General features: G+C 31.0%; 57 protein-coding genes, 1 pseudogene and 1 other annotated feature (1 of these 59 running past the window's edge). Of the genes and pseudogenes, 57 read left to right on the forward strand and 1 reads right to left on the reverse strand.

Annotated features, from left to right (window positions below):
* Positions 1 to 939 precede the first annotated feature (939 nt).
* From B3N22_RS01470 to B3N22_RS01750, 57 genes and pseudogenes are all read left to right on the forward strand, one after another.
* Positions 940 to 1,326 carry a hypothetical protein gene (locus B3N22_RS01470; protein WP_286904324.1) on the forward strand — a complete coding sequence of 129 codons (387 nt, stop codon included), beginning with the start codon at positions 940 to 942 and terminating at the stop codon, positions 1,324 to 1,326.
* A 254-nt stretch (positions 1,327 to 1,580) separates the two neighbouring features.
* Positions 1,581 to 1,841 (forward strand): hypothetical protein, encoded by a 261-nt coding sequence (locus B3N22_RS01475; protein WP_286904325.1) that lies wholly within the window; start codon positions 1,581 to 1,583, stop codon positions 1,839 to 1,841.
* Between the two features lie 89 nt (positions 1,842 to 1,930).
* The gene (locus tag B3N22_RS01480; RefSeq protein ID WP_286904326.1) at positions 1,931 to 2,362 is read left to right on the forward strand and encodes a DUF4275 family protein; all 432 of its coding nucleotides are present in this window, start codon (positions 1,931 to 1,933) and stop codon (positions 2,360 to 2,362) included.
* Positions 2,363 to 2,480: 118 nt separating this feature from the next.
* Entirely contained in the window at positions 2,481 to 2,810 is a 330-nt protein-coding gene (locus tag B3N22_RS01485; RefSeq protein ID WP_286904328.1) for a DUF1801 domain-containing protein, read from the forward strand.
* 333 nt (positions 2,811 to 3,143) lie between these two features.
* The gene (locus B3N22_RS01490; protein ID WP_286904330.1) at positions 3,144 to 3,929 is read left to right on the forward strand and encodes a CPBP family intramembrane glutamic endopeptidase; all 786 of its coding nucleotides are present in this window, start codon (positions 3,144 to 3,146) and stop codon (positions 3,927 to 3,929) included.
* 341 nt (positions 3,930 to 4,270) lie between these two features.
* Complete coding sequence (locus B3N22_RS01495) at positions 4,271 to 5,110, forward strand: aminoglycoside 6-adenylyltransferase (RefSeq protein WP_286904332.1); 840 nt, start codon at positions 4,271 to 4,273, stop codon at positions 5,108 to 5,110.
* Positions 5,111 to 5,221: 111 nt separating this feature from the next.
* The gene (locus tag B3N22_RS01500; RefSeq protein WP_286904334.1) at positions 5,222 to 5,776 is read left to right on the forward strand and encodes a GNAT family N-acetyltransferase; all 555 of its coding nucleotides are present in this window, start codon (positions 5,222 to 5,224) and stop codon (positions 5,774 to 5,776) included.
* 167 nt (positions 5,777 to 5,943) lie between these two features.
* The gene (locus B3N22_RS01505; RefSeq protein ID WP_286904335.1) at positions 5,944 to 9,186 is read left to right on the forward strand and encodes an SNF2 helicase associated domain-containing protein; all 3,243 of its coding nucleotides are present in this window, start codon (positions 5,944 to 5,946) and stop codon (positions 9,184 to 9,186) included.
* 259 nt (positions 9,187 to 9,445) lie between these two features.
* Positions 9,446 to 10,231 carry an electron transfer flavoprotein subunit beta/FixA family protein gene (locus B3N22_RS01510; RefSeq protein WP_286904336.1) on the forward strand — a complete coding sequence of 262 codons (786 nt, stop codon included), beginning with the start codon at positions 9,446 to 9,448 and terminating at the stop codon, positions 10,229 to 10,231.
* Positions 10,232 to 10,251: 20 nt separating this feature from the next.
* A complete protein-coding gene (locus B3N22_RS01515; RefSeq protein ID WP_286904337.1) occupies positions 10,252 to 11,190 on the forward strand; it encodes an electron transfer flavoprotein subunit alpha/FixB family protein in 939 nt (312 codons plus the stop codon).
* A gap of 126 nt (positions 11,191 to 11,316) precedes the next feature.
* Positions 11,317 to 12,858: an L-lactate permease gene (locus B3N22_RS01520; RefSeq protein WP_286904338.1), complete on the forward strand. Its 1,542-nt coding sequence runs from the start codon at positions 11,317 to 11,319 to the stop codon at positions 12,856 to 12,858.
* Between the two features lie 94 nt (positions 12,859 to 12,952).
* Positions 12,953 to 14,386, forward strand: coding sequence for an FAD-binding oxidoreductase (locus B3N22_RS01525; RefSeq protein WP_286904340.1), 1,434 nt, complete (start codon positions 12,953 to 12,955; stop codon positions 14,384 to 14,386).
* Between the two features lie 50 nt (positions 14,387 to 14,436).
* Positions 14,437 to 15,576: an acyl-CoA dehydrogenase gene (locus B3N22_RS01530; protein WP_021802224.1), complete on the forward strand. Its 1,140-nt coding sequence runs from the start codon at positions 14,437 to 14,439 to the stop codon at positions 15,574 to 15,576.
* A 243-nt stretch (positions 15,577 to 15,819) separates the two neighbouring features.
* Positions 15,820 to 16,344, forward strand: a complete 525-nt coding sequence (locus B3N22_RS01535; protein WP_286904343.1) for a hypothetical protein — start codon at positions 15,820 to 15,822, stop codon at positions 16,342 to 16,344.
* A gap of 166 nt (positions 16,345 to 16,510) precedes the next feature.
* Positions 16,511 to 16,624: a hypothetical protein gene (locus B3N22_RS01540; protein WP_286904524.1), complete on the forward strand. Its 114-nt coding sequence runs from the start codon at positions 16,511 to 16,513 to the stop codon at positions 16,622 to 16,624.
* Between the two features lie 108 nt (positions 16,625 to 16,732).
* On the forward strand, positions 16,733 to 16,894 hold the full coding sequence (locus tag B3N22_RS01545; protein WP_238904722.1) for a hypothetical protein: 162 nt from the start codon (positions 16,733 to 16,735) through the stop codon (positions 16,892 to 16,894).
* Positions 16,895 to 17,179: 285 nt separating this feature from the next.
* Positions 17,180 to 17,662 (forward strand): annotated as a pseudogene (locus B3N22_RS01550) (ATPase); the annotation flags it as partial.
* Positions 17,643 to 17,966 (forward strand): hypothetical protein, encoded by a 324-nt coding sequence (locus tag B3N22_RS01555; RefSeq protein ID WP_286904347.1) that lies wholly within the window; start codon positions 17,643 to 17,645, stop codon positions 17,964 to 17,966. The pseudogene B3N22_RS01550 and the gene B3N22_RS01555, both read left to right, overlap by 20 nt.
* Positions 17,967 to 17,982: 16 nt before the next feature.
* Positions 17,983 to 18,429 carry an ASCH domain-containing protein gene (locus B3N22_RS01560; RefSeq protein WP_286904349.1) on the forward strand — a complete coding sequence of 149 codons (447 nt, stop codon included), beginning with the start codon at positions 17,983 to 17,985 and terminating at the stop codon, positions 18,427 to 18,429.
* Between the two features lie 172 nt (positions 18,430 to 18,601).
* Positions 18,602 to 19,090 (forward strand): PRC-barrel domain-containing protein, encoded by a 489-nt coding sequence (locus B3N22_RS01565; protein ID WP_021802214.1) that lies wholly within the window; start codon positions 18,602 to 18,604, stop codon positions 19,088 to 19,090.
* Complete coding sequence (locus tag B3N22_RS01570; RefSeq protein WP_286904352.1) at positions 19,083 to 20,111, forward strand: AI-2E family transporter; 1,029 nt, start codon at positions 19,083 to 19,085, stop codon at positions 20,109 to 20,111. Before B3N22_RS01565 ends, B3N22_RS01570 begins: the two co-directional genes overlap by 8 nt.
* 75 nt (positions 20,112 to 20,186) lie before the next feature.
* Positions 20,187 to 20,361 (forward strand) — a binding site (T-box leader).
* Positions 20,362 to 20,415: 54 nt separating this feature from the next.
* Positions 20,416 to 23,055 (forward strand): alanine--tRNA ligase, encoded by a 2,640-nt coding sequence (gene alaS / locus B3N22_RS01575; protein WP_286904355.1) that lies wholly within the window; start codon positions 20,416 to 20,418, stop codon positions 23,053 to 23,055.
* Positions 23,056 to 23,168: 113 nt separating this feature from the next.
* Entirely contained in the window at positions 23,169 to 23,426 is a 258-nt protein-coding gene (locus tag B3N22_RS01580; protein ID WP_021802211.1) for an IreB family regulatory phosphoprotein, read from the forward strand.
* A 46-nt stretch (positions 23,427 to 23,472) separates the two neighbouring features.
* Positions 23,473 to 23,886: a Holliday junction resolvase RuvX gene (gene ruvX, locus B3N22_RS01585; protein ID WP_286904359.1), complete on the forward strand. Its 414-nt coding sequence runs from the start codon at positions 23,473 to 23,475 to the stop codon at positions 23,884 to 23,886.
* Positions 23,887 to 23,933: 47 nt separating this feature from the next.
* A complete protein-coding gene (locus B3N22_RS01590; protein ID WP_073015851.1) occupies positions 23,934 to 24,185 on the forward strand; it encodes a DUF1292 domain-containing protein in 252 nt (83 codons plus the stop codon).
* Positions 24,186 to 24,208: 23 nt separating this feature from the next.
* The gene (locus B3N22_RS01595) at positions 24,209 to 24,661 is read left to right on the forward strand and encodes a Fur family transcriptional regulator (protein WP_286904362.1); all 453 of its coding nucleotides are present in this window, start codon (positions 24,209 to 24,211) and stop codon (positions 24,659 to 24,661) included.
* A gap of 63 nt (positions 24,662 to 24,724) precedes the next feature.
* Complete coding sequence (locus tag B3N22_RS01600) at positions 24,725 to 26,392, forward strand: ribonuclease J (RefSeq protein ID WP_073015852.1); 1,668 nt, start codon at positions 24,725 to 24,727, stop codon at positions 26,390 to 26,392.
* Between the two features lie 15 nt (positions 26,393 to 26,407).
* Entirely contained in the window at positions 26,408 to 26,761 is a 354-nt protein-coding gene (locus tag B3N22_RS01605; RefSeq protein WP_073015853.1) for a YlbF family regulator, read from the forward strand.
* 102 nt (positions 26,762 to 26,863) lie between these two features.
* Positions 26,864 to 28,690 (forward strand): translational GTPase TypA, encoded by a 1,827-nt coding sequence (gene typA, locus B3N22_RS01610; protein ID WP_073015854.1) that lies wholly within the window; start codon positions 26,864 to 26,866, stop codon positions 28,688 to 28,690.
* A 63-nt stretch (positions 28,691 to 28,753) separates the two neighbouring features.
* Positions 28,754 to 29,398, forward strand: coding sequence for an O-methyltransferase (locus B3N22_RS01615; protein WP_286904366.1), 645 nt, complete (start codon positions 28,754 to 28,756; stop codon positions 29,396 to 29,398).
* Positions 29,399 to 29,402: 4 nt separating this feature from the next.
* On the forward strand, positions 29,403 to 30,626 hold the full coding sequence (locus B3N22_RS01620) for a peptidase U32 family protein (RefSeq protein ID WP_286904368.1): 1,224 nt from the start codon (positions 29,403 to 29,405) through the stop codon (positions 30,624 to 30,626).
* An 11-nt stretch (positions 30,627 to 30,637) separates the two neighbouring features.
* Positions 30,638 to 31,258 (forward strand): uridine kinase, encoded by a 621-nt coding sequence (gene udk / locus B3N22_RS01625; RefSeq protein WP_286904370.1) that lies wholly within the window; start codon positions 30,638 to 30,640, stop codon positions 31,256 to 31,258.
* A 51-nt stretch (positions 31,259 to 31,309) separates the two neighbouring features.
* Positions 31,310 to 32,914, forward strand: a complete 1,605-nt coding sequence (locus B3N22_RS01630) for a peptidoglycan D,D-transpeptidase FtsI family protein (RefSeq protein ID WP_286904372.1) — start codon at positions 31,310 to 31,312, stop codon at positions 32,912 to 32,914.
* Positions 32,915 to 32,991: 77 nt separating this feature from the next.
* A complete protein-coding gene (gene sigK, locus B3N22_RS01635; protein WP_275299588.1) occupies positions 32,992 to 33,690 on the forward strand; it encodes an RNA polymerase sporulation sigma factor SigK in 699 nt (232 codons plus the stop codon).
* Positions 33,691 to 33,834: 144 nt separating this feature from the next.
* Positions 33,835 to 34,890, forward strand: coding sequence for a type IV pilus twitching motility protein PilT (locus tag B3N22_RS01640; protein WP_238904675.1), 1,056 nt, complete (start codon positions 33,835 to 33,837; stop codon positions 34,888 to 34,890).
* A 175-nt stretch (positions 34,891 to 35,065) separates the two neighbouring features.
* Entirely contained in the window at positions 35,066 to 36,340 is a 1,275-nt protein-coding gene (locus B3N22_RS01645; RefSeq protein WP_286904376.1) for a glycosyltransferase family 2 protein, read from the forward strand.
* A 579-nt stretch (positions 36,341 to 36,919) separates the two neighbouring features.
* The gene (gene ftsZ / locus B3N22_RS01650; protein ID WP_238904672.1) at positions 36,920 to 38,017 is read left to right on the forward strand and encodes a cell division protein FtsZ; all 1,098 of its coding nucleotides are present in this window, start codon (positions 36,920 to 36,922) and stop codon (positions 38,015 to 38,017) included.
* Between the two features lie 168 nt (positions 38,018 to 38,185).
* A complete protein-coding gene (locus B3N22_RS01655; protein ID WP_286904378.1) occupies positions 38,186 to 38,989 on the forward strand; it encodes a sigma-E processing peptidase SpoIIGA in 804 nt (267 codons plus the stop codon).
* Between the two features lie 15 nt (positions 38,990 to 39,004).
* A complete protein-coding gene (sigE, locus tag B3N22_RS01660) occupies positions 39,005 to 39,712 on the forward strand; it encodes an RNA polymerase sporulation sigma factor SigE (RefSeq protein WP_021802195.1) in 708 nt (235 codons plus the stop codon).
* Between the two features lie 80 nt (positions 39,713 to 39,792).
* On the forward strand, positions 39,793 to 40,566 hold the full coding sequence (gene sigG / locus B3N22_RS01665; protein WP_021802194.1) for an RNA polymerase sporulation sigma factor SigG: 774 nt from the start codon (positions 39,793 to 39,795) through the stop codon (positions 40,564 to 40,566).
* Positions 40,567 to 40,772: 206 nt separating this feature from the next.
* Entirely contained in the window at positions 40,773 to 41,033 is a 261-nt protein-coding gene (locus tag B3N22_RS01670) for a YlmC/YmxH family sporulation protein (RefSeq protein WP_021802193.1), read from the forward strand.
* A gap of 59 nt (positions 41,034 to 41,092) precedes the next feature.
* Positions 41,093 to 41,554 (forward strand): transcriptional regulator NrdR, encoded by a 462-nt coding sequence (gene nrdR / locus B3N22_RS01675; protein ID WP_021802192.1) that lies wholly within the window; start codon positions 41,093 to 41,095, stop codon positions 41,552 to 41,554.
* Between the two features lie 101 nt (positions 41,555 to 41,655).
* Positions 41,656 to 42,369 (forward strand): peptidoglycan editing factor PgeF, encoded by a 714-nt coding sequence (gene pgeF / locus B3N22_RS01680; RefSeq protein WP_286904382.1) that lies wholly within the window; start codon positions 41,656 to 41,658, stop codon positions 42,367 to 42,369.
* Positions 42,370 to 42,387: 18 nt separating this feature from the next.
* On the forward strand, positions 42,388 to 43,086 hold the full coding sequence (locus tag B3N22_RS01685) for a response regulator transcription factor (protein WP_073015863.1): 699 nt from the start codon (positions 42,388 to 42,390) through the stop codon (positions 43,084 to 43,086).
* A 2-nt stretch (positions 43,087 to 43,088) separates the two neighbouring features.
* Positions 43,089 to 44,786, forward strand: a complete 1,698-nt coding sequence (locus tag B3N22_RS01690; protein WP_286904383.1) for a HAMP domain-containing sensor histidine kinase — start codon at positions 43,089 to 43,091, stop codon at positions 44,784 to 44,786.
* A gap of 226 nt (positions 44,787 to 45,012) precedes the next feature.
* The gene (locus tag B3N22_RS01695) at positions 45,013 to 45,906 is read left to right on the forward strand and encodes a phosphate ABC transporter substrate-binding protein (RefSeq protein ID WP_286904385.1); all 894 of its coding nucleotides are present in this window, start codon (positions 45,013 to 45,015) and stop codon (positions 45,904 to 45,906) included.
* A 67-nt stretch (positions 45,907 to 45,973) separates the two neighbouring features.
* Positions 45,974 to 46,870 carry a phosphate ABC transporter permease subunit PstC gene (pstC, locus tag B3N22_RS01700; RefSeq protein WP_286904387.1) on the forward strand — a complete coding sequence of 299 codons (897 nt, stop codon included), beginning with the start codon at positions 45,974 to 45,976 and terminating at the stop codon, positions 46,868 to 46,870.
* Positions 46,867 to 47,751, forward strand: coding sequence for a phosphate ABC transporter permease PstA (pstA, locus tag B3N22_RS01705; RefSeq protein ID WP_286904389.1), 885 nt, complete (start codon positions 46,867 to 46,869; stop codon positions 47,749 to 47,751). The genes pstC and pstA overlap by 4 nt, the downstream gene beginning before the upstream one ends.
* 9 nt (positions 47,752 to 47,760) lie before the next feature.
* Positions 47,761 to 48,510 (forward strand): phosphate ABC transporter ATP-binding protein PstB, encoded by a 750-nt coding sequence (pstB, locus tag B3N22_RS01710; protein WP_021802185.1) that lies wholly within the window; start codon positions 47,761 to 47,763, stop codon positions 48,508 to 48,510.
* 24 nt (positions 48,511 to 48,534) lie between these two features.
* Complete coding sequence (gene phoU, locus B3N22_RS01715; RefSeq protein ID WP_073015869.1) at positions 48,535 to 49,191, forward strand: phosphate signaling complex protein PhoU; 657 nt, start codon at positions 48,535 to 48,537, stop codon at positions 49,189 to 49,191.
* A 95-nt stretch (positions 49,192 to 49,286) separates the two neighbouring features.
* Positions 49,287 to 50,621, forward strand: coding sequence for a DUF512 domain-containing protein (locus B3N22_RS01720; RefSeq protein ID WP_286904392.1), 1,335 nt, complete (start codon positions 49,287 to 49,289; stop codon positions 50,619 to 50,621).
* Between the two features lie 3 nt (positions 50,622 to 50,624).
* On the forward strand, positions 50,625 to 51,941 hold the full coding sequence (der, locus tag B3N22_RS01725; RefSeq protein WP_021802182.1) for a ribosome biogenesis GTPase Der: 1,317 nt from the start codon (positions 50,625 to 50,627) through the stop codon (positions 51,939 to 51,941).
* A 3-nt stretch (positions 51,942 to 51,944) separates the two neighbouring features.
* Positions 51,945 to 52,937, forward strand: coding sequence for an NAD(P)H-dependent glycerol-3-phosphate dehydrogenase (locus B3N22_RS01730; protein ID WP_286904394.1), 993 nt, complete (start codon positions 51,945 to 51,947; stop codon positions 52,935 to 52,937).
* A 270-nt stretch (positions 52,938 to 53,207) separates the two neighbouring features.
* Positions 53,208 to 54,686 (forward strand): stage IV sporulation protein A, encoded by a 1,479-nt coding sequence (gene spoIVA, locus B3N22_RS01735; protein WP_073015872.1) that lies wholly within the window; start codon positions 53,208 to 53,210, stop codon positions 54,684 to 54,686.
* 398 nt (positions 54,687 to 55,084) lie between these two features.
* A complete protein-coding gene (locus tag B3N22_RS01740; protein WP_286904397.1) occupies positions 55,085 to 55,627 on the forward strand; it encodes a peptidoglycan recognition protein family protein in 543 nt (180 codons plus the stop codon).
* Positions 55,628 to 55,643: 16 nt separating this feature from the next.
* Positions 55,644 to 55,934 carry a peptidoglycan-binding domain-containing protein gene (locus tag B3N22_RS01745; protein WP_286904399.1) on the forward strand — a complete coding sequence of 97 codons (291 nt, stop codon included), beginning with the start codon at positions 55,644 to 55,646 and terminating at the stop codon, positions 55,932 to 55,934.
* A gap of 265 nt (positions 55,935 to 56,199) precedes the next feature.
* Complete coding sequence (locus tag B3N22_RS01750; protein ID WP_286904401.1) at positions 56,200 to 56,817, forward strand: DUF3862 domain-containing protein; 618 nt, start codon at positions 56,200 to 56,202, stop codon at positions 56,815 to 56,817.
* A gap of 282 nt (positions 56,818 to 57,099) precedes the next feature.
* Here B3N22_RS01750 and B3N22_RS01755 read toward each other — a convergent pair whose 3' ends face one another.
* Positions 57,100 to 57,671 carry the 3' portion of a site-specific integrase gene (locus tag B3N22_RS01755; protein ID WP_286904403.1) on the reverse strand. 535 nt of this gene lie beyond the right edge of the window, so only the last 572 of its 1,107 coding nucleotides appear in the window; its start codon lies off the right edge, out of view — the gene reads right to left on this strand; its stop codon occupies positions 57,100 to 57,102.

The following is a 57,671-nucleotide window of genomic DNA, read 5'->3' on the forward strand; positions in this document are numbered from 1 at the left end:
CTTTTGATAGTTGGTCTTTCATAAGAGATACACACCGCTATTCGGTAGACGCGCTTCTCAGCGTCAGTCTAATCCTTTTACCGCTATTCGGTAGGCGCGTTTCTCAGCGCCAGTCTGATCATTTAAGCTATTCGGTAGACGCGCTTATCAGCGTCAGTCTAATCCTTTTAGCGCTATTCGGTAGACACGCACTGCTAATCTGTAAAAGTTCGAAGAACTTTGTTAGATCCTTTCACTGCTAATCTGTAAAAGTTCGAAAACTTCATCAAATCCTTTTAGCGCTATTCTGTAGGAGCGGTTTTAAGCTCCTTTCTAATCTATTTGACCCATTTAATAAAATGAGTACTCTATATCATATTTAAAAAGGAGGAGTTTTGTCACAACTTGTTGAAAACTTTTTTAAATTATCTTAATAAAAGGAGTTTAAAGAGGCTTGGAAAGAAGCCTCTACAGGGCATAAGAGCACACTTTCTCGAAAAAATTTTATTTAAACAATAGATAAATAAGGAATTTCCTACAGGGTAGAGATTAAAAGGAATTTAATGAGACTTGAGAAGAAGTCTCTACAGGGTAGAAGTGCGTAATGTCCTAATATCGCAATGTCCTAATATCGCAATGTCCTAATATCGCAATGTCCTAATATCGCAATGTCCTAATATCGCAATGTCCTAATGTCGCAATGTCCTAATGTCGCAATATCTTAATGTCGCAATGTCTTAATATCACAATATCTTAATGTCGCAATATCCTAATATCGCAATGTCCTAATATCGCAATATCTTAATGTCACAATATCATAATCCTTTTAGTATAATAAAAAAGGAATTATATGAAGCTTTTGAGAAGAAAAGCTTCTACAAAGTAGAAGTGTATAATATTTATAAGTAAAAGAAGAACTTACTTTGAGGTTAAAGCATATTATGAAAATAAGGGGGAGAAATGGGGAAATTAAATAATAAAAATGGTATATCACAAGGTGAAGAAGAATACGAGAAATTTGCTGAGTGGGGAGAGGTTAAGGGAGGAAATACAATAAGAGAGCTTGATATAACAGATTTAGTGAAAGAAAAGCTTAAAGATAAGCCTATTAAAAATACTATTATAGAGAAGAAAAAAGAGGAGAAAGTGGCTGTAGAGAAAGAAATAAACAATTCAGACGCTAAATACAGGAAGAGCTTTTATCTTGGCTTTTCTATAATAAGAATGTTAAATGACTTAAAAGTAAAACATTCAAATATAAATGTGAGAGTCAGTAAAATTGTTGAAAGTGCAATAAAGCATTATTATAAATACATTATGGAAGAAGGCGGAATCCAAGAAGATTAGTTCTTTTAAGGTTTTATGCATAAAAGGTAGTAATAGTCTAGTTTGAACTGCTCATTGTTAAGTAGACAGGGGGCAGTTCAAATTAATAAGCGGTGTTTTTTACTTAGCATTTCAAAAATTGTATCATGTATTTTGGAATTAATATAAAGTTAGCGATTCTTGGGAAAGTGAAGAGTGTGGTAAATTTTTATTTATTATAATATATTGAGATGATACAATTTAAGAAGATATATTTATTTAAAGGGGAAAATAATATGCTTGAAAAGCTTAAATCCTTAACACCGTTATTACATAAAATATTTTGGATAGACAAGTTTCAAGGAAAAGATAAATCATTGTTTACTGCTGCTAAGCTCTTTATGTATTTCTATATAATCGCAATTATAATATCTTTTTTAGATTCAGTAATTAATTTGAGTTTTGTAGGATTAGTTGAGACTGTATGTGTAGTAATTATAATTCCTATAGTTTATGGAATAGTAATGTGGATGCATAAAGCTATGAGAGGATTATAAATTAAAGGGGAGGCAAGCATGAGGAATACTTGTAAGTGCGAATAATTTAGCTATAGAAATAGCAAATAAGCATTTAACGGAGGGATTTAGTGGAATTAGCGAAGGCATTAAGAAATAAAAATATTAAGGTAATAGAAATTCCAAAATGGGGATCTTTTCTAAGAAAACAATGGGAAGAAAATTTTGCTAATCATTTAACTTCTGATGAAAAAAAGCATATTTTCTTAAATGATTCCTGTGGATATCTATGGCATTTATTTAGCTATGAAAAAAGAGTTTGTTTAAAAGGTGAAGAAGCTAATAAAGCATTTAATAATATTCCGAAAGGTTCTTGTTATGTGTTTTATCAACGAATTAATGATGCACTAATTGTAGAGAGCGCATCTAGCTTTAATGTAGATGATTTAAATGAGGAGTCAGATATTTATATTGTGGATAAAGAGTTTAATTGGACTTATATAAAAACACATGAAGAGGGATATTTAGGACCTTATTTTAGTATGAGACATCAGGAATTCTAATAATATGGTATTGGATAAATATAATATAATTAATTCAGGATTGTAGATGATTGCGTAATAAAGATTAGTTAATATAATATGTAGGCACAAATAAATCATAGAAGTGGGGAACTAAAAAATGAAAGAGGACATATATACTTATTTAGAGAAGTTTGAAGAAGAAACAAAGCAAAGATTTTGCGATTTACATAAACTTATTTGTCAAAGTACTTCCAGAGTCATTGACGAAAAATTGTGGGCTAAACTACCTTCATTTTATGTAAATGATAATTTCGTTCGTCTTATTCCTTTTAAAGACCATATTAATATTGAGGCAAAAGCATTAGTTTTTCATAAAGATGAACTGTCAGGATATAAAATAACACCTAAAGGTATGCTACAAATTTTTCATAATCAACAGGTTCCGTGTGAATTGTTAAAAATGATATTTAAAGAAAGTTTTGAATAACGTTAATTCACAATTTTCGTATATATTATACAGATAAAATTAAATATTAAGTTATTATGATACCGTATTATTCAAATGAATAAGCGGTGTTTTTAATTTGCAATACAAAAAAGTTAGTTGAAAACATGAATTTGTTATGAGCTAACTATACAATAATATTCTTTATTAATTAATTAAGGAGATATTGGATGTTGATTTATACTTAAAACTGACCCACCTTTAACGAGTAAAGTTGACCCACCATAATGGATAAATATGATATGATTGATTTATTATAAAATAGTGTGAAGTAAAGATATAAATATGTAAATTTTGAGCAAGGAGGAAGGGCTATTGAGAGCAAATAAAATAATGGTGAGAATAGGTATAATGTTACTGTTTTCAATTTTAATCTGGAAGTTTATTCTTTACCTAAATAATGTGTTTTTAGGTGATGAGTACAATCGTGTAAATCATTTGCTTATTGCTTTAACAACTACAATCCTATGTCTTATTTTAATTAATTTTGCACGAAGAATTGATAAAATATCATGGAAGCAGTTTGGAATGAATGGATTAAATAATAATATAATTTCCTTTTTTGTTGGAGTCTTGATTTGGATGGTTCCTGCGGTTATAGGTCTAGCTATCTGTTTATTGACTGGTTGGTCTGAAATAACAGTAAAAACAGACTTAAATCAACTTTTATTAAGTGTATTGCTCTTATTAGTGACTGTATTTTTAATAGAAGCATTTCCAGAAGAATTAATCTTTAGGGGATATGTTTATGGTTACTTAAAAGAATTATTTCCAAACTGGATAACGATTGTTATACAATCCGTGATATTTTCATTATTCGCTTATTTTATAGGAGCGTTGTATTCTATGGATCAACTCCTATTTATTCCTGGATATGGTTTTATGTTAGGCTATTTTAGAGCAAAATCAGGAAATGTATGGACACCGATAGGTTTTCATGTAGCAATAATGACCGCAACGCAAATACTAAATCCCATTCATAGGCACTTTGATGTTGATGGGATCTTCGCTATTCAATTTTTTGCTTTCAATCTATTACCCTATGTAATAGGATCTATTGTATTAGACTACTTTTATTCAAAAAATGATTTAGTGAAATAGTTTTACTATTTCAAGGTGTTTATTATAAATATTTCTTACATAGGTAAGATTAAAACTTAAAATATGGTAATCATAAATGCCGTAATATTCAGAACTGGATTTTACGGCATTTTTATTTCGCAATACAAAAGTAGTACTAAGTATTTTGAAATTATTGCGAAGTAAGTGTTCTTTGAAAATTGAACAATATAGCATTGGGATAATATGTTATAATTGACTTATAAATGTAATAAATTATTGCGTCAAGAATAATAGGGCAACATTGGCTTCAGACAAATATCCAGTATCCGCATTAAAGTATTGAATTCGAAATATGATTAATGAAATGGGGGAATATGTGTATGGACAGCAGATATAAAGATATAGTAGATAAAATAATTAAATATGGAGAAACATCTGAACTCGTTAAAGCAGAAGTTCTAATTGGATCTCAGTCAAGGCAAATTGATTGCGCTGATGAGTATTCAGATATTGATGTTATGTTATTTGTTTCAGATATTGATTTTTTTATTAATTCAGATGAATGGATTAGCTCCCTTGGAAAATACTATATATCATTTGTTGAAAAAACGGTTTCTGGAGGTATGGAAAGACGTATTATTTTTGAAAATGCTATGGATGCAGATTTTATTTTTTTACAGGCAGATGATTTTAGCAGAATTAATGAATTATCTGAGATAGTTTCAAGATCATATAAAATGCTTCTAGATAAAGATAATTTTACAGATATTATAAGTCATGTGGCACAATTGGATAAATCATTTTCTATTCCATCAGAAAGTGAAATTCAGAATCTTATCAGTGAATTTTTCTTTCATGTTATATGGGCTTCCAAAAAGGTTATGAGAGGTGAGCTCTGGGCTGCAATAACATGTGTAGATGGTTATATGAAAAAATTACTTTTAAGAATGATAGAATATCACTCACATGCTTTACATGGCACAGATTATGATACTTGGCATAATGGCAAGTTTATTGAACGTTGGGCAGAACCGTGGGTTGTAAAAGAGTTTCAAAATATTTATGCACGATTTTCTGATAAAGATATAATGAAAGCTTTATTAAATACAATGAATTTATTCCAGAAGATAGCTATTGAAACTATGGATAAATGGGATTATGAATACCCTGTGATTAGTGACAAATATGCTACTGAATGGTTTAATAATATCAAATATTAAAGTTTATAATTTGTTATGAGCTAATTGGTAATTTGTAAGCGAGAGGATAGTTCACAATTTCTATCGAATACTATGTGAAAAATTTATATTTAGTACAGGAGGAATAAACGAGTGAAGCATGCAGGGACACAAGTAATAAAAACTACACGATTGACATTACGGAAACTGGAGCTTACTGATGCGGAAATGATGTTTAAGAATTGGACAAGTGATGAGGAAGTTACACGCTTTTTGAGGTGGGATGCACATAAAACAATTGATGATAGCAAGAAAATGATTCAAATGTGGGTTAACAAGTATCAATCTGAGTCCACTTATTACTGGGGAATGTATCTAAAAGATGGCGAAATGATTGGCTCTATTGGTATATTGATAACTTCAGAACATGACTTCAAGGCTGAATTAGGTTACAAGATCGGTAGCCGTTGGTGGGGGCAAGGATATACTAGCGAAGCGGCAAGAGCAGTTATTGATTTTATGTTCAAAAATACGGATGTTGAACGAATTGAATCATATAACTCGGTAGAAAATCCTGCTTCAGGGAAAGTGATGGAAAAGGTTGGAATGAGCAAGGAAGGCTTTTTACGACACAACTATAAAACCCGTGACGGCTTTCAAGATTGTACTTTATTCGGAATAATACGAGATGAATGGGAACAAACATAATAAACAGTTTGTGAAATGTGGTTGGAAGATTATTTCTTAATATTTATATAATAAAAATAAATCGAATATCTTATCAATTCATAAGAAAAATGTTAAAATAGGTAATAATATAGAGTAGAGTGATTAAATAGTATATTTACTCAGAAAAACCAACGGAGGATTAGAGTTTGAGAGTAACAGAAAAATTAATAAAAGAATGGACAGATGATATTTCTTTTAAAAGGGCAAAGCAATATTATGAGGGCGATTTTATTGGACCTTTAGAGATAAAGAGATTTGATATAAAAGGCAGAGAAAAGGATAGAGGTTTGATAATTACAGGAAGTGTAAATGCTTTTAATAAATTTAGCAGTAATGAGGTTGAGATTCAATGGGATAGCCTTTCAAACCAGATAGAAGTAGATTGTGATTGTAATGAAGATAGGGATGATGGATTGCTTTGTAAACACATAGCAGCCGTGCTTTTAAAATATACTAAAGAATATCAAAGTAGTCCAAATAGAGTTCCAGAAAAGTCTGATATAGACTATCTAATAGAAGTCTTAAATGAAGCTTCAGGGGTCAGCGAGGATTATAAAAGAGAACTTAATTTAGAAGTTAAGTTTTTTGAGGCTAAAAATTATGAGAGAGCTTATATTGAACTTAAATTGGGACTTGAGAAGAAGTATATTGTAAAAAGTATGAGAAACTTCTTAAACTCATTAATAAAAGAGGAGTCTATTACCTTTGGTAAGGGCTTTATCTATGAGCCTAATTTACATAAATTTAATGAAGTTGATGAAAAAATAATGGAAATGTTTATGGAAATAAGGGATTTAGAAGGAGAGGGTAATAATTATTACTATAACTATAATAATCCATTATTTTCAGGTAAAAAGCTTCTATTAACAGATAGGATATTATATAGGTTTTTTAGATTAGCAAAAGAAAGAACAATGGATTTGATGGTAAACGAAACAGAATACAAAGATGTAAAAATAATAGAAGGCGAGATGCCCTTAAAATTTAAGATGAGCATAAAGAGTGAACTAATAAAATTGGAGCAGGAAGGTGGTCTACCACTACCTTTAGATAAAAAGTATAGGGTTTTCTACTATCAAGGAAATGTTTATCTTCCATCTAAAGAGCAGTGCTCTATGTATATGCATATACATAAGTTGATGGAAAGTAAGAAGAATAAAAAATTAGATTTCAGTAAGAAAGATGGGGAAAAGATAGCGGCATATCTTTTGCCTAAGTTAAGAGCTGTGGCTGATGAGGTTGCATTAGATAAAAATATAAAAAGTAATTTTTATGAAGAGCCTCTTGTTAGTAAGGTCTATTTGGATAAGTCAGAGGATTTTGTAACAGCAGAAATAAAGTTTAATTATGGTGAAATAGATATAAATCCACTGGAGGAAAATGAACACAAAAAAACTGAAAAAATATTGATTAGGGATATTAAAAAAGAAGAGACATGCCAGGGTGTATTGAAGAGTTTTGGATTTCATGAGGATAAAGACCGCTATGTTATGAAAAGGGAGGAGGATATTGTAGGCTTTATTAGTGAGGGAATCAAAGGTCTACAGGATCTTTCAGAGGTATACTATTCAGAAAGTTTCAAAAATACTAGGGTTTATGGTAAGTCCAGCTTAAGGGGAGGGGTTAGACTTAATGAGGATAATCTGTTGGAGTTTTCTTTTGAGCTTGAAGGTATAGAGAAAGAAGAGCTTAAAAATATATTTAATGCCCTTAGGGAAAAGAAAAAATATTATAAGCTTAAAGAGGGGGGCTTTGTATCTCTTGAGGATAAGGGAATAGAAGCCCTTGGTGAGATGATTGACTTTTTGGATATAAAAGATAAGGATTTGAGTAAGGAAAAAATACTTATTTCTAAATATAATGCCTTGTATCTTGATGAAAAGATTAAGGATAAAGGGATGGATTATTTAAAGAGGAGTAAGAATTTTAGAGAACTTGCAAATAATATACGAGATGTAAAAGATATGGAGTATGTAATTCCACCTTCATTGGATTCTGTTATGCGTAATTATCAAAAGATAGGTTTTAAGTGGTTTAAAACTTTATCAGAGTATGGATTTGGCGGTATACTTGCAGATGAAATGGGGCTGGGTAAAACTCTTCAAACTTTAGCTTTTTTATTATCTGAAAAAGGAAATAAACCCTCCATGGTTATAGCACCAACCTCTCTAGTATATAACTGGCAAGGTGAAATAGAGAAGTTTGCGCCTTCACTTAAGGTTTTAGTAGTATCTGGTTCTAAAAAGCAGCGTGAAGAGCTTATTAGTGATATAAATAATTGTGATGTGGTTATTACTTCCTATCCACTTATACGTAGGGATATAGAAGAGTATAAGGAGATTAGCTTTAATTACTGTATTTTGGATGAGGCTCAACAAATAAAAAATCCTCTTTCTGTTAATGCTACTGCTGTAAAGGAGATTAAGGCAAAAGGATATTTTGCACTTACAGGTACACCAATAGAAAACTCTTTAACGGAACTTTGGTCTATTTTTGATTTTGTTATGCCAGGGTATTTGCTTACTCATAATAAATTTACAAAGAAATATGAAACACCTATAATAAAAAATAATGATAAACTTGCTTTAAATGAGTTAAATAAGCATATAAATCCATTTATTTTAAGAAGACTTAAAAAGGATGTTATTAAGGAATTACCACCTAAGATAGAACATAAACTTGTTGTAGAAATGACAGAGGATCAGAAGAAGCTTTATGCAGCATATCTTTCTAAAGCAAAAGATGAGATAGATGAGGAAATTAAAGAAAATGGGTTTAACAAGAGTAAAATAAAAATTCTTTCTGTCTTAACAAGACTTAGACAAATATGTTGTGACCCTTCTGTATTTATAGAAGGGTATAAGGGTGATAATGGTAAGATGGAAGCTTTAGATGAGATTTTACAAGATAGCATAGAACAAGATCATAGAATACTTTTATTTTCACAATTTACTTCTGTACTTAAGAATATTAGAGGTAGGCTTGATAAAAATGGCATTAAGTATATGTATTTAGATGGAAATACTAAAAGTGAAGATAGAATGAATCTTGTTAAGGAATTTAATGAAGGGGATGCAAGGGTGTTTTTAATCTCTTTAAAAGCTGGAGGAACAGGACTTAATTTAACTGGTGCAGATGTTGTGATACATTTTGATCCGTGGTGGAATCCAGCTGTTGAGGATCAGGCTACAGATAGGGCCCATAGAATAGGGCAGCAAAAGACTGTGGAAGTTATAAAGCTTGTTGCAAAGGGAACAATTGAAGAGAAAATATATAATCTTCAGGAAAAGAAGAAGGAAATGATTAAAAATGTAATGAAGGAAAATATGAATGAAGACAATATTATAACTCAAATGACCCAAGAGGATTTGGAGAGTTTATTTGTGTAGGGAATATTAATTTAGAAATTACATAGAAAGAAGTGCTTTTTTAGGAAGGTACTTCTTTTTTTTATTCTTTAGGTAGGGGAGTCTAAGCGTGAAGAAGTTTGTATTAAATACAAAAATTAATTATTTATAGAATGCGTTGAAATTTTTGGAATATTGTGATAAAATTAACTTGTTAATTGGTAAGACCAATTTAAATTATTAAATACAAAATGATTTGATCAAAAATAAACAATCTGAAAAGGGTAAGGAGAGGGATAGTATGAGGATTCTATTATGTGTAAAACAGGTTCCAGATGATTCTGTTGAAATTCATTTGGACAAGGACAAGAAAAAGCCTAATTTAAATGGGGTCAGTTTTGTGGCTAATGCATTTGATACATATGCATTGGAGCTTGCAGTCCGTTTTGTTGAGTCTCATGGAGGAACAGTTAGTGTATTGACGGTTGGAGCTGCGGATTCTATAAATACCTTAAGAAATTGTCTTGCAGTGGGAGCTAAAGAAGCTTTTTTTGTTAAAGATGATTTATATGGGGATTTAGATGCTATGGGAGCTGCTGGGGTTTTAGCTGATGCTATTCATAAAATTGAAGAAGATAAAGGTGAAAAGTTTGATTTAATTCTATGTGGAAAAGAATCTACGGATGAAATTACTGGACAAGTTGGAGCAATGCTTTCTGAAAAGTTAAGTTTAGGATATCTTAGTAGCGCTATTGAAATCGATTTAAAGGATGATGTGATGGAAATTCATCAAGAAACTGATGAAGGGTATAATTTAGTTTCTTTAGGTTTTCCAGCTGTTGTTACAGTTAGCAAACCAGATTATGATCCGCGTTATCCTACTATTAAAAATAAGATGGCAAGCCGTAAAGCAGTTATCAAAACTTATAGTGCAGCGGAAATTGGAGATATAGAGAAGTCAAAGGTACATTGTATTCAATATGTTGAACCACTTAAGAAAGAGGCTGGCATAAAGATTCAAGAAAAAGACGCCATATTAGCAGTAAGTGCTACTATTGATCAAATGAAAAAAGATAAAGCAATTTAATTAAGGGGGGAAGAGACGGTATGAAAGCATTATTATTCATTGAAACAGATAAAGAAAAAGTTTTGGGCGGAAGTATTGAACTTATTAGTGCACTTAAGGAATTGGGCTCAGAAGGCACAGCTATAGTGGTAAATAATAAAGCAGTTGCAGAAACTGTAGCTGATTTTGGAGTTCCAGTTACTTTTGTAGATGGGGCTTCTGACTGTGATACTTTGACAGAGATATTATCAGAAATAGTTAAAGAGCAGAATCCAGATATTGTTTTACTAGCTAATACAGCAATGGCTAAGGATATTGCACCACGTATTGCAGGACGTGTTGGTTTAGGTTGTGTAAGTGATGTAACAGGAATTAGTAAAGATGATGGGAAAATTATATATACTAGACCAGCTTATGGCGGTACTATTTTAGAACATATTGTGGTTGATGGCACAGCGGTAGTTACTATTAGAAATGGAAGTTTTCCAAAACCTGAAGTTGTTTCTAAAGCAGAGGTTACAGAGAAAACTATTGAAGTCCAAGCTGATGTTGTTAAGGCAAAGATTATTGATAGGGTAAAAGAAATTTCAGAATCTGTTAATTTAGAGGAAGCTGAAGTTATTGTTTCTGGTGGACGTGGCCTTGGTAGTGAAGAAAACTTCAAACTTGTTGAAGAATTGGCACGTGTACTTGGTGGTGTAGTAGGTGCAACTAGACCAGCAATTGAAAATGGGTGGATTCCTCGTACACATCAAGTTGGACAATCAGGGAAAATAGTATCACCTAAACTTTACATTGCATGTGGTATTTCTGGAGCAACGCAGCATACATCAGGTATGTCTAGCTCAAATTATATTGTGGCTATTAACAAGGATGAAGAGGCTCCAATATTTGAAATAGCAGATGTAAGTATTGTTGGAAATGTAAATGAGATTCTTCCAGTTATGATTGAAGAAATGAAAAAATTAAAAGAAAAGTAGTCACTTTTTATTGTATAAAAGAAATTGTCGCACTAAAAAATGAGCTTAATGTGCACTAACAATTGAACTTGGTGTCGCACTAAAAAATAGGGTTAATATTTTAAAATTAAATAGGGAGATGGAAAAATGTTATTTCTAAAATTCTTAATGGCAATATTACCTATTCTTTGGCTTATAGTTGCGCTCAGTAAATTAAAGATGCCAGGCTATAAAGCTTGCTCTATAGCCCTTTGTATTACTATGGTTTTGGCGATTTTTTTCTGGAAATTGAGTGTGATTAATACTGTGACAGGAGTATTTGAAGGAATTCTTAATGCATTATGGCCAATTTGCTTGGTTATTGTTGCAGCGCTGTTTACCTATAATCTGATTTTACGTACAGGCGCAATGGATTCCATAAAGCAAATGCTAGCAGAAGTTTCTATAGACAAAAGGGTTTTGATATTAATTATTGGATGGGGATTCGGTAATTTTATGGAAGGTATGGCGGGGTTTGGTACAGCTGTTGCTATTCCTGCATCTATGCTTGCTGCTATTGGCTTAAATCCTTTTGCTACAGTTATAGCATGTTTAGTAGCAAATACTACACCAACTGCCTTTGGATCAGTTGGAATACCTCTAGTGACTTTTTCAGCAGTAACTGGTGTTTCAGCTACTGACTTAGCGGCAAATACAGCAATAATTGAGGGGCTTCTTTGTTTTATCACTCCATTTATCATGGTGTGCATAATAGGTGGTGGAATTAAGGCCTTAAAAGGTTCCTTTATTGTTACCTTAGTTTCAGCAGTATCCTTTACAGTGCCTGCTTATATTATGGCAACAACAGTTGGACCAGAACTACCAAACATAGTAGGTTCTATATGTTCTATGGTATTTACAATTATTGCAGCCAAGGTCTTTAATAAAAAACCTCAAGAGGAGTATTGTATTAAAGTTAGTGAGGATAAGGAAAGAGCAAGTTTATCCTTTGGTAAAGCAGTAAAGGCATGGTGTCCATTTATTTTAATATTTGTGATGTTAATTTCTACATCAACATTATTTCCGCCAATTCATGATGTAATTGCAGTATTTAAAACTAGTTTAAAGGTATATGCAGGTCAAGGGGCAAACACATTGAATTTTAGCTGGATCAATACCCCAGGGGTTATTATTTTTATAGCGGCAGTTATTGGTGGTTTTGTTCAGGGTGCCAAAGTATCCTTGATATTTGATGTACTAATTAGTACCTTAAAGGCAAACTGGAAAACCATTGCAACCATTTGTGCGGTTATGTCCACAGCAAAAATAATGGCATATAGCGGAATGATTTCTGATATTGCAAGTCTTTTAGTTGTGGTTACAGGAGGAGCATATCCATTAATTTCACCATTGATTGGATCTATTGGTGGGTTTGTAACAGGCTCAGGTACGTCAACAAGTGTTTTATTTGGAGGCTTACAAGTAGAAACAGCACAAAACCTTGGACTTTCTGGAGCTTGGATGGGAGCTGCAAATACTATGGGAGCAGGTATTGGTAAGATGATTTCTCCTCAAAGTATTGCAATCGGTGCAAGTGCAATTGGTGCTACTGGCTCAGAAAGTAAAATTTTAAGAACTGTATTTAAGTATTTTATCTGCTATATAGTTATAGCTGGTATTGTATGTTTCTTAGGAACCTTATGGCTTTAATAATTTTTAAGTGTAGAGTGAAGATTGTGTAGAGCTTTTATCATGGGTAAAAATATAAGTTCTTCACTAAATATATATGAAGGGAATGAGTAATATGGCTGAATATAATAAGTTAACAGAAGAGATAATTGAAAAATTAAGGGCGGTAGCTCCAGGGCACATTTTAACTGATAGTGATATCAATGAGGATTATTCTCATGATGAGATGCCTATCTATGGGAAAAAAGCGCCAGAAGTTGTTTTTATGGCACATTCTACAGAAGAGGTTTCTGAAGTTGTAAAGATATGTAATGAAAACAAAATTCCAGTAACTCCAAGAGGAGCAGGAACAGGTCTTGCTGGTGGAGCAGTTCCACTATTGGGGGGAGTTTTAATTGACATTACAAAGATGAATAAGATACTTTCTTATGACATGGAAAACTTTGTTGTTCATGTACAAGCAGGGGTTTTATTAAATGATCTTGCAGAGGATTGTGCTAAAAAAGGATTATTATATGCTCCAGATCCAGGTGAAAAGCTAGCTTGCTTAGGTGGAAATGTTTCAACAAATGCTGGTGGAATGAGAGCTGTTAAGTATGGTGCAACTCGTGATTATGTACGTGCAATGACAGTTGTTCTTCCATCAGGAGAAATCACTCACTTTGGAGCTACAGTATCAAAAACAAGTTCAGGGTATAGCCTTTTAAATTTAATGATTGGATCAGAAGGAACTCTTGGAATTATAACAGAGCTTACTTTAAAAATCATGACAGCACCAAAGGTAGTTGCAAGTTTAATTATTCCTTTTGAAAATTTAGATGATTGTATTTCTGCTGTTCCTAAATTCAAGATGGCACATCTAAATCCACAAGCCTTAGAATTTATGGAAAGAGAAATTGTTTTATCCAGTGAAAGATATGTTGGAAAAAGTGTATTCCCACAAGTAATTGATGGAGTAACTGCAAATGCTTATTTACTTGTTACTATAGATGCAAACAATGAAGATGAGTTAAATGATCTTATTGAAAAAGCAAGTGAAATAGTGTTAGATGCTGGAGCTATTGATGTTCTTGTAGCTGATACCCCTGCAAAAATGAAGGATGCTTGGGCTGCACGTTCTAGTTTCCTAGAAGCAATCATGGCAGAAACAAAACTATTAGATGAATGTGACGTTGTAGTTCCAGTAAATAAAATAGCTTCTTATCTTGCTTTTGTAAATAAAGCTGGTGAAGAGTGTGGGTTAACTATTAAGAGCTTTGGACATGCAGGAGATGGAAATCTTCACATATATCAATGTAGTAATGACTTAGAAGAATCAGAGTTTAAAGCAAGAGTTGATAAATTCTTCAAGATTATCTATGATGAAGCAACTTTATGTGGAGGACTTGTTTCAGGAGAACATGGAATTGGTAGTGGAAAGGTTAGATATCTTGTAGACAGCGTTGGAGAACTAAACATGGAATTAATGAAGGGTATTAAAAAAGTGTTTGATCCGAATTCTATAATGAATCCGGGCAAGGTGTGCTACACATTAAATGGTATAAACTAATAAATCACAATTGATATACACATATAAAAAAAGAGAGGTAGGGAATTAATATGGATTTTAAACAAGATGAAAATCATCAACAATTACAAGAAATGTATCGTGACTTTGCAGAAAATGAGGTTAAACCAATAGCAAAAGAAATTGATGAAAGCATGCGTTTTCCAGAAGAAAATGTTGCAAAAATGGCTGAAATGGGGCTACTTGGAATTCCATTTCCTGAAGAATATGGTGGAGCTGGAGTAGATACCTTAAGTTATATACAGTGCGTTGAAGAATTATCTAAATGCTGTGCAACAACAGGAGTTATCGTTTCAGCACATACAAGTCTTTGTGCATCACCAATTTATGCATATGGTACAGAAGAGCAAAAAGACAAGTATTTAAGACCACTTGCTTCAGGTGAAAAATTAGGTGCCTTTGGACTAACAGAACCTGTAGCTGGAACTGATGCTTCTATGCAAAAGACAACAGCTGTATTAGATGGAGACCATTATGTATTAAATGGAAGTAAAATCTTTATAACTAATGCAGGATATGCAGACATATATATTGTTTTGGCTATGACAGATAAGAGCAAGGGAACAAAGGGGATTTCAGCATTTATAGTTGAAAAAGATTTCCCGGGTTTCTCTGTTGGAAGTCATGAAATGAAGATGGGAATACGTGCATCTTCAACCTGTGAGTTATTCTTTGATAACTGTATAGTTCCAAAGGAAAATCTTTTAGGACAAGAAGGTAAAGGTTTTGGAATTGCAATGGCTACTCTTGATGGAGGACGTATTGGTATAGCTGCACAAGCTCTTGGTATTGCAGAAGGTGCAATAGAAGAGACTGTAAAATATGTTAAGGAACGTGTTCAATTTGGACGCCCTATAGCACAGTTCCAAAATACACAATTTGAACTTGCTCAAATGCGTGCAAGTACAGAAGCTGCAAAACTTTTAGTATATCAAGCTGCATGTGCTAAAGATGATCATGAAAGATTTACACATTTAGCTGCAATGGCAAAATTAGTTGCATCAAGAAATGCTACTGATGTAACAAACCGATGCTTACAATTATTTGGTGGCTACGGATACACAAGCGACTATCCAATAGAAAGAATGATGCGTGATGCAAAAATAACAGAAATTTATGAAGGAACATCAGAAGTTCAAATGATGGTTATTTCAGGATGGATGTTTAAATAAGAAGAAATATAATAGCAAGTTCACCTAGATTCGGGTGGACTTGCTGTTTTTTGTATTGAGTTTGGTGGAGGTAGTTAGAAGCATGGAGTAATGTTGGAATAAAAAGTTGGTGGGTATTATTTTATACTTTTTAATGTAATTCACTAGATTGGATATTAACTAAATGTGCTATATAATATATTTAAGAGAATTATGGTGAAGAATAATGAGGTCTTATTTTTGCAGGTAAAAAAGGAGTAGATTATGAAAAATAAAAAGTTTATTTTAGTTTTAACTTTTTCCATAATATTATCATGTACATTAATAGCATGTGGGAATATTGGTGAATATAAAAGTCCAGAATCACAGGAAATAAATTCTGAAAATAATAAATCAGAGGATGGCTTTTCAAATATAGCTGGCTTTTGGAGTGATTTTAGAAATGCAATTATAAATAATAACATAGAAGAAGTGAAAAAGCATACTAAATTTCCATTAAAAACAAGAGGTCCAATGGATGAGGATAAGGTTTTTGAGCATGGTGAAGATGAATTTAATAATATGTTTTCTGATTTTTTATCACAGGATGCGGGTACTAATGGGGTAGATAAGCAAATAGATTATATAAAAAACAATGAAAGTTTCACCTTTGTTACTCAAGAGGAGTATGTGAAAGCAAACGGTGGTAGGAAATTGGTTTCAGTAAGTGATAATGCTAGAATAGGAGACATGGTATTTGTTTTAGTAGATGGTGAATGGAAACTTAGCTTTATATACATGCCATATTAAACTAAAAGCTAGTATTAGGTTTTAATTATTTTTTCCATAAAAAGAGAATGCCTAAGCAGCTAAAAGATTAAAAAAAGACTTAAATATTCCTGTATAAGTTGTAGGAAGTTTTGATTTAGAAACAGCAGAAGAGGTTCTATGTAATGGAGATGTTAATGTTGTTATAATTGGTGGTGAACCAGCTGGCCTTAAAGTGGCAAGAATTTCTGCAAAAGGAGGATACAATGTTAATATTTTTGAGAAAAATAGAGAACTGGGTGGGGCTTTAAGAATGGCTTAAATTAACTTCTTTTAATCATGAGAATAATAGATTTTTATTAATTATAAAAGAATTAATTGGGCAAATTAAAGCATGAGTAATATAGAAAACATTTAAGAGGTGAATTTAATGAGCACAAAATATAAAAATACTAAAAAGAAAATGGCATCCTTAGGTCTTAAAAAAGGTGAAAACGGAGACTATGTTTATATTGATCCCAATGATACGACTTCAGAGTTTGTACCAGTAAGAAATAGAAATAAAGAAAAGAATAAATCAAGTGAATCTTAATTCAAAGGATAGAAATGTTTGAAATAAAAAAGGTAATTGCAATGGGTAATAAAGCAGAAGAAAGCCTCAATAAGATAGGCATTGATTGCTATAAGGTAAGACATCCTACTCAAGGTTGAAAAAATGAATTTGCTTATGGGATTAGGAAGTTTTGAGAGCTGTTTGGTTAAAGTGTTGGTGACATTAAAACTTATTTTGTATTCTTCAATATAATTCACTAGGTTTAATATAAACTAAATGTGATATATAATAGATATAATATATTTAGCTATAGGAGGTATTAGAATGAAGAATAATGAAGATTTATATGATATATTTTTAAAATATTCTTACAGTCAATTAAAAGAGTTATTCAGTAATGCTAAAAATAAAGAGGAGAGAAGAATAAATACGGATGAAATGGTGGCTCGCGTCGGTTCATGGAAAGATAATAATCTTCAAATCCAATGTGCTAGAGAGGCTGTGAAACTTATTAAACAATATATATCACAAGGCATATCTTTTAATCAAGAAACTACATTCTCAGGGAAAAGCATAATTAAAAATATTAAAGAAGCTAAATAACAAGGATTTTATATTGTGATGAATTATGTAGGTGTTGAAAGTCCTGAAATTGCCAAGGAGAGAGTAAGGTTAAGAGTAAGTAAAGGTGGGCATGGAATACCTGATGATACAATTGAAAGAAGATATTATGACTCACTAAGTAATTTGAATTTAGCCATAGAGTTATGCGATGAGATAAATATATATGATAATACTAATAAATTCTTATTGTAAGTATTCTGATAAAAATGGATATTATTCTATTAAAGTTAGTGATACAGATAAAGAGATGATTATAGATGAAGTAAGTAAAATGAGAAAAAAGAGTGTAAGTGGAGAGATGGGTACACTATATTACGATTTTATTATTGAGCTTACGAGTGGGGAAACTTTATCTTTCCATGCAAATACAAAAAATATCATAAAGTTATATTCCAAAGATGGAAAGTCTATTTTAAATATAAAAGCTCCTAAAACTTATGAGTTCATAAAAAGATTTACTGATGAAAATAATATTGAGAGATATTGAAGGTGAGGGAAAGGCTATGACAGAAAAGGAAATGTGGAATATATATATAAAGAACAACAATGTTAAAGATAAAACATATACTGCTTGGTGTTTTGGAGGAGAGGCTGAAGAGGCGAATCAACTAGCAGCCCTTGTTGTAATTGGTAGGAAAACAGCAACGGCATCTGCTTATGAATTATATAAAGTTGAAAATAGCCCATTGCCACCAGTAGGTGATTTAAATATTATATTAGACACTAATAATAATGCTTTGTGTATAACTGAGACCACAAAAGTTTACACTTGTCTATTTAGTCAGGTATCTGAAAGTCATGCTTTTAAAGAAGGAGAAGGGGATTTATCCTTAGAATATTGGAGAAAGGTGCATAAAGACTTTTTTACTAAAGAATTAAGTGTATATAATCTGGAGTTTGATGAAAATATGATTGTTGTTTGCGAGGAATTTAAGGTTGTCTGGAAATAATAAAATTTTATAATATTACTCTCTGCTATAAACAGATACAAGTTTATGGCAGAGTTTTTTTATTATTTAGGAAAATAGGCATAAAGAATCTAATGAAACTTCATAAATAAATGTTATATTTTATCAATTTTTAGAAATACTAAATATATAATTTTCTATGGGAGGCGATTTTTTGAAACGTAGGAAAGATTTTGTAGGGATGATTGTTTTTGATGTTGGGGGAAAGAAAATAGGAACTGTAACAGATATATATATAGATTTTTATAAGGGAATAGTTAAGGGTTTTAAGATTTCGGCTTTTAGTTTGTTTAAGAAAAAGCAGTTTATAGCTGTTGAGGATATTTTATCTTTAAATGAAGTTATAGTTACTGCTAAAACAACCTCTGAGGAAGGGATAGCTTTTTTAGATATTAAGGATATGGAGGTAATAAGCAACGAGGGGAATATTTTAGGTGTAGTTGAGGATGTTCTTATTAATTTATTGAATTATTCGATTAAAGGTATGATTGTTGCCTCAGGAATTTTTGATAAAATATATAAAGGAAAAAGAGTTTTGCTTATAAATAACAGCATACTTGGTGAAAAAGAAATATTATATTATGAGGATCAAAGGATATCCTTTAAATCGCTTCCACACAATTTGGTGATGTCTAATGAATAGAAGTTATGTGGTGAAGTGGGTCAAAAGAATTGGAATATTACTTTTATTATTAGCTATTGTATACATAATAAACAAAAGCTCTATCATAAGAGAGCTAGTAGGTGTGGTTTTTACATCCTTTATAATAGCCTATAGTTTAAAACCTGTTAAAAATTCTATAGTAAGTAAATTTAAGTTTAACGAGAGGTTAGTTTCTGCTTTATTAGTAGTTGCTATATTAGGCACTGTTGTTTTAACTTTTGCTTTATTGATACCAACATTATTTAAAGAAACCTTAGATATAGAAAATATTTTAAATGGATTTACTGAATTAATCGATTCAGTTCTTAATAAACTTAGAAGTTATAATATAGGTGTTGTGGATGTGATTTATGATCAGACTAGTGAAAAGTTAAATGTTTGGCTTATTGATACTTCTTATAGATTTTTTGATACTCTTATAGCTTTGTGGGAGAATATGATATCCTTGGCTATAATTCCTGTTGTAACTTATTATTTTCTAGCTGATGGGAAAACTCTTGGCAGTAAGCTTTTATTGGTTCTTCCAACTGAAAAAAGAAGTGTTGTTAAGCTTATTGGTAAGGATATAGATAAACTTTTAGGTAAGTATATATTTTCCCAGCTTCTATTATCACTTATTATAATAGTTTTGACCTTTATAGGTTTACTTGTAATAGGGATTAAATTTCCTTTATGGCTCTCTATTTTAAATGGAATATTTAATATAATTCCTTACTTTGGGCCTATAATAGGGTTAGTTCCAGCCCTTTTAATAGCTTTTTTAACTTCTCCATCTAAGGCTATTGCTGTTGCTATATTATATTTTGTAATACAACAATTAGAAGGGGATCTTATAGCTCCTAAGGTTACTGGAGAATCTATTAGTATGCATCCTATTTGTATAATTCTATTGCTTTTGATTGGGGAAAAATTAGGAGGAATATTTGGGATGGTTTTGGCTGTTCCTATAGGTGTTATGGTTAAGGTTATATATGAGGATATAAATTATTATTTATTTTAGATATATTAGTTATGACTAAAGGTGATAAATATTGACAAAGTTATTGGCGTATCCTATAATTCAAATATATATTTATGTTTGGCTGTGAAGAGAATGAGTAGATTTAATTAATGTATTTAGAGAAGAAGTGGCTGGTGAAAACTTCTTACATATTAAATTGAAGCTGTCTTGGAGCTGATTTTCTTGAGTGATGCTAAGATTTTAGCATAATTAGGGTGGTACCGCGGAAGCTGTGTCTTTCGTCCCTTGTTTAGGGATGAAGGGCTTTTTATTTTAATTTTTTTTATTGTTGGAGGTAAAATATATGAAATTCATGGGAGCAAATGAGCTTAGAGAAGCATATTTAAGTTTTTTTGAAGGTAAAGAACATTTAAGGCTTGAGAGTTTTTCTCTTGTACCTAAAAATGATAAGAGTTTATTATTAATTAATGCAGGTATGGCACCACTAAAGCCTTATTTTACAGGACTTCAAGAGCCACCTAAAAACAGAATAACAACTTGTCAAAAATGTATAAGAACTGGTGATATTGAAAACGTAGGAAAAACTTCAAGACATGGTACTTTCTTTGAAATGCTTGGAAACTTTTCTTTTGGAGATTATTTTAAGGAAGAAATCATTCCTTGGGCTTGGGAATTTATAACTGAAACTTTACAAATTCCTAAAGATAAGCTTTATGTAACTATATACTTAGAAGATGATGAAGCTTTTGATATTTGGACTTCAAAAACTGATGTAGATCAAAGTAGAATTTTTAGATTAGGTAAGGATGATAACTTCTGGGAAATAGGTGTTGGACCTTGTGGACCTTGTACAGAAATTCACTTTGATAGAGGTGAAGGTAAGGTTGAGTCTGTTGAAGAGTTTTTGAAGGCTGCTGATGATGATAGGATAGTTGAGTTCTGGAACTTAGTATTTACTCAATTTGATAAGGATGAGCAAGGGGTTTACAACAAACTTGCTAAACCTAATATAGATACTGGAATGGGACTTGAAAGAATAGCTACAATAATGCAAGGGGTAAACAATATTTTTGAAATAGATACAGTAAGAAGTATACTTAACAAGGTATGTGAGGTTACAAATTCTAAATATGGTGAGGACCCTAACAAAGATATATCTTTAAGAATAATTACTGACCATCTTAAGAGTGTTGCTATTTTAATTTCTGATGGAGTTTTACCTTCAAATGAAGGAAGAGGTTATGTTTTAAGAAGATTATTAAGAAGAGCTGCAAGACATGGAAGATTGTTAGGAGCTAAGGATATCTTCCTTATAGATATAGTTGATGTTGTTATTGAGAACTATGGAAAAGCTTATTCTAATTTAGTTGAAAAGAAAGATTATATAAAGAAAATAATTTCTTTAGAAGAACAAAGATTTAATGAAACTATAGATTCTGGTATGGATATATTAAAGTCTTATATAGATGAAATGGAGAAGGCTTCTGAAACTGTATTAGTTGGAGAAAAAGCTTTCAAGTTATATGATACTTTTGGATTCCCACTAGAACTTACTATGGAAATATTAGAGGAAAAAGGTTTATCTTTAGATTTGGAAGGTTTTAATAAGTCTATGGAACATCAAAGAACCTCTGCTAGAGAAGCAAGAGGGGAAAGTACTTACATGGGTACTGATGATAAACCTATCAATAAATTAGATTCTTATATAGAAACTGAATTCTCAGGATATTCAAAGCTTGAACTTAAATCAGAAGTGGTTGCATTAGCAGATAATAGTGATTTAAAAGAAAAGTTATTTGAAGGGGATAAGGGATATATAGTTACTTCTAATACTCCATTTTATGCAGAAATGGGAGGTCAAGTAGGAGACACTGGTGTTATTTATAATGATAATTTTAAGGCGGAAGTTTATGACACTAAGAAAAATGTTTCTGGAAAGACAATCCACTACGTTACTGTAATTCAAGGTGAAGTTTTAGTTAATGAAGAAGTAACACTTAAGGTAGATAGAATAAGAAGAAGCAGCATAGGTAAAAACCATACTGCAACTCATATGCTTCATGAAGCTTTAAGAGAAATATTAGGAGATCATGTATCTCAATCTGGATCTTATGTTGATGCTGAAAGATTAAGATTTGACTTTACACACTTCCAAGGATTAACTAGAGAAGAGCTTGACAAGGTTGAGGATTTAGTTAATGAAAAAATAATGGAAGTATTTGATGTTGATACTGATGTTATGACTATGGATGAAGCAAAATCTTCTGGAGCTATGGCTTTATTTGATGATAAATATGGTGATAAAGTTAGAGTGGTTTCTGTTGGGGAATTCTCAAAGGAACTATGTGGAGGAACCCATGTTAGAAATTCAGGAGAGATTGGATTATTTAAGATTGTTTCTGAAGCTGGTGTTGCAGCTGGAGTAAGAAGAATAGAGGCTTTAACTGGATTTAATGCTTTAAGATATATGGAAGAAAAACAAAATCTATTAAAAGAAGCTTGTGGAATATTAAAATGCAGCGAAAAAGAAGTAATTAAAAAAATTAATACAACAACTCAAGAGCTTAAGGAAAAGGACAAAGAAATTCAAGAGTTAAAGAGTAAATTAGTTTCTGGAATTGAAGATGAAATATTAGGAGCTAAAAAAGTAATAAACGATGTAGAAGTTGTTGCTTATGTAGTTTCAGATGTTGATGCGAATTCTTTAAGAGATCTTGCTGATAAGGTAAGAAATAAATTAGACCTTGGTGTAGTTGTTTTAGGTAGCGTTTTAGGAGATAAGGTTAACTTTGTATCTATGGCTACTAAAAATGCATTACAAAAAGGAGTACACTGTGGTAAAATCATTAAAGAAGTTGCTACCGTAGCTGGTGGTGGCGGTGGTGGAAGACCAGATATGGCGCAGGCTGGTGGTAAAGATCCGCTAAAAGTTAATGAAGCTATTGCCAAATCATATGAAGTGATTGAAAATTTGGTAAAATAGTGTACATTTTTAATATATTAAGTTATAATAAACTTAGATAATGGGTATATTTATTAATATGTTAATGTAATATTGTGCGAAGGGATGGTGAAGCTGCCTTTTAGCAGCGAATTATGAACGACAATATACAAAATACTATGATGTTTGATAGAAATAGAGATAAAAAAGATTTAACAAAGGCAATGCTGACAGAAGTTTATGATTCACTTATTGAGAAAGGATATAATCCTGTGAATCAATTAGTAGGCTACTTGATTTCCGGAGATCCAACATATATTACTAACTACAATGGAGCTAGAGCTCTAGTGAGAAAACTAGAAAGAGATGAGATTCTAGAAGAAGTAATAAAATCCTATCTAGGAATAGAGTAAAGAGTGCCTTCGGGTGCTCTTTATTGTTAATTGAGGAGTATATATAATGCGTATTTTAGGTTTAGATTTAGGTACTAAAACTATAGGAGTTGCTGTAAGCGATCCTTTAGGGTTTACTGCACAAGGGATTACTACTGTAAAAAGGAAGAACTTTAATAGCGATATTGAAGAAATAAAAAGGATATATGATGAGTATTCTGTACAAACTATAGTGATAGGACTACCAAAAAATATGAATGGAACTATAGGAGAAGCAGGAGAGAGAACTTATAAGTTTTGCGAAAAGTTAAAGGCTGCTTTCGATCCTGAAATTGTGTATTGGGATGAAAGACTTACAACTGTAGCGGCTCATAGAGCTATGTTAGAAGCTGATTTATCAAGAGAGAAAAGAAAAAAAATAGTGGATAAAATAGCTGCAACCTTTATCTTACAGGGGTATTTAGATAGAAAATCTAGATAGGGTTAAGGCTTAATATATAATTTAAAAATATTTAAAGGAGTGTTTTTATGGAAAACGAAGTTGATAAAATTACCTTATTGGATGAGGACGGAGAAGAAAAAGAATTTGATGTTGTGACAAAACTTGATATTGAAGAAAATGAATATGTAATAGTTATTCCTTCAGATGGGGATGAAGAAGAAGCTGTTGCGTTAAAAATTGTTAAAGATGAAGATGGAAATGAGGTTCTTGTAAGCATAGAAGACGAAAATGAATTTGAGATGGTTGCAGAAGCTTATGAAACGTTATTTAGCGAGTAATTTATAGAAGAGAGGGTAATTTTATGCCATATTTAAATGAGGAAGAAGTAAATTCTTTAAAGGAAGATTTTAAGAAAAAAGGGTATAAGCTGACACCTCAAAGAAGAGCGATTGTAAACTCTATAATCAAAAATGAGGGTAAGCATTTAACTGCTGAGGAAATTTATGATGAGGTAAAGAGAGATTGTCCAGAGATCGGGCTAGCTACGGTTTATAGAACCATACTTTTACTTGAAGATTTAGGTATAATATATAAATTGGATTTAGATGATGGTTGTGCTAGATTCGAATTAGCTCATGAGGGCGAAAATCATAGACATCACCACTTAGTATGTAACGTTTGTGGTGGGGTTATAGAAGTGGAAGACGATTTATTAGATGAAATTGAACAAAAGATTCAAAGTTCTTATAACTTTGTGATAACAGATCACTCAGTTAAGTTTTTTGGAGTTTGTGATAAATGTAGAGACAAATAAATAAAGGTATCCTCTCGATTGAGATGACATCCTTTGTAGACACCTATAAGAAGGAGGGGAAATATGAAAAGAGAAAAAGCAAAGGTTAAAATAATTCCTCTTGGGGGAATTAGTGAGATCGGGAAAAACATTACTGCTATTGAATTTAAAGATGATATCGTAGTAATAGATTGCGGAATGAAGTTTCCAGATGAAGATATGTTTGGAATAGACGTTGTAATTCCAGATGTATCATACCTACAGAAGAACGCTGATAAGGTTAGAGGAATATTCTTAACTCATGGTCATGAAGATCATATAGGAGCCTTACCTTATGTTTTAAAGCAATTAAATGTTCCTGTGTATGGAACTAAACTTACCTTAGGGTTAGTTGAAACAAAATTAAAAGAGCACGGTTTATTAAGTTCAGTTGAACTTATAAGAGTAAAACCAAGAGAGGTTGTGAAACTTAATGCTGTGTCTGTGGAGTTTATAAAGATAAATCACTCCATTGCAGATGCATGTGCAATAGCAATTCACACCCCTATTGGAGCAGTACTTCACACTGGTGATTTTAAGATAGACTATACGCCTATTGATAATGAACCAACTGATTTTTCAAGACTTGCTGAGCTTGGAAGAAAAGGAGTACTTGTAATGCTTGCTGACTCTACTAATGTTGAAAGACCAGGTTATACCTTGTCTGAAAGAGTGGTTGGTGAGAACTTTATTAATTTTTTTGGAAAAGCTAAAGGCAGAATAATAGTTGCAACATTTGCATCCAATGTTCACAGAATACAGCAAATTATAACTGCGGCTCAAATATATGGCAGAAAAGTAGCTGTTTCAGGTAGAAGTATGGAGAATGTTGTTCAAGTTGCTGTAGAGCTTGGATATATAGAATTTAATAAGGATGTATTAATAAGCGTTGACGATATTAATAAGTATCCTAATGATAAGGTTGTTGTAATAACTACAGGCAGCCAAGGTGAGCCTATGTCAGCTCTTGCTAGAATGGCGAGTTCTGATCATAAGAAACTTAATGTTATTGAAGGGGATACTGTTATAATATCAGCTTCACCAATTCCAGGTAATGAAAAGTTGGTTTCTAGAGTTATAAATCTTTTATTTAAAAAAGGTGCAGATGTTATTTATGAAGCGTTAGCTGATGTTCACGTATCAGGTCATGCTTTCCAAGAAGAACTTAAACTTATGCATACTTTAGTTAAACCAAGAAACTTCATACCTGTGCATGGAGAGTTTAGACACTTAAAACAACATGGAGAACTAGCTATGAAGTTAGGACTTCCTGAGAAGAATATCCATATTCCTGAAAATGGGGAAGTAATAGAGGTTACAAGAGATTCTATAAGAAAAAATGGAACAGTAACTTCAGGACAAATTTTTGTTGATGGACTTGGTGTTGGAGATGTTGGAAATATTGTTTTAAGAGACAGAAAACATCTATCACAAGATGGAATACTTACTGTTGTAGTTACTATTGAAAAAGAATCTAGTACTGTTATAGCTGGTCCTGATATAATTTCTAGAGGATTTGTATATGTTAGAGAATCTGAAAGACTTATGGATGATGCTAGAGAGATAGTTAAAAAGGTACTAAGAAACTGTGAAGAGAAAAAGATAACTGATTGGGCTACAATGAAAACAAATATTAAGGATGAATTAAGAAATTTCTTATATGAAAAAACTAAGAGAAGACCTATGATTCTTCCTATAATAATGGAAATATAGATTTAGGAGAAATTTATGGCAAACATTAATGATAAGGTGAATGAATTAGCTAAAGCCTTAAAAGAAGATTCTCAAGTGGTGGCCTATAGAGAGGCTACAGAAAAAATAAATGGTAACCCAGAAGCTAAAAAGATGGTTGAAGATTTTAGAAAGATTCAATTTAAAGCATATAGTGAGCAAGTGCAAACTGGAACTGTTTCAGCAGAGACTCAAGAAGAAATGAGAAACTTTGGAACTATTATGACTTTAAATCCAGAAGTTTCAAATTACATTTCATCTGAAGCTAGCTTCGCTGTTATGTGGGATGGTATTTTAAAAACTTTAAATGAGGCAATAGGTGTAAATATTATTGCACCTTCTCAAGAATAAAGTTTGACTTTTTCTCACTATAAGATTAGAATGTAGTATAGACATGAAATTGGATACGTAAGTATCCAATTTTATTTTGCAAATTGTTTGGAGGAATAAATAATGAACTTAACTGTAAGAGAAGATATAAGAAATATAGCAATTATTGCCCATGTTGACCATGGTAAGACAACATTGGTAGACGCACTATTAAAACAAAGTAATATATTCAGAACTAACGAAAGAGTAGAAGAAAGAGTAATGGACTCTAATGACCTAGAAAAAGAAAGAGGAATAACAATTCTTTCTAAAAATACTGCTGTTATACATAATGGTATAAAGATCAACATTATAGATACACCAGGACATGCTGACTTTGGTGGAGAAGTTGAACGTGTTCTTAAAATGGTAGACTCTGTTCTACTTGTAGTAGATTCTTATGAAGGTCCAATGCCACAAACTAAATTCGTTTTAAGAAAAGCACTTGAACTTGGATTAAAACCTATAGTTGTAATAAACAAAATTGATAAACCTAATGCTAGACCAGAAGAAGTTATAGACGAAGTTTTTGACTTATTCTTAGAACTTGGTGCTGAAGATGAGCAATTAGATTTCCCTATAGTTTATGCATCAGCAAGAGAAGGTATAGCAAAGCTTGAGATAGATGAAGAATCAAGTAACATGGAACCTTTATTTAATACTATAGTTGAAAGAGTAGATGCTCCTAAAGGATATCCAGAAGAACCACTTCAAATGCTTATAACTACATTAGATACTAGTGAGTATGTAGGTAAAATAGCTATTGGTAAAATAGTTCGTGGAACTATAAAGAAAAACCAAAACTTATCAATAGTTAGAAAAGATGGAAGTACAACTAACTTTAAAGCTTCTAATATCTATACCTATGAAGGACTTAAAAGAGTAGATGCTGATACTGCTTCAATTGGAGATATAATCGCTGTTTCAGGTATTGGTGATGCTAATATAGGTGAAACTATAGCAGATTCTGCTAATCCAGAAGCACTACCATTTGTTGATATAGACGAGCCTACTTTAAGCATGAACTTTATGGTTAATGACTCACCATTTGCAGGTAAAGAAGGAGACTTTATAACTTCAAGACATTTAAGAGACAGATTATTTAAAGAACTTGAAACAAACGTAAGTTTAAAAGTTGTAGAAATTACTCCAGACTGTTTCGAAGTATCTGGTAGAGGAGAACTTCACTTATCAATATTAATCGAAACTATGAGAAGAGAAGGATATGAGCTACAAGTTTCTAAAGCTAATGTTATATTTAAAGTTGAAAATGGTAAGAAGCTTGAGCCAATAGAATATTTAACTATAGATGTTCCAGAAGAATTTATGGGACCTGTTATGGAAAAATTAGGACCAAGAAAAGCAGAAATGGTTAATATGACATCTGCTCAAAATGGTTATACAAGATTAGAATTTAATATCCCAGCTAGAGGACTTATAGGATTTAGAAATGAATTCTTAACTGATACTAAAGGTAATGGTATAATGAACCACGTATTCCACGGATATGAGCCATTTAAGGGTGAAATTCCAGGAAGAAGCAGAGGATCAATAGTTGCTTTTGAATCAGGTGAAGCTATAACTTATGGATTATACAATGCTCAAGAAAGAGGTACCTTATTTATAGGTGCTGGAGTTGATGTATATGAAGGAATGATAGTTGGAGAATCTTCAAGAGCTGATGATTTAGATGTTAATGTATGTAAGAGAAAGCAATTAACAAATACTAGATCTTCAGGTTCAGATGATGCTTTAAAATTAACAACTCCTAGAGCTATGTCTCTTGAACAATCTTTAGAATTTATTAATAGTGATGAATTAGTTGAGGTTACTCCTGAAAACATAAGAATGAGAAAAAGAGTTTTAAATAGCGGAGAAAGAAAAAGAACAACATCAAGAAATAAAAAATAATTAATAGCCTTAGGGCTTTTAATTATATTAAGAGTAAATTTACCTTTAAAGGTTGGAGGGAAAATGAGCGGAATTACTTATGATTATATGGAAAGCTATATAAGAGGACTTATTCCTGAAAATATTGGAATCTTAAAGGAACTCGAAGATTATGCAAAAGAAAATAAAGTTCCAATAGTTCAAAAAGAAACTTCAAAGTTTTTAGAGTTCATGGTAAGTTTTCAAAAACCATTAAAAATATTAGAATTAGGTACTGCTATAGGCTATTCTGCTATAGTAATGCATGAAGCAAGTGGTAAGCTTGCTCATGTTACTACTATAGAAAGAAGTGAAGAAATGATAGCTATGGCAGAAGAAAATATAAAGAGATTTTCCTTAGAAGATAATATAAAAATTCTAAAGGGTGATTGTTTAGAGATTCTAGAAAATTTAGATGATCAATATGATATGATTTTTATGGATGCTGGAAAAGGACATTATAATCATTTTTTACCACATTGTTTAAGATTGCTTAAGCAAGATGGTATTATTATTGCAGATAATGTACTTTTTAGAGGAATGGTTGCATCAAGAGAATTACTTCAAAGAAGAAAAATTACTATAGTAAAAAGAATGAAAACATACTTAGAGTTAGTATCAAAAGATGAAAGCTTAATCACCTCTGTTATACCGATGGGTGATGGGATAGCTATAACTAAAAGGAGGTAAGAGCATGAGAGTACCAGAACTGCTAGCACCAGCAGGGAGTTTAGAAAAATTAAAAACAGCTATAGATTACGGCGCTGATGCTGTATATTTAGGTGGAAACAAGCTTAATTTAAGAGCTTTTGCAGATAACTTTACAAATGAACAGATAAAAGAAGGGGTAGAGTATGCTCACCAAAGAGGGAAGAAAGTCTATATGACTTTAAATGTTATTCCTCATAATGGAGATTTATACGGACTTGAGGATTATTTAAAAGAAATATATTCTCTTGAAGTCGATGCTATAATAGTAGCAGACCCTGGTATCATAGCTACAGCTAGAGATGTTGTTCCAGACTTAGAGATACATTTAAGTACTCAAGCTAATAATACTAACTGGAGATCAGCTAAATTCTGGTATGATCAAGGTGTTAAAAGAATAGTTCTTGCAAGAGAGCTTACTATGAAAGAAGTTAAAGATATAAGAGAAAACCTGCCAGAAGAATGTGAGATAGAAGCTTTCATCCATGGCTCTATGTGCATGAGTTATTCTGGAAGATGTGTAATGTCTAATTACATGACAGGTAGAGATTCTAATAGAGGTGCTTGTGCTCAACCTTGTAGATATAAATACTATTTAGTTGAAGAGAAAAGACCAGGAGAATATTTCCCTATAATTGAAGATGATAAGGGAAGTTACATAATGAATTCTAAAGATTTATGTATGATTGAACATATTCCAGAACTAATGGAAAGTGGTATATATTCTTTTAAGATTGAAGGAAGAATGAAAAGCTCGTACTATGTTGCTGCTATAGTTAAATCTTATAGACAGGCAATAGATGCATATTTAAAGAATCCAGAAGGATATGAACTTAAGCAGTCTTGGGTAGATAACTTATTAAAGGTATCCCATAGAAGTTATCATACAGGATTTTATTTTAATGAACCTAATAAACAAGTATATGATACCTCTTCATACGTAAGAGACTATGATATAGTTGGTGTAGTTAAAAGCTATGATGAGGAAAGTAAAATAGCAACTATAGAACAAAGAAACAGAGTGTTTGAAGGAGATAAGGTAGAGGTTTTGGGTCCAGTAGGAGAAAACTATGAAATAGTACTATCCGATATGCATGATGGAAAAGGTGACAAGATTGAAGTGGCACCAAGGGCTCAAATGATATTCACAATTAAAGTAGATGCTCCTTTAAAAGTTAAAGATATGCTTATTAAGGGAAAAGATAACTAGAGGGGGATATTATGAATAAACCTATTCTTATTGGAATTACTGGGGGAACTGGCTCAGGTAAAAGTACTATAGCGAAGGAAATTTACAATAATTTTTCTGAAAACCGCATAGGTATGATTGAACAAGACTCTTATTATAAAGATCAATCACATTTAAGTATGGAAGAAAGAGTTAAAACTAACTACGATCATCCAAAAGCTTTTGATAATGATTTATTAGTTGAGCATCTTGCACAACTAATAGAGGGTAAGAGCATAGATAAACCTATATACGACTTTTCAAATCATAATAGAAAAAGTGAAACTATAAAAGTTGATTCAAAAGAAATCATAATAATAGAAGGAATACTAGTTCTTGAAGATGAGAGAATAAGGGATTTATTAGATATAAAGATTTATGTTGATACAGATGCTGATGTTAGAATAATCAGAAGAATGGTTAGAGATATTAAAGAAAGAGGAAGAACTGTTGAGTCTGTTATTGATCAATACCTATCAGTAGTTAAACCAATGCATCTTCAATTTACAGAGCCTACTAAAAGGTATGCTGACATTATAATACCAGAAGGTGGACAGAATAAGGTTGCAATAGATATCATGGTTTCCAAAATAACTCAAATTTTACAAAATTAATTGAATAAAACATCTCTCTAGAGTCAAAAATTTAGCTGGGGAGGTGTTTTTTTGTTAAGAAAAAAATATTCAAAAAGATTAAGAGCCATGATTATAGTATTTTCGCTAATTTTATTAGTTTTATCATACAGAACATATGATGTTGTTACAAAATATAGTCCTCAAAGTACCAAGGGATCTGTAGCTAATACTCAAGTAGAAAATTTGTCAGAAACAAATTACATGCTTTTAGATACTAATGGCAAGGACTTAAGAAGCTACAAGAAAAAATATGTTGTTGTAATAGATTCTAAACCTTTTTCTTTAAATAATTTTGAAGAAAACATTGAGGGGCTTTTAGCCTTTAACTTCATTATGAAGTCACAGGTAGATAACTTTGCCTATGATGAGGTTCTGAAAAAAGGTGGAAAAAGTTATTTTGTTGTTAATCAAGAGGCTTATGAAAAAGTTAATAAGATTCAGGGTGTTAAAGGAATATATACATATGTATATGATGAAATAGAAAGAAACTACGCCTGGGGAATTGGAGATATTTTAAGCAATATAAATGAAAAAAATAATTATGATGGAGATTCTCTGGAGGCAAAACTTCTTAATGAGATAAAATCTAACAATCCTCCTCAAGGAAAATTTGAGATTGAAAAAGATGGAACTTACAAGGCTGGAGTATTAGGAGTAAATCCAGAAAATAAAAATATTAAATTAACCATAGACCTTGATATGAATGAAAAAATAAAAGATATATTAAATAAAGAGCAGTTTTCTAATTTAAGTAATATAGGGGTTATACTTATGGATAGTGAGACAGGGAAAATTAAGGCATTAGCTCAAAAAGATGACTCTATACCAAACATCTTAATTGGAGCTGAAGGCTTAGGGTTTGAACCTGCTTCAACATTTAAATTAATAGTAGAAGAGGCAGCTTTAGAGAATAAAGCAGTAACTTTGGATTCAACCTTTACCTGTACAGGACAAATATGTCAAAAAGATGGAAAACCTTATTCTCATGGTACTCTAACCGTTAGAAAAGCCCTTGAGATATCTTGTAATGATACTTTTTACCATGTAGCTCAAAAGGTTGGTTATGACAAGTTAATGGAGATGGCTGAGAAGCAGGGACTTTATTCTAAGGTACTTGGTTTAACAAAAGAGGTTACTGGACAAAAACCTTTAGAAGAGGCTAGTTTAAGAAATATAGCAATAGGTCAATCTATGACAGTAACGCCAATACAGATGGCAGGTGCCATAAATACTATTGTAAATAATGGTGTATATGTTGAGCCAAGTGTAATAGAAGGGTTTGTGGATAATAAAGATAATGTTGTAGATACCTTTAATTATAAAATGACTACAGTTATCTCAAAGGAAACAGCAAACTTAATAAAAAGTAATATGAGAGATGTTGTTAGTAAAGGAACTGGTACAACCGCATATATAAAAAATGTTGAAATCGGAGGAAAAACTGGTTCTGCTACTGGAAGCAATGGAACTACCCATGGATGGTTTGGAGGATATTTCAAAAAAGGAAATAAAAATTACACTATGATAGTTTTTGTTCCAGACATTAATGGGAAAAACAAACAAGGAGAAGATTTAGTAGGTGGAAACACAGCAGCCCCTGTTTTTAAAGATATTGTTTTAGAACTTTTAAAATAAATTTAATGATACATGCAACATTGGATTATTATTTCATATTATATTAATAAGCATTATTAGGAGGCACATCTGTGTTTATGATTAGTAACCTTATAGATATAATATGTAACTTACCTTTATTGACTGGGTATATAAATAACAATAATAATACATTTCCAAAGCCACTTTCAGAAGCTGATGAGGAATTGTATTTAAAAAAATTCCATGAAGGAGATGTATCAGCGAAAAGTATACTTATCGAAAGAAACTTAAGATTAGTAGCACATATAGTAAAAAAGTATTCAATGCAGAACAAGGATGTAGATGATTTAATCTCTATAGGAACTGTAGGCTTAATTAAAGCCATAGAGTCTTTTGACTCTTCAAAAGGTACTAGATTAGCTACTTATGCAGCTAGATGTATCGAAAATGAAATACTTATGCTTTTTAGAAATAATAAAAAAAATAAAAGTGAAGTATATTTACAAGATCCTATAGGAATAGATAAAGAAGGTAACGAGATATGTTTAATGGATGTATTGAGCAGTGAAAGTGATTCTGTAGTTGAAATAGTTGAAAATAATCTACAAGTGAGAAGTCTCTATAATAAAATGAGTAAGTTTTTAAGTACAAGGGAAAGAGAAATCTTAGAGATGAGATATGGATTAATAGATGGAAAGGTTAAAACTCAAAGAGAAATAGCTGTAATTTTAGGTATATCTAGATCTTATGTATCAAGAATAGAAAAGAAAGCTTTAAAAAAGCTAAATAAAGAGATGAACTTTAATAAGATATAGTTAATGACCAGAGGTTAACTCTGGTCATTAACTATAATTTTTTATTAAAAAAGGAATTTAAATTTTAGTATAGAATTTAGTTTATTAATGGTATAATTAGTTATTATTGATATTTTTTATTACACCTTAGATTGGAGGAAATTAATGTACGTTTTAGTTGAACTGTTAAGTAAAACATTAGAGTTAGGGGCATCAGATTTGCATCTTACAGTAGGAATTCCACCTGTAATTAGAGTTAATGGTGGATTGATTAAAATAGGAAGTTCTAATCTAACTCCTGTAGACACCGAAAAATTTGCAAAAGAAATACTAGAAGAAAAATTTTCAGAATATAGTCAAGTGGGTGAATATGATACATCTTATTCAATTGCTGGCTTAGGTAGATTTAGAGTGAATGTATTTAAACAAAGAAATTCAGATGCATTAGCACTTAGAGTCATTGCATTAAAGATACCTACACTTCAAGAGCTTAGTCATCCACCTGTATTAAAAGAGTTAACAGAGAAAAAGAGAGGATTAGTTCTAGTTACTGGGCCAACTGGAAGTGGTAAATCTACAACTTTGGCTGCCATGCTTAATGAGATAAATCATAATAGAGAAGCTCATGTAATAACTTTAGAAGATCCTATAGAATTTTTACATAAACATGATAAGTGTATAATTAATCAGAGAGAAATAGGAAAAGATTCAAATAGCTATCAAAATGCTTTAAGAGCTATATTAAGAGAGGACCCTGATGTTATTCTAGTTGGAGAGATGAGAGATCTTGAAACTATAGCTATAGCAATAACAGCTGCTGAAACAGGGCATTTAGTCTTTTCAACATTACATACTATTGGAGCTGCAAAAACTATAGATAGAATAGTTGATGTTTTCCCTCCGCACCAGCAACAACAAATAAGAATTCAATTGTCAGCAGTGTTACAAGGAATTGTTTCGCAGCAATTGGTACCAACAGCTGATAAACAAAGTAGAGTAGCAGCATTAGAGGTTATGATTACTACCCCAGGAATTCAAAATATAATAAGAGAAGGAAAAACCCATCAAATTGAATCATCAATACAAACTGGAAGCAAATATGGAATGAAGACTATGGATATGGCTTTAGCTGAGTTATATAGAAAAGGAATTATTAGTCAAGAGACAGCTTTAAGTTATGCCGTTGATAGAGAGACTATTAAAAGAATTATGTTGCTTTAGATAAAACTAATTTGTAAGATATCAGATTCATCTTACAAATTAGTTTTTAAATATATTTGATATAGACCCAAAAAAATTAAATAATTAGCAATAAATTAACATATTAAGGCGAACAATAAGTAGTATTATAAGTTGTTTTATGCTAAAATGGGTATGAATTAGGGGGGAACTTTTGATGCAATATATAAAAGGTATACTAGACTATATCTCAGTTATTTATTCAAACGTAGTATTTGTAATATCAATGTACTTTTTATTTCTTTCATTTTTTGGACTTATTAAGGTTAAATCAAAGAATAAAAAGAAACCCACAACAAGTTTTGCATTAGTTGTTGCGGCTCATAATGAAGAGAAAGTTATTAGCGGTATAATAGATAGTTTAAATAGGTTAGATTACCCTAAAGAATTATATGATATTTTCGTTATAGCAGACAATTGCACTGATAATACAGCTAGAATTGCTAGACAATGTGGTGCACAAGTTTTTGAAAGAATGGATGCAGAGAAAAGAGGAAAAGGATATGCTTTAGAATGGATGTTTAATAAATTGTTTTCCATGAAGAAGCAATATGATTCAGTTGCGGTTTTTGATGCCGACAATTTGGTAAGCAAGAACTTTTTAAGTGAAATTAACAACAGATTTTTAGATGGATATAAAGTTGTTCAAGGATATTTAGATTCTAAAAATCCTAATGATACATGGATTACAGCTAACTACTCAATATCTTTTTGGTTATCTAATAGAATATTCCAATTGGCCAGAGCAAATATCGGATTATCAAGTCAATTAGGAGGTACAGGTTTTTGTATAAAAACAGATATACTTAGAGAATTAGGATGGGGAGCTACTTGTTTAACTGAAGACTTAGAGTTTACTTGTAAGCTTGTACTAAATGGATATAAGGTTGGATGGGCACATGATGCTATCATCTATGATGAAAAACCTTTAACATTAGGGCAGTCTTGGGCCCAAAGAAAAAGATGGATGCAAGGATTTGCAGATGTATCTAGTAGATATTTCTTTAAGTTATTGAAAAAGGGAATAAAAGAGCTTAATATTGTGGTTTTAGATTGTGCACTTTATAGTATACAACCGATAATTATAGTTTTGCTTGGAATAGCTTTGGTTTTAAATATGTATAATCAAGTTGTTAATGCCCCAGAGCTTATATCGGGAGTTCTAAGTACTCTTAATAATTTTAACGCTAATATTACAAAGGTTGGAGCGACTGGACTAATAATACTACAATTTTTATATAATCCTATAATATTGGTTTTAGAAAGAAAGTTAAGCTTTAAAATACTACTATATTATATTTTAAATCCTATATATTCTTTAACATGGGTACCAATATCTATTCAAGGTATGATAGATAAAAATAAAAAAGAATGGTCTCATACAGCTCACACTAGAAATATAGATATAACTGAGTTAGAAAAGGTGAATTAACATACAGGAAACTGTATGTTTTTTTTATTTTGGTATAATTTACATAGAGGAAAAATCAAAGTTTTGTTGAATATACTTAATAGTTCTAATTTCTTTACTGAAATGAGAATAAATATTTTAATTTGGTTATAAAACAAATCATTTTATTTACGATAATATAATGAGAGGAAATATAACCAGAATATTCATAGGGAAATTATTGATAATTTTTATAAAATAATTTAATAAATCCTTAAAATCATAATATTTCAGTTAAAAAAACGAAAATAGTATGATAAAATAAATAATATAGTTATTTTTGGTGATATCTTAATTTATTTTGAAAATACTAAGAAATGTTTATGATATTTGTAGGAAAATTGTTAATTTTATCTCCAAATGAGACTTATTTACAAATTTCTTCAACAAATTCATCCTTAACACTTGTAAAGGATGTATATGATGATTTAAAATTAATGTATAGGATTTTTACAATTGAGAATATTTTAACTAAGGAAAGTAGTAAACAAATGAACTATTAATAACGACTTAACTAAATTAAAATTTTACTAAAGGAAATTTTCTAAAGGAGGAATTACTTTGTTAGACTTTGAAGTAGATATGCATGATTTTGCCAATATAAAAGTTGTTGGCTGTGGTGGCGGAGGTAGTAACGCCGTAAATAGAATGATTGTTGAAGGATTAAGAAATGTTGAATTTATTGCTATAAATACTGATAAGCAAGCACTTATGCTTTCACATGCTAATCAGAAAATACAAGTAGGAGAAAAATTAACTAAAGGTTTAGGAGCAGGAGCTAATCCAGAGATCGGGAAGAAAGCTGCTGAAGAAAGTAGAGAAGAAATTGAAGAGGCTATTAAAGGCGCTGATATGGTGTTTATAACTGCTGGTATGGGTGGAGGAACTGGAACTGGAGCCGCACCTGTAGTAGCTGAAATAGCTAAATCTTTAGGCATATTGACTGTAGGAGTAGTTACTAAGCCATTTCCTTTTGAAGGAAGAAGAAGAATGAAACACGCAGAAATGGGTATAGAGAATCTTAAAGAAAAAGTAGATACATTAGTTACAATTCCTAATGAAAGATTATTGTCAATGGTTGATAAAAAAACTACTTTACTTGAATCTTTTAAATTTGCAGATGATGTATTAAGACAAGGTGTACAAGGTATATCTGATTTAATAACTATACCTGGACTTGTTAATCTTGACTTTGCAGACGTTAGAGCAGTTATGTTGGACAAAGGTTTAGCACATATGGGTGTTGGAACTGGTACTGGCGATAATAGGGCTCAAGATGCAGCAAAGCAAGCTATATCATCACCATTATTAGAGACGTCAATTGTAGGAGCTACTGGAGTATTATTAAATGTTACTGGAGGAGCTGATTTAGGTCTTTTAGAAATTAATGAAGCGGCAGAAATAGTTCAAGAGGCTGCTGACCCAGATGCTAACATAATATTTGGTGCTGTGATTGATGAGACATTAAAAGATGAAATAAGAATAACTGTTATTGCTACAGGTTTTGAAGAAGAAATAAGAAGAATTCAAAAACAAGAAGTTAAAGAAGAAGTAGCAGCAACTACAATGACAAGAGAGAAAGAAGAAGTAGTTGAAAGCCAGGCTTTTGATCCAGAAGAGATAAATATACCTACTTTTTTAAGAAATAGAAGAAAATAATAAAATTTATGATAAACAGCTATGAGGTTTTATGAACCTCATAGCTGTTTTTTAACTTTTAATGTAATTTATTGTAAAAAAGAAGTGTAAAATAATTGAAATTATAATGTTTAAAATGACAAAATTCTGATATTAATAGTTTTATAATTTACTTGTGAGGTGGAATTGATGGAGATAAATTTAGATATATTTTTAATAGAGAATTTTGTGATTAATTTATTTTTAATAGTAATAATGATGAAGTTATTAAGAGCCAAGCGAAAACGAAGAATGGAAATTATAGCAGCAATGGTTGGAGCTTTTTACACTTTAGTTATGATATTTCCTGAAGTGAGTATTTTAGCCGCCTTACCATTTAGAATAATAGTAGCTGTTATTATGGTTTATATAGCTATGAGGTGTAGAAATGTTAAAGAGATACTTAAGGGAACATTAGTGTTAATATTAACATCATTTATATTAAGTGGAGTATCCTTTGGATTTTCTTTAATGGGTAATGGATATAGCTTAGAAGATGGACTTACAATAAATAATTATCCAATAAAATATTTAATAATATCTATATTAACTATATTTATATTAGTTGAAAGAATTGTTAATACAATCAGAGATAAAATGTTTGTGGAGAATTATATATACAATTTGACAATAAAGTACCATAGTAAAGAATTTTATGCTAAAGGTTTTTTAGATACAGGAAATGAATTGAGAGAACCAATTACAGATTTGCCTGTGATTGTAGTTGAAAGAGATATATGTAAATATGCCGATTTTAATGAAAAAGAGGCTATATATATAAATATAAAAACTATCAATGGTGATGGTGGAAAGCTAAAGGGTTTCAAAGTTAAAGATGTAGTAATTGAAAATGAAAAAAGTAAGTTGATTAGAGATGTTATTGTCTGTTTAACAGAAAATATATTAAGCGGAGAAGGAGCTTATAATGCATTGTTATCTAGAGGAATAGTATAAGGGAGTTGTGACGTTATGATGAAAATACTTTTATTACTTAATAAGCTTGTAATCAAATTAAAGTTATTTAAAAAGAGGGTTTATTATATTGGTGGAAGCGATGCTTTACCACCACCACTATCAAAAGAAGAAGAAGAAGAACTTGTAGAAAATCTTATGTCTGGAGACGAAAGAATAAGAAGTACATTGATTGAAAGAAATCTAAGATTAGTTGTTTATATAGCTAGAAAGTTTGAAAATACGGGGGTAGGTGTTGAAGATTTAATTTCAGTTGGTACTATTGGATTAATAAAGGCTGTTAATACTTTTAATCCTGAAAAAAAGATAAAACTTGCTACTTATGCATCAAGGTGTATAGAAAATGAAATTTTGATGTATTTAAGAAGAAATTCAAAGGTAAAAGCCGAAATTTCTTTTTATGAGCCACTTAACATAGATTGGGATGGAAATGAATTATTATTATCAGATATATTAGGTACAGAAAATGATATAGTATATAACCTAATAGAAGATGAAGTGGACAAACAACTTTTGTTTATGGTTCTTAAAAGTTTGAATGAAAGAGAAAAGGAAATAGTTAAATTAAGATTTGGATTATATGGGGTTAGAGAAAAGACACAGAAAGAGGTAGCCGACATGCTTGGGATATCACAATCATATATTTCGAGGTTAGAAAAAAAGATAATAAGTAGATTAAAAAAAGAAATGAATAAAATGATTTAAATTATTATCAGTATAAAATTTACTTCTTAGGGATATACTCTAAATGCAATCAGTTATTACTTCCTAAGGGGTTGATCATTTTGATAATTAATAAGGTTGAAATCTGTGGAGTAAATACTTCAAAGCTTCCTGTACTAAAAGGCAAGGAAATGAAGGAGCTTTTACTCAAAATGAAAGCTGGAGATGATAGTGCTAGAGAGATATTCATAAAAGGAAACTTAAGGCTTGTATTGAGTGTTATACAAAGATTTAACAACCGTGGTGAAAATGTTGATGACCTTTTTCAGGTGGGTTGCATAGGATTAATGAAAGCTATTGACAATTTTGATTTATCACAAAATGTAAAATTTTCTACCTATGCTGTTCCAATGATTATAGGAGAAATCAGAAGATATTTAAGAGATAATAATTCAATTAGAGTAAGCAGATCTTTAAGAGATATTGCATATAGAGCTCTATTAGTGAGAGATAGATTAATTAATGAAGATAATAAGGAACCAACTATATCTCAAATTGCAAAGGAGTTAGATTTACCAAGAGAAGAGGTAGTATTTGCATTAGATGCAATACAAGATCCAGTATCATTGTTTGAGCCTATTTACCATGATGGTGGAGATGCTATTTTTGTAATGGATCAGATTAGTGATAGCAAAAATGGAGATGATAGTTGGTTAGAAAATATATCGATTAAAGAAGCCATGAAGAAATTAAACGAAAGAGAGAAATTAATATTAACATTAAGATTTTTTAATGGAAGAACACAAATGGAAGTCGCAGATGAAATAGGTATTTCTCAAGCACAAGTCAGTAGACTAGAAAAAACAGCATTAAAACATATGCGAAAGTATGTCTAAGAGCTCAATTGAGCTCTTATTTTTCATTGTTTATAGGAATTAGTGGCATTGTATTAATTTAACGTGTGCAGAAATATTTTTAAACGTGCAGAAATATTTTTAAACGTGCAGAAATATTTTTTATTGTGCAGAAATATTTTTTATTTGCATATATTTTTAATTAAAGAATATTATGTAATACAGTAAAAGTTATAGGGGGGAGAACAATGGATGAGGAATTACATTCAATAAACTCTATTCGAGCTATGGAAGTTATTGATATTGAGCGTGGAGCTAAAATAGGATTTGCTAGAGATTTTAAAATAGATTGTGAAAGTAGTACCATAGAGTCAATACTTATTCCAGTTCAAAAAGGATCTTGGTTTGGTAAAGTTGAATTTATAGAAGTACCATGGAAAGATATAATAAAAATAGGTGATGATGTTATTTTAGTTAAGTTAAATACATTTATGGATGAAATACTCTAGAAAAAATCGTCTATTGACTGTATAATATAATTACATTAGAAAAGAAGGGCGTGAAGTTAGTGAGATGTCCATATTGTTCTTATGAAGAAAGTAAGGTTGTTGATTCTCGTTCTACAGAGGATTTTACAGCTATTCGAAGAAGAAGAGAATGTCTTAGCTGTGGGAAAAGATACACAACTTATGAAAAGGTTGAAGATATACCTATTTTGGTAATTAAAAAGGATATGAACCGCGAGATTTTCTCAAAGGAAAAAATAGTTAGCGGTTTAATAAAAGCATGCCAAAAGCGACCTGTATCTAGAGCTCAAATTGAAGATTTAGCTAATGATGTTGAAAAAGCTATTAGTAATAAGATGATTTCTGAGGTTAAGTCAGAATATATTGGTGAGATGATAATGGAAAGGCTTAAGGTAATAGATGAAGTATCCTATGTTAGATTTGCATCTGTATACAGACAATTTAAGGATATCAATACTTTTTTACAGGAAATTAAAAGCTTAATGACAAACAAGGACTACTAATAGAAGGTAGTCCTTTTGTTATAATTAAGTTAAAAAAGCAATTATAATGTTTCAAATTAACTATAAAATGTTAAAATTAAATTACTTGAGGAGGATAATTGATGACAAAAATTAATAATGAAGAATTCATATCATTTTCTGATGATAAGTTTGAAATATATTTTTCTATAGGAGATAAAAATTATAACAGAAAGCTTGAAAAAGGCAGGAATAATATAGAGAAGTTAAAAGATATATTTGAATTAAGTTCTATAAAGTATCTTACCCAAATACATTCAGATAAAATCATAAATGTATCTGATGTTAATGAAGAAACTAATAGCGAAGAGGCAGATGGTCTCATTACAATTTTAAAGAATGTAGGAGTAGGTGTTTTTTATGCAGACTGTGTGCCAGTTATATTATATGATAAGGTTAAGGGCGTCATAAGTGCAGTTCACAGTGGATGGAGAGGAACTTATGATGAAATAGTTAAGAATGCAATAAGCATGATGAAAGATAAATATAAATCAAATGAAGAAGATATTAAAGTTATTATAGGGCCCCATATTAGGCAATGCTGCTATGAGGTTAGTGAAGAATTAAGAGATAAGTTTAATAATAAGGAATCTTTCCAGGGAGAAAATCTTTTTGAGGGAAGAAATCTTTCATTAGAGAAAGTAATATTAAAGACATTGAGGAATAATAGGATAAAAGAAGAAAATATACAGACTATTAAATTATGTACTTGTTGCGATACGAATAATAAATTACATTCCTATAGAAGAGATGGAAATGAAGCTGGAAGATGTTATTCGTTTATAGTTAAAAGATAATTAATTGGAGGGATTTTTGTGGCTAATGAAAAAATTCTTATTGTAGATGATGAAGAACATATATTGGAGTTATTAAAATTCAATTTAGAGAATGCTGGATATAAGGTCACTACATCTACTAATGGTATAGATGCATTAAAAAAGGCTAAAAATGATTTGCCTAATCTAGTATTATTAGATTTAATGTTACCTGGGTTAGATGGGTATGATGTGTGTAAGGAAATAAGAAAAGATCCTAATGCTCAAAATATACCTATAATTATGACCACTGCTAAGAGTGAAGAATTAGATAAAATATTAGGGCTTGAATTAGGTGCTGATGATTATATAACAAAGCCATTTTCAATAAGAGAACTTCTTGCAAGAGTTAAGGCTGTTTTAAGAAGAATTAATACTACTCCAACTTCAGAAAGAGCTTTCAGTTTTTCTAATATATCAGTAGATTTTAATAAACATGAAGTGGTAAAGGATGGAGAAAAGGTAGATTTAACATTAAAAGAATTTGAACTGTTAGAAATACTTATAAAAAATAGAGGGAGAGTTTTAACAAGAGAAACTTTACTTGATAAAATATGGGGATATGAGTACATTGGTGAAACAAGAACTGTAGATGTTCATATAAGACATCTAAGAAAAAAAATTGAGATAGACGATAAAAATCCTAAGTTAATAGAAACAATTAGAGGAATAGGCTATAGATTTTTTAATGGAGATTAAATATGAAAAAGAAGATATTAATAACTGTAATTATAGCAATCTTATTTGCATTAATTGTAATAAGTTCTTCATTTATAGCCATAGTAAATTATAGATATATCGACAGTTCTAAGGAAACTTTAAAATTCTATAATGATTTAATAAAATATTCAGATTTAAGTAAAATTGAAAATCTAAAGGAACTAGTTAAGGCTGATGAAGAAGCAAAGCAAGTAAGAATCACATATATATTGCCTGACGGAACTGTAATTTATGATACAAATGTAGATAAATCTACACTTGAAAATCATAATAACAGGGAGGAAGTTAAAGAAGCAGAAGAAGAAGGAGAAGGCTCCGCTGTAAGATATTCAACCACACTAAAGAAAACATTAGTGTATTATGCTACAAAATTAAATGATGGAAGTATTATAAGAACCTCTATTGCTATAGAGAATACTAAAGTATTTAAAGATGGACTTTTAAAATATTATTTAGTTATACTTGCAATTGTAATTTCTGTTTCTATTATAATATCTTTAAAATTAATTAGGGTTATATTAGAGCCTGTTAGAGAAATGGAGTTTATCACTTCTAGAATTGCTAGAGGGGAATTAAACAGGAGAGTAAAAATATTATCCAATGATGAACTAGGTACATTAGGAAAAACATTTAATAATATGGCAGATCAATTACAAGGAAAGATAAATGAAGTTTTAGACAAGCAGAATCGATTAGAAGCTATATTACAAAGTATGGATAGTGGTGTGATAGCTGTAGACAGAAAACATAATGTCATAATGATGAACCATTATTCTAAAAAGATATTTGGAATAAAAAAGGATATAATAGGGGAACCTCTTATGGATCACATACGTGATTTTGAGTTAGATCTATTATTTGAGAAAAAAGATGTACGTGTTCATGAAATTAAAATAATTTGGCCAAAAGAAAGTATTCTTAGAATAAGAACAGCTGATATTATAAATGGACTTGATTATATAGGAACAGTTGCAGTTTTACAAGATATTACTGATATAAGAAGGCTTGAGAATATAAGGTCTCAATTTGTAGCAAATGTATCCCATGAACTTAAAACTCCATTAACATCAATAAAAGGGTTTGCTGAAACTCTTAAATATGTGAAAGATGATGAGAATAGGGAACGTTTTTTAAATATAATTAATGATGAGGCTGAGAGGCTTACAAGGCTTATTAATGATATATTAACCCTTTCTAATATTGAACAAAAGGGTGATGTTTTTAAGGAAGAATTTTTCCCTAATGCTGTTATTGATGATGTTTTTATTCTTATGAATAACCTAATAGAGGATAAAAAAATTAAATTAGAGTTTAAAAATAATAATACCAAATATCTTTACGGAAGTAGAGATGGGTTTAAACAAATGTTAATTAATCTTATAGAGAATGCGATTAAGTATTCTGAGGAAGGAGATAAAGTTACTTTTAGAAGCTATAATTTGGACAATAAACTAGTAATAGAGGTTGAGGATACTGGTTGTGGTATTCCGGAATCTGAAATACCTAGAATATTTGAACGTTTCTATAGGGTAGATAAAGCTAGAAGCAGAGCAAAGGGTGGAACAGGCCTTGGATTGGCTATAGTTAAACATATAGTTAAGAATTTTAATGGAGATATTACAGTTAATAGTGTCTTAGGTAAAGGAAGTAATTTTATAGTGAAAATAAAACATATATAAAAATAGGATGCCTCAAGGGAAGTTTATAACCTTTGATGCATCTTATTTTTATTTAATATAAGAATTTCAAGAAATTATTCAATTGTTAACTTTTCTTAACAATTATCTAATATTACTTAACATCAAACTAATAACAGGTTAACTTTTAATGTTTATTATATTATTTGTAAGGAATAATAAATGCATAGAAAGAAATAAACATGAAAGAATCTTTGGAGGTTAAAAGATGAAAAGAAGAGGTATAAAGTTAGCTATTTTAGGATTATCATTAACAATAGGATTAGGAGCTTTTGCAGGTTGCTCAAAAGGGACTGACAATTCAACTCCAGATAAGAAAAATTTAAGTGGAAGTATAACATTATCAGGATCATCTGCTTTATTACCATTAATAGAAGCTTCAGCAGAACCATTCCAAGATGAAAATCCAGATGTTACAATTAATGCACAAGCTGGTGGATCAGGTCAAGGGTTAACTCAGGTATCAGAAGGTTCTGTAGATGTAGGTAATTCTGATGTATTTGCAGAAGAAAAATTAGATGCTGCTAAAGCGAAAGAGTTAATAGACCACAAAGTAGTAGCTCAAGGTTTTGCAGTTGTTGTAAACAAAAACCTTAATGTAACTAATTTAACAAAACAACAAATTCAAGATATATTCTCTGGTAAGGCTAAGAACTGGAAAGAAGTTGGAGGACCAGATAAAGAAATAATTATAGTTCATAGACCAAGTTCATCAGGAACTAGAGCTACATTTATCAAAACAATTCTTGATGGAAAAAAAGAATTAGAAAATGATCAAATAGGTGTAACTCAAGAAAGTAATGGCGCAGTAGTTAAAGCTATGGAAAACTCAGATGGAGCAATAAGTTATGTAGGATTATCTTACTTAAATAGTGATGAAGCTAAGAGCAAGTTGGCAGCAGTTAAAATTGATAATATTGAAGCTACAGTTGCTAACATAACAACAGGCAAATATCCATTCTGGGCATGGGGACATATGTATACAAAAGGAGAACCAAATGAAATAGCTAAAGCATTTATCGATTATATAACAAGTGATGCAAATAAAGAAGTTGTTGAAAAACAAGGATATATCAGTGGAGCTGAAATGAAGGTTAAATAATAATCTTAATTCTCCAAGGACTGGCAAATGCGCCAGTCCTAAATTCAGTGAGGGGGAAAGTACAAAAATGGAAGACTCAAAAAATGTATTAAAGAAAATTAAAAATGAATATGCTGGAAGAGGATATGCATATTTCTGCGGAGTAATGATAATTATAATTACTCTAACTATCATGATATTTATAGCCTCCAAAGGGGTTCAGACTTTTATAAAAGATGGAGAGAGTTTAAGTGGATTTTTATTTGGAACAAGATGGAATCCTAGTGGAGATATTCCGCAATATGGTGCTTTAGTATTTATATTAGGGTCAACATTTATATCTGTTGGAGCAGTAATAATTAGTGCCCCTATAGCTATAGCTTTGGCTATATTTATGAATTTGATATCATCTAAAATAGGAAAAACTGTACTTCAACCAGTTTTAGAACTATTTGTTGGAATACCATCAGTTGTTTACGGATGGATGGGTATAACAGTTCTTATTCCTCTAATAAAAAACTCTTTTGGTGGTCTTGGATTTAGTTTGCTTGCAGGTATTTTAGTACTTAGTGTAATGATATTACCTACAATAGCTTCACTTTCATCTGATGCTATTAAAACTGTACCAAGAGAATATTTAGAGGCCTCTTATGGATTAGGGGCAACTAGATGGCAAACAATAATAAAAGTAATATTGCCAGCAGGTAAAAATGGTATATTAACAGGTGTTGTTTTAGGTATTGCAAGAGCCTTTGGAGAAGCATTAGCAGTTCAGATGGTTATAGGAAATACTGCAAGACTGCCATTTAAATTAACAGAGTCTATGGCAACTCTAACAAGTATTATAACTATGGATATGGCTAATACAGCAGGTGGATCAACATGGAACAATGCTTTATGGACACTTGCACTTATACTATTAATTATAAGTTTTGTATTTATATTAATAATAAGAAAAATAGGATCTAGAGGTGAAGAGAGATGAGTGCAAAAACGCAAGACAAAATAGCTACCGTTATTTTATATATAATAGCTTCTTTAGTTGTATTATTATTAGTATCATTTTTCGCAGTTGTTATTTATAGAGGTGCATCTTCGTTAAACTTTAAGTTTTTATTCGGCGCACCAAAAACCACTGCGGCTGGTGGTGGAATAGGACCACAATTATTTAATTCAGTGTATATGTTGATAATTTCTTTAATAATAACTGTACCTTTTGGTATAGGTGCAGGGATATTCTTAGCTGAATACGCAAAGGAAGGTAGATTTGTTAGGTTTGTTAGATTATCAATAGAAACTATGGCATCTTTACCATCAATAGTAATAGGTTTATTTGGATTATTGATATTTGTAACTTACTTTGGCTGGGGTTATTCTCTTTTGGCAGGAGCTCTATCAGTTTCAATATTGAATTTACCAGCTTTAGCTAGAGTTAGTGAAACTGCTATAAAGGAATCATCTAAAAAAGTAAAAGAAGCAAGTTTAGGGTTAGGAGCTACTAAATGGCAAACGATAAAAAAGGTAATATTACCTTCTGCAATGCCACAAATATTAACAGGAATAATTTTAGCTTCAGGAAGAATATTTGGTGAAGCAGCTGCATTTCTATATACAGCAGGACTTAGTGCAGGAAGACTTAGATTCTCTAATATAAGTCTTACAAATAATGTATCACCATTTTCATTATTCAAACCAGCAGAAACTTTAGCAGTACACATCTGGAAGCTTAATGCTGAAGGCATAGTTCCAGATGCTGCTAAGATAGCTAGTGGTACATCAGCAGTTTTAATTCTTGCAGTATTATTATTTAACATTATAGCTAGATTAATTGGAAATGCATTATATAAATCGTATAGTGGAAAGTAGGAGGAAAACATGAGTATTATTGAAACAAAAAAATTAAATTTATTTTACGGGACTTCACAAGCTTTAAAAGAGGTTTCTCTTCAAATAGACAATAATTCTGTAACAGCCCTTATAGGACCTTCAGGATGTGGTAAATCAACATTTTTAAGAACTATAAACAGAATGAATGATTTAATAGATAGTGTAAGAATTGAAGGGGAAGTACTCTTTGAGGGAAAAAATATATATAGCGATTATGATGAAATATTATTAAGAAAAAGAATAGGGATGGTATTCCAAAAACCAAATCCTTTCCCTATGTCTATTTATGATAATATAGCATATGGCCCAAGAATACATGGAATAAAGAATAAAAGTCAATTAGATGAAATTGTAGAAAAAAGTTTACAAGGAGCTGCTCTTTGGAATGAAGTTAAGGATAGATTAAAGAAAAGTGCTTTAGGACTATCAGGTGGACAACAACAAAGACTATGTATAGCAAGAAGTTTAGCTGTAGAACCAGAAGTGTTATTAATGGATGAACCAACTTCTGCACTTGACCCTATTTCTACTAGTAAAGTTGAAGAACTTATGGATGAATTAAAAAAGAAATATACAGTAATAATAGTAACACATAATATGCAACAAGCAGGTAGAATTGCAGATAAAACAGCTTTTTTCTTAAATGGAGAAGTGGTAGAATATGATTTAACAGAGAATATATTCTATAAACCTAGAGATAAAAGGACAGAGGATTATATTACAGGAAGATTTGGATAAAATACTTTAAAAGGAGCGAGAATTATGACAAGAACTTCATCAGATTTAAGACTACAAAAATTACATGATGCAATTATAAAAATGGGCAGCATCGTGGAAAAGCAAATTTTTAATTCAGTGGAAGCATTAAAAAATAAAGACATAAAGTTAGCAAACGAAACAATAAAAAAAGATGATTTAGTTGATGATTTGCAGAAAGAAATAGAAGATGCATGTATAAAGTTTATAGCAACTGAGCAGCCTTTAGCTATAGATTTAAGAAATATATTTACAACTGCTAAGATAGTTACCGATTTAGAAAGAATGGCAGATCATGCAGTAGATATATGTAAGATTGCAAAGAAGTTAAAAGAAGAAATATATATAAAGGAACTTAAACACATTAGTGAAATGGCTGAGAAAGTTCAAAATATGATAAAAATATCTATAGATGCTTATGTGGAATCAGATGATATACGAGCACTTGAAATTTGCAAGATGGATGATGAGGTAGATGACTTATATAAAGCTGTTTTTGAAGAACTACTTCTATTAATGAGTAAAGACCATAATACAATACAACAGTCAGCACAATTCTTATTTGTATGTAAATACTTAGAGAGAATTGCAGACCATGTTACAAACATATGTGAATGGACTATATATCTTAAAACTGGGAAATATGTAGATTTAAATGAATAGCTTTAAAAAAGGGGCCTAGGCTCCTTTTTTATTGACTAAAGTTATTAATTAAGTTAATATTACATAATGAAAGTAAATAATTTAGGAGACTAGAAATGAAAAATAAGATTACTAGTGTTGAACCTAATAGTTTGGGAGAAGAACTAGGCATTGAAGTAGGAGATTATTTGGTATCCATAAATGATACTCCGGTTAAAGATATCATAGATTATAAGTTTTTAATGAATGATGAATATATAGAGGTTGAAATAGAAAAATCCGATGGAGAAGTTTGGATATTAGAAGCAGACAAAGATATTCAAGAGGATTTAGGTGTGGACTTTGAGAGCTCTATTATGGATAAAGCAAAAAGCTGCTCTAATAAATGTATATTTTGTTTTATAGATCAACTTCCTGGAGGAATGAGAGATACACTTTATTTTAAAGATGATGATTCTAGATTATCTTTTTTACAAGGAAACTTTGTAACTCTCACTAATATGAAGGAAGAAGATATAGATAGAATTATAAGCTACAGAATAAGTCCTATAAATGTTAGCGTACATACAACTGATCCAAAGTTAAGAGTTCAGATGCTTAACAATAGGTTTGCTGGAAATCTTTATGATAGATTAAAAAGATTAGCAGAAGCGGAAATTGAGATTAATGCTCAAATAGTTGTAGTGCCTGGAATTAACAATGGAGAAGAACTTAAAAGGACAGTTGAAGACTTATATAAACTTTATCCTTCAGTTCAAAATGTGGCAGCTGTACCAATAGGAATAACAAAACATAGAAAAGGCTTAAAAGAGCTTGAGATTTTTAACAAGGATACAGCTAAAAAAGAAATAGAGGATTTAAAGAAGCTTCAACAAAAGTATATAAAGGAGATAGGAGCTCCTTTTGTTAGACTTTCAGATGAATTTTACGTTTTAGCAGAGATGGATCTTCCAAGTGAAGATTTTTATGGAGAATATGATCAGCTAGAAGACGGAATTGGAATGATTACCTTATTTAGAAAATATATTAAAGATTCGCTTAATTACTTAAGCAATAAAAATAAAGGGAGTTTTACAATTGCATCTGGAGTATCTGCATATAAAGAACTTTTATGGGCAAGTGAAGTTATTAACGAAGCTAATCCTAATATAATTTTAGACGTTTATGAAATTAAGAATTACTTCTTTGGAGAAACTATTACAGTTGCAGGACTTCTTACTGGAAAAGATATTATAGAACAATTAAAGGGCAAGATAAAAACTGACTATTTAATTTTATCTAGTAATATGTTTAGAAAAGGTTATGAACTTTCAAATTCAAAAGAACAAATAATGCTTGATGATATGAAAATAATAGATATTGAAAAGGCATTAAATATAAAAGTTATAGTTGTCGATTATACTGGTGAAGATTTAATTGACAAGATTAATACGCATTTACAGGAGGAATAAAAGATGGGAAAGCCTATAGTTGCTATAGTTGGTAGACCTAATGTTGGGAAATCAACCCTATTTAATAAATTAGCAGGAAAAAGAATATCCATAGTACAAGATACTCCAGGAGTAACTAGAGATAGAGTTTATGCAGAAGCAGAGTGGCTTAATTATAATTTTACAATGATTGATACAGGTGGTATAGAACCTGAAAATCAAGATATAATAGTTAAGCAAATGAGAAGACAGGCGCAAATTGCTATTGAAACAGCAGATGTTATAGTTTTTATAGTTGATGGTAAAGAAGGATTAACTGGTGCAGATAATGAAGTTTCGCAAATGCTTAGAAAAAGCAAAAAGCCAGTAGTTCTAGTTGTTAATAAAGTAGATTCTCTCAAAGAAGAAGATAATGCTTGGGAGTTCTATAATTTAGGAATAGGTGACCCTATTACTATATCAGCGTCTCAAGGTTTAGGTTTAGGAGATATGCTTGACAGAGTAGTAGAGCACTTTAAAGAATTAGGAAATCAAGACGAAGATGAAGATTACATTAAAATTGCCATGATAGGTAAACCTAATGTAGGAAAATCCTCTTTAATAAATAAGCTTTTAGGTGAAGATAGAGTAATAGTTTCAGATATACCAGGAACTACTAGAGACGCTATAGATAGCTACTTAGAAACAGAAGATGGGAAATTTATACTTATAGATACAGCTGGGCTTAGAAGAAAGAGTAAAGTAAAAGAAGAAATAGAAAGATACTCAGTTATAAGAACCTATGCAGCTGTTGAGCGTGCAGACGTGTGTATACTTATGGTAGATGCTCAAGAAGGTGTAACAGATCAAGATGAAAAAATCATTGGGTATGCACATGAACTTAACAAAGCTATTATGGTAATAGTTAATAAATGGGATCTTATAGAAAAAGATGATAAAACTATGAATTTATATCAAAAAGATTTAATGGCAAAATTAAACTTTATGCCATATGCTAACTACTTATTTATATCAGCTTTATCAGGTCAAAGAGTTCATAAAGTATTAGAAGTAGCTAAATATTGTTATGCTAACTACTCTAAGAGAATATCTACGGGAATATTAAATGAGGTTATTAATAAAGCAGTATTAATGAAAGAACCTCCAGTAGTGGGACTTAAAAGATTAAAAATATTTTATGCAACTCAAGTTGCTACAAAACCACCAAAGTTCTTATTCTTTGTTAATGATAGAAATGCATCACATTTTTCTTATGAGAGATATTTAGAAAATCAGCTTAGAGAAAGTTTTGACTTTAAAGGGACTGGTATAGATATTGAGTACAGGGAAAGAAAGGAATAAGGGATGAATAAAGTTGCTTTTTTAGGTGGGGGTAGTTTTGGAACAGCCCTTGCGGTATTAATAGCGAATAAGGGATATGAAGTTAACTTTTGGCTTAGAGATGAAGTTCAAGCTAAAGAAATTAATGAACATAGAAGAAATATAAAATACTTAAAAGATATTATTATACCTGAAAATGTAACAGCTACAGCTGACCTTGAAACTGCACTAGAAGGAGTTAAATATATAGTTCTTACTATACCTTCTTTTGCTGTTAGAGAAATGTGTGAGAGAATAAAACCACTTTTAAAAGAGGAACAATTAATTGTTTCCTTAGCAAAAGGAATAGAAGAAAATAGTAACTTAAGGTTATCAGAAGTTATAGAAGAAACTTTAAATCACTCGCCAGTAATACTATCAGGGCCTTCTCATGCAGAAGAGGTAGCTCAAGGTATTCCTACGACTATAGTATCGACAAGCAAAGATATGAAGTTAGCTGAAGAGGTGCAAGAATTGTTTATGACACCAGACTTAAGAGTTTATACAAATGATGATTTAGTTGGTGTTGAAGTTGGAGGAGCAGTTAAAAATATAATAGCTGTTGCTGCAGGAATTCTTGATGCCATAGGATATGGAGATAATACAAGAGCTGCATTGATTACTAGAGGTATGAAAGAGATTTCTAGAATAGGCAAAAGCCTAGGTGGAAAAGAAGAAACTTTTTATGGGCTTACTGGTATGGGAGACTTAATAGTTACCTGTACATCCATGCATTCTAGAAATAGAAGAGCTGGAATATTAATAGGTAAAGGCCTGACTCTAGATGAAACATTAAAGGAAATTGGAATGGTTGTTGAGGGCGTTAAAGCTTGCAAAGCCTTTTATGATTTGAAAGAACATCTGCATGTATCCATGCCTATAACAGACTTGTTATATAATGTTCTTTTTAAAGGAGAAGATCCTGTAAGAGGAATTCAAGAGTTGATGTTAAGAGATAAAAAAAGTGAAAAGTTTTAATTAAAGAAACGTTGTAAAGTAATTAATAAATTATTTTGCAACGTTTTTATTTTATGAAGAAAATATATTTTTTCTTATGTAACGATTTCAAGTGTATATTTTGGATAGGATACAAATATCTTATAATAAGTAGAATTTCAGAAATATATATTATTAGAAATACTCGTAAACGATGGTTAAAAAAGATAAACTAAATCCCAAAATTTCAGTATACTTTTATAAATTATCTAATATATATATATTGTCAATAATATTATTAGGAGGATTATCTTGGAAGATTATAATATCTATAAAGATATAGCGGAAAGAACCCAAGGAGATATTTATGTTGGGGTTGTAGGACCTGTAAGAACTGGTAAATCAACATTTATAAAAAGATTTATGGATCTTATGGTAATACCGAACATAGAAAATTCTTATAAAAAAGAAAGAGCAAAGGATGAATTACCACAAAGCGGATCAGGAAAAACAATCCATACTACTGAACCTAAATTTGTACCTAACGAAGCAGTAGAAATATCCTTAGAGGAGGAATTGAAACTAAAAGTCAGACTTGTAGATTGTGTTGGATATATAGTTAAAGGAGCTTTAGGCTATATAGAAGAAAACAATCCTAAAATGGTAAATACACCATGGTTTGATTATGAGATTCCTTTTGAAGATGCTGCTGAGATAGGAACAAGAAAGGTTATAACAGATCATTCAACAATAGGTCTTGTAGTAACTACAGATGGATCTATCACAGGAATACAAAGAGAAGACTATGTAGAGGCTGAAGAAAGGGTTATAGGAGAATTAAAATCTATAAATAAACCATTTATAGTAATATTAAATACAAATAATCCTAATGCTACAGAAACAATGGAATTAAAGAAAAGCATGGAATTAAAGTATAATGTATCAGTTGAAATAATGGATGTACAAAAAATGGATGAAGGATCCATACAAAAATTATTCAAAAAAGTACTTAAAGAGTTCCCTGTAAAAGAAATAAACATAGATATGCCTGAGTGGATAGAAAAATTAGAAGGTTCTCATTGGTTAAAATCTAATTTTATAAACATAGTAAAATCAATGTGTGAGAACATATTTAAAGTCAGAGATATAAAAGAATGCCTAAATAATAATTCTGGAGAAGATATCTTTGCACAATCAGAAGTTACTGAAATGAATTTAGGAAATGGTACAGCTAGAATTAATATGAAGCCTAAGGATGGAATATTCTATAAAATTCTAAGCGAGCTATGTGATACAGAAATAGCATCTGAATCACACCTTATAGATTTAGTAAAAGACCTTCACCATGCAAAAGTTGAATACGACAAAGTATCAATAGCATTACAAGATGTTAAAGATACAGGTTATGGATTAGTAGCTCCTCAGCTTTCAGAAATGAAATTTGAAGAACCTGAAATAGTTAAACATGGTTCTAAATATGGAATAAAACTAAAAGCTAGTGCGCCTAGCCTACATTTAATAAAAGCGGATATAGAAACTGAAATATCTCCTATTATGGGAACTGAAAAAGAAACAGAAGAATTAATGAAATCATTACTTAACCAATTTGAAAATGATCCATCAAAACTATGGCAGAGTAATATGTTTGGAAAGTCTTTAGAAGTATTAGTAAAAGAAGGACTTCAAAACAAGTTATATAAGATGCCAGAAGATGTACAAGTAAAAATACAAAAAACACTTCAAAAAATTATTAATGAAGGTAATGGCGGATTAATCTGCATAATTCTATAGTTTAAAATTTGACCACAATATTTCTAAATAAATATTTAAGAAGTAATGTGGTTAAATTTATTTGCGGTTATAAATTGCTTTCATAAATATGGATATGATAATTAAAATTAAGGGGGAAATACTATGCCTGATAAAGGAAAAAGTAAAAGTGGCTCAACTAAAAAGCCAAAAGCAAATAAAAATAATAAAGCAGGTACCAGCTCCAAAACTACTTCATCCGATAAAAAGAAAAAGAAATAGATAAAAATGTGAACATTGCGCTAAACCCTAACTTGTTATATGTATTGGATAAAGACTATTTGGATGATGGAAAAATAAATAAAAGCATATCAAAGTAATATATGGGGCCTTATGGCTCCTTTTATATTTATTAAATAAAATTTGAAAGGATGATAAAAATGGGATTTGAAATTTTAACATTAGATCAATTATTAGGAAGATTAAACAACTATAATCATGTGAAGTTATATGTACATCATACTTATAAACCATGTAAAGCAGAATTTCATGGTAACAATGGTTTAGTGCTACAACAAAATATGAAAAACTATCATGTAAATGTTAATGGATGGTCAGATATAGGGCAACATATTACCTTACTGCCTAATGGATTATTCTTTACTAGTAGAGATTTTAGTACAACCCCAACTTCAATATTAGGTAAGAACACTGGTGCTTTTGCTTGTGAAATTTTGGGTAATTTTAATATAGGTGCAGAAACGTTAGATGGTGCTCAAAAGGATAACATTTTAAGATTAGCTAAGTATTTTGACGATAGAAGTAAGTATGTGAGATTCCATAGAGAGTTGTTCTCTACAGATTGTCCAGGTACAGGGTTAAATAAAGATGTATTCATGTCAGAAGTTAGAGCAGTTAATGGAAAGTCACCAGTTGTTATGTCTCCAGTTTCAGAGGTACTATATAACAGGAGATATTGTTAAGGACTTACAGAGAGCTTTGAATAAACTCTGTAGCGATGGTTTAGCGACTGATGGATATTTAGGATATTTAACAATAGCAGTATTTGATAGAGCATTGGTAGCCCAAGGTCAGAGGAATGACTTGGTTAGAGTTATCCAAAAGAGATTAATTCAATTAGGATATAAATTATCTAACTATGGAGCAGATGGAGTTTATGGTGTTGGGGGAGAAACCTACAGAGCAGTAGTTCAATTTCAAAGAGATAGAGGACTTGAAGATGATTCGTTAGTAGGTAAGAATACTTTAAAAGCATTGTTTAGGAAATAATATAAAAGCTCCTGCATCAATTAAGATGGAGGAGTAAGCCTATACTTTCGCTAATGAAAATGAAAACTAATAACTTTTTTGGTGAAAAATATGAATTAGAAGATATTTCTGGAGTGTTTTCAAAAGGCATACGATACTCTATTAAAAGCTCAATAAAAATAATAGTAAAAGTTTTATAAACAATACAAAATTTTATTGGAAAAAAGTTATGTTTTTTGTATAATATAGTGGAATTATATAATTATAGAATTTGAGGGGGATTATAATGGTTAAAAAGAATGAAAGAATTAAAAAAGTATTATTAGGAATAGGTATGGCAGGTCTATTAACTTTTTCTATGGCGGTTCTCAGCGGGTGTTCTTCTAGTAAGCCTGCAAATTCAACATCTGATAGTAGTACAGTGTCTGATAAGGAACCTGAAAAAAAGGAACCCGAAAAAGCGGAAGGAAAAATATCATATGACAATTTTTTGAAGATAAACATGGGAATGTCTTATGATGAAGTAAAAGCAATACTAGGAGAAGGAGAAGAAAAATCTTCATCTGAAGCTGGTGGATTAAAGACAACTATGTATGCATGGAAAGGGGATGGATTGACTTCTATTAATATAACAATTCAAAATGACATTACTAAAACAAAGAGCCAGTTAGGATTAGTGAGTTCTAAAGCAGATGTTAACATGGATAAGTATAATAAAGTAAATAATGGGATGAGCTATGATGAAGTTAAAGGGATTTTAGATGAAGGAGTACTTATAAGCGAAGGTAAAATTATGAATAGTGATTCAACAATGTATTCATGGGTAAATAAAAATGGCTCAAATATGAATGTAACTTTTAGTGATGGAAAGGTTTCATCAAAATCTCAATTAAGCTTAAAATAATAGAAAATAAGGTGGACAAAAAGGTGCCATAATTTAATAATTTATAGCTTTTTTTAGTATTTTAAGAAAAGTAAGAAATGCTCACAAACCTAGATAAATAAAGACTTTGATGGCTTTTAGTATTTTATAATTTTATACCTTTAGAGGTTCTTGGGGTCGCGGGTTCAAGTCCCGCTACTCAGACCAAAATAAGATTAAAACCCTGCAAACACTCATGTTTACAGGGTTTATATTTTTGTGGGAAATACTGCATGGGTGACGAAAAGGTGACATAGCAAAAAATTAAGTAAAAATATTCTCTAGTTTTCTAACTGCTTCTAGCTGCATATTAGGCAGAACATGAGAGTAAATATCTAAAGTCATACTGATATTTGCATGCCCCAAACGCTCACTAACTATCTTTGGATGAGTACCTTGCTGCAGTAGTAGAGTAGCATGAGTATGTCTTAAATCATGGAATCTTATCTTCTTAAAATTATATTGTTTAATCAACTTCTGAAAAGTCTTAGATACATAATCAGGAAGCATATTGCGACCATTTTCCCAAGAACATATATAATCATATTCGATACCAGTTTCAGTTTTAAGAAGAAGCTGCTTCTTTCTTAAAGCCTTAAGATTATTAATAGTTGAATCCATAAGAGCTATGGTTCTAATAGAGCTTGAGGTCTTAGGTCTTTTTATAATAAGTTCCTTATGTATATAGCTTAAACTATTTCTAACAGCTAGAGACTTACCAGGAATATTAATATTATCCCATCTTAATGCAAGTATCTCACCTAACCTCATGCCTGTTTGAAGAGCTAGAGATACTGGTATGTATATATTATGTTCCTTAATAAGTTCCAAGAATA

Origin of the sequence: Clostridium sp. UBA1652, assembly GCF_002320975.1 — a bacterium.
GTDB lineage: Bacteria > Bacillota > Clostridia > Clostridiales > Clostridiaceae > Clostridium_T > Clostridium_T intestinale.

Excerpts from the sequence above, each read along its gene's own strand:
- B3N22_RS01470 (WP_286904324.1), top strand. The coding sequence starts at position 940 with ATGGGGAAATTAAATAATAAAAATGGTATATCACAAGGTGAAGAAGAA.
- B3N22_RS01475 (WP_286904325.1), top strand. The coding sequence starts at position 1,581 with ATGCTTGAAAAGCTTAAATCCTTAACACCGTTATTACATAAAATATTT.
- B3N22_RS01485 (WP_286904328.1), top strand. The coding sequence starts at position 2,481 with ATGAAAGAGGACATATATACTTATTTAGAGAAGTTTGAAGAAGAAACA.
- B3N22_RS01495 (WP_286904332.1), top strand. The coding sequence starts at position 4,271 with ATGGACAGCAGATATAAAGATATAGTAGATAAAATAATTAAATATGGA.
- B3N22_RS01510 (WP_286904336.1), top strand. The coding sequence starts at position 9,446 with ATGAGGATTCTATTATGTGTAAAACAGGTTCCAGATGATTCTGTTGAA.
- B3N22_RS01515 (WP_286904337.1), top strand. The coding sequence starts at position 10,252 with ATGAAAGCATTATTATTCATTGAAACAGATAAAGAAAAAGTTTTGGGC.
- B3N22_RS01520 (WP_286904338.1), top strand. The coding sequence starts at position 11,317 with ATGTTATTTCTAAAATTCTTAATGGCAATATTACCTATTCTTTGGCTT.
- B3N22_RS01525 (WP_286904340.1), top strand. The coding sequence starts at position 12,953 with ATGGCTGAATATAATAAGTTAACAGAAGAGATAATTGAAAAATTAAGG.
- B3N22_RS01530 (WP_021802224.1), top strand. The coding sequence starts at position 14,437 with ATGGATTTTAAACAAGATGAAAATCATCAACAATTACAAGAAATGTAT.
- B3N22_RS01535 (WP_286904343.1), top strand. The coding sequence starts at position 15,820 with ATGAAAAATAAAAAGTTTATTTTAGTTTTAACTTTTTCCATAATATTA.
- B3N22_RS01545 (WP_238904722.1), top strand. The coding sequence starts at position 16,733 with ATGAGCACAAAATATAAAAATACTAAAAAGAAAATGGCATCCTTAGGT.
- B3N22_RS01555 (WP_286904347.1), top strand. The coding sequence starts at position 17,643 with ATGATAATACTAATAAATTCTTATTGTAAGTATTCTGATAAAAATGGA.
- B3N22_RS01560 (WP_286904349.1), top strand. The coding sequence starts at position 17,983 with ATGACAGAAAAGGAAATGTGGAATATATATATAAAGAACAACAATGTT.
- B3N22_RS01570 (WP_286904352.1), top strand. The coding sequence starts at position 19,083 with ATGAATAGAAGTTATGTGGTGAAGTGGGTCAAAAGAATTGGAATATTA.
- alaS (WP_286904355.1), top strand. The coding sequence starts at position 20,416 with ATGAAATTCATGGGAGCAAATGAGCTTAGAGAAGCATATTTAAGTTTT.
- B3N22_RS01580 (WP_021802211.1), top strand. The coding sequence starts at position 23,169 with ATGAACGACAATATACAAAATACTATGATGTTTGATAGAAATAGAGAT.
- ruvX (WP_286904359.1), top strand. The coding sequence starts at position 23,473 with ATGCGTATTTTAGGTTTAGATTTAGGTACTAAAACTATAGGAGTTGCT.
- B3N22_RS01590 (WP_073015851.1), top strand. The coding sequence starts at position 23,934 with ATGGAAAACGAAGTTGATAAAATTACCTTATTGGATGAGGACGGAGAA.
- B3N22_RS01595 (WP_286904362.1), top strand. The coding sequence starts at position 24,209 with ATGCCATATTTAAATGAGGAAGAAGTAAATTCTTTAAAGGAAGATTTT.
- B3N22_RS01600 (WP_073015852.1), top strand. The coding sequence starts at position 24,725 with ATGAAAAGAGAAAAAGCAAAGGTTAAAATAATTCCTCTTGGGGGAATT.
- B3N22_RS01605 (WP_073015853.1), top strand. The coding sequence starts at position 26,408 with ATGGCAAACATTAATGATAAGGTGAATGAATTAGCTAAAGCCTTAAAA.
- typA (WP_073015854.1), top strand. The coding sequence starts at position 26,864 with ATGAACTTAACTGTAAGAGAAGATATAAGAAATATAGCAATTATTGCC.
- B3N22_RS01615 (WP_286904366.1), top strand. The coding sequence starts at position 28,754 with ATGAGCGGAATTACTTATGATTATATGGAAAGCTATATAAGAGGACTT.
- B3N22_RS01620 (WP_286904368.1), top strand. The coding sequence starts at position 29,403 with ATGAGAGTACCAGAACTGCTAGCACCAGCAGGGAGTTTAGAAAAATTA.
- udk (WP_286904370.1), top strand. The coding sequence starts at position 30,638 with ATGAATAAACCTATTCTTATTGGAATTACTGGGGGAACTGGCTCAGGT.
- sigK (WP_275299588.1), top strand. The coding sequence starts at position 32,992 with ATGATTAGTAACCTTATAGATATAATATGTAACTTACCTTTATTGACT.
- B3N22_RS01640 (WP_238904675.1), top strand. The coding sequence starts at position 33,835 with ATGTACGTTTTAGTTGAACTGTTAAGTAAAACATTAGAGTTAGGGGCA.
- B3N22_RS01645 (WP_286904376.1), top strand. The coding sequence starts at position 35,066 with ATGCAATATATAAAAGGTATACTAGACTATATCTCAGTTATTTATTCA.
- B3N22_RS01655 (WP_286904378.1), top strand. The coding sequence starts at position 38,186 with ATGGAGATAAATTTAGATATATTTTTAATAGAGAATTTTGTGATTAAT.
- sigE (WP_021802195.1), top strand. The coding sequence starts at position 39,005 with ATGATGAAAATACTTTTATTACTTAATAAGCTTGTAATCAAATTAAAG.
- B3N22_RS01670 (WP_021802193.1), top strand. The coding sequence starts at position 40,773 with ATGGATGAGGAATTACATTCAATAAACTCTATTCGAGCTATGGAAGTT.
- pgeF (WP_286904382.1), top strand. The coding sequence starts at position 41,656 with ATGACAAAAATTAATAATGAAGAATTCATATCATTTTCTGATGATAAG.
- B3N22_RS01690 (WP_286904383.1), top strand. The coding sequence starts at position 43,089 with ATGAAAAAGAAGATATTAATAACTGTAATTATAGCAATCTTATTTGCA.
- B3N22_RS01695 (WP_286904385.1), top strand. The coding sequence starts at position 45,013 with ATGAAAAGAAGAGGTATAAAGTTAGCTATTTTAGGATTATCATTAACA.
- pstC (WP_286904387.1), top strand. The coding sequence starts at position 45,974 with ATGGAAGACTCAAAAAATGTATTAAAGAAAATTAAAAATGAATATGCT.
- pstA (WP_286904389.1), top strand. The coding sequence starts at position 46,867 with ATGAGTGCAAAAACGCAAGACAAAATAGCTACCGTTATTTTATATATA.
- pstB (WP_021802185.1), top strand. The coding sequence starts at position 47,761 with ATGAGTATTATTGAAACAAAAAAATTAAATTTATTTTACGGGACTTCA.
- phoU (WP_073015869.1), top strand. The coding sequence starts at position 48,535 with ATGACAAGAACTTCATCAGATTTAAGACTACAAAAATTACATGATGCA.
- B3N22_RS01720 (WP_286904392.1), top strand. The coding sequence starts at position 49,287 with ATGAAAAATAAGATTACTAGTGTTGAACCTAATAGTTTGGGAGAAGAA.
- der (WP_021802182.1), top strand. The coding sequence starts at position 50,625 with ATGGGAAAGCCTATAGTTGCTATAGTTGGTAGACCTAATGTTGGGAAA.
- B3N22_RS01730 (WP_286904394.1), top strand. The coding sequence starts at position 51,945 with ATGAATAAAGTTGCTTTTTTAGGTGGGGGTAGTTTTGGAACAGCCCTT.
- B3N22_RS01740 (WP_286904397.1), top strand. The coding sequence starts at position 55,085 with ATGGGATTTGAAATTTTAACATTAGATCAATTATTAGGAAGATTAAAC.
- B3N22_RS01750 (WP_286904401.1), top strand. The coding sequence starts at position 56,200 with ATGGTTAAAAAGAATGAAAGAATTAAAAAAGTATTATTAGGAATAGGT.